The 40714-nt window shown below is 63.0% G+C and carries 45 protein-coding genes (1 of these 45 only partly in view); 18 read left to right on the top strand and 27 right to left on the bottom strand.

Annotated features, from left to right (window positions below):
- Positions 1–354, top strand: a 354-nt coding sequence (locus tag L6637_RS30105) for a TCP-1/cpn60 chaperonin family protein (RefSeq protein ID WP_276575779.1), incomplete at its 5' end; no start/stop codon positions are given.
- A gap of 136 nt (positions 355–490) precedes the next feature.
- Here the strand turns inward: L6637_RS30105 and lepB are convergent.
- Together lepB and L6637_RS30095 are read right to left on the bottom strand one after the other, a co-directional pair.
- Positions 491–1237 (bottom strand): signal peptidase I, encoded by a 747-nt coding sequence (gene lepB, locus L6637_RS30100; protein ID WP_237872727.1) that lies wholly within the window; start codon positions 1235–1237, stop codon positions 491–493.
- A 125-nt stretch (positions 1238–1362) separates the two neighbouring features.
- Positions 1363–2196, bottom strand: coding sequence for a LysR family transcriptional regulator (locus tag L6637_RS30095; RefSeq protein ID WP_237872726.1), 834 nt, complete (start codon positions 2194–2196; stop codon positions 1363–1365).
- Between the two features lie 128 nt (positions 2197–2324).
- On the opposite strand from L6637_RS30095, the gene L6637_RS30090 reads away from it, so the two are divergent.
- Both L6637_RS30090 and L6637_RS30085 read left to right on the top strand, forming a co-directional pair.
- The gene (locus tag L6637_RS30090; protein WP_237865783.1) at positions 2325–2918 is read left to right on the top strand and encodes a cysteine hydrolase family protein; all 594 of its coding nucleotides are present in this window, start codon (positions 2325–2327) and stop codon (positions 2916–2918) included.
- 12 nt (positions 2919–2930) lie between these two features.
- A complete protein-coding gene (locus tag L6637_RS30085; RefSeq protein ID WP_237865782.1) occupies positions 2931–3569 on the top strand; it encodes a glutathione binding-like protein in 639 nt (212 codons plus the stop codon).
- A 75-nt stretch (positions 3570–3644) separates the two neighbouring features.
- Here the strand turns inward: L6637_RS30085 and L6637_RS30080 are convergent, their stop codons facing one another.
- Complete coding sequence (locus L6637_RS30080) at positions 3645–4733, bottom strand: tlde1 domain-containing protein (RefSeq protein ID WP_237865781.1); 1089 nt, start codon at positions 4731–4733, stop codon at positions 3645–3647.
- Between the two features lie 619 nt (positions 4734–5352).
- Here L6637_RS30080 and L6637_RS30075 point away from each other — a divergent pair.
- Positions 5353–5895: a FecR domain-containing protein gene (locus L6637_RS30075; protein WP_237872725.1), complete on the top strand. Its 543-nt coding sequence runs from the start codon at positions 5353–5355 to the stop codon at positions 5893–5895.
- A gap of 66 nt (positions 5896–5961) precedes the next feature.
- On the top strand, positions 5962–7848 hold the full coding sequence (locus L6637_RS30070; protein ID WP_237865779.1) for a CHASE2 domain-containing protein: 1887 nt from the start codon (positions 5962–5964) through the stop codon (positions 7846–7848).
- Here L6637_RS30070 and L6637_RS30065 read toward each other — a convergent pair.
- The gene (locus L6637_RS30065; RefSeq protein WP_237872724.1) at positions 7820–9850 is read right to left on the bottom strand and encodes a glycosyltransferase; all 2031 of its coding nucleotides are present in this window, start codon (positions 9848–9850) and stop codon (positions 7820–7822) included. The two genes, L6637_RS30070 and L6637_RS30065, sit on opposite strands and share 29 nt — an antisense overlap.
- 220 nt (positions 9851–10070) lie before the next feature.
- Here L6637_RS30065 and L6637_RS30060 point away from each other — a divergent pair, with 220 nt between their 5' ends.
- The 5 genes from L6637_RS30060 to L6637_RS30040 all read left to right on the top strand — a co-directional run bounded on the left by L6637_RS30060 (position 10071) and on the right by L6637_RS30040 (position 14105).
- Positions 10071–10808, top strand: a complete 738-nt coding sequence (locus tag L6637_RS30060) for a class I SAM-dependent methyltransferase (protein WP_237865777.1) — start codon at positions 10071–10073, stop codon at positions 10806–10808.
- Positions 10805–11647 (top strand): NAD-dependent epimerase/dehydratase family protein, encoded by an 843-nt coding sequence (locus tag L6637_RS30055; protein WP_237865776.1) that lies wholly within the window; start codon positions 10805–10807, stop codon positions 11645–11647. Before L6637_RS30060 ends, L6637_RS30055 begins: the two co-directional genes overlap by 4 nt.
- A 62-nt stretch (positions 11648–11709) precedes the next feature.
- A complete protein-coding gene (locus tag L6637_RS30050; protein WP_237865797.1) occupies positions 11710–12621 on the top strand; it encodes an ATP-grasp domain-containing protein in 912 nt (303 codons plus the stop codon).
- Positions 12599–13279: a metallophosphoesterase family protein gene (locus L6637_RS30045; RefSeq protein ID WP_237865775.1), complete on the top strand. Its 681-nt coding sequence runs from the start codon at positions 12599–12601 to the stop codon at positions 13277–13279. Before L6637_RS30050 ends, L6637_RS30045 begins: the two co-directional genes overlap by 23 nt.
- A gap of 58 nt (positions 13280–13337) precedes the next feature.
- Positions 13338–14105, top strand: coding sequence for a TylF/MycF family methyltransferase (locus tag L6637_RS30040; RefSeq protein WP_237865774.1), 768 nt, complete (start codon positions 13338–13340; stop codon positions 14103–14105).
- A gap of 49 nt (positions 14106–14154) precedes the next feature.
- Here the strand turns inward: L6637_RS30040 and L6637_RS30035 are convergent, their stop codons facing one another.
- Together L6637_RS30035 and L6637_RS30030 are read right to left on the bottom strand one after the other, a co-directional pair.
- Positions 14155–14865 (bottom strand): WbqC family protein, encoded by a 711-nt coding sequence (locus L6637_RS30035; RefSeq protein WP_237872723.1) that lies wholly within the window; start codon positions 14863–14865, stop codon positions 14155–14157.
- 16 nt (positions 14866–14881) lie between these two features.
- A complete protein-coding gene (locus L6637_RS30030; protein WP_237872722.1) occupies positions 14882–15628 on the bottom strand; it encodes a glycosyltransferase family 25 protein in 747 nt (248 codons plus the stop codon).
- A 274-nt stretch (positions 15629–15902) separates the two neighbouring features.
- Between L6637_RS30030 and L6637_RS30025 the strand changes: the two genes are divergently transcribed.
- Positions 15903–16982, top strand: coding sequence for a DegT/DnrJ/EryC1/StrS family aminotransferase (locus L6637_RS30025; RefSeq protein ID WP_237865771.1), 1080 nt, complete (start codon positions 15903–15905; stop codon positions 16980–16982).
- Between the two features lie 52 nt (positions 16983–17034).
- On the top strand, positions 17035–18063 hold the full coding sequence (locus L6637_RS30020; RefSeq protein ID WP_237865770.1) for an NAD-dependent epimerase/dehydratase family protein: 1029 nt from the start codon (positions 17035–17037) through the stop codon (positions 18061–18063).
- 4 nt (positions 18064–18067) lie between these two features.
- Here the strand turns inward: L6637_RS30020 and L6637_RS30015 are convergent, their stop codons facing one another.
- From L6637_RS30015 to L6637_RS30000, 4 genes are all read right to left on the bottom strand, one after another.
- On the bottom strand, positions 18068–19573 hold the full coding sequence (locus tag L6637_RS30015; RefSeq protein WP_237872721.1) for a glycosyltransferase family 39 protein: 1506 nt from the start codon (positions 19571–19573) through the stop codon (positions 18068–18070).
- A gap of 18 nt (positions 19574–19591) precedes the next feature.
- Positions 19592–20719: a glycosyltransferase gene (locus tag L6637_RS30010; protein ID WP_237872720.1), complete on the bottom strand. Its 1128-nt coding sequence runs from the start codon at positions 20717–20719 to the stop codon at positions 19592–19594.
- Positions 20720–20965: 246 nt separating this feature from the next.
- Complete coding sequence (locus L6637_RS30005; protein ID WP_237865767.1) at positions 20966–21172, bottom strand: hypothetical protein; 207 nt, start codon at positions 21170–21172, stop codon at positions 20966–20968.
- A gap of 89 nt (positions 21173–21261) precedes the next feature.
- The gene (locus L6637_RS30000) at positions 21262–21642 is read right to left on the bottom strand and encodes a hypothetical protein (RefSeq protein ID WP_237865766.1); all 381 of its coding nucleotides are present in this window, start codon (positions 21640–21642) and stop codon (positions 21262–21264) included.
- 120 nt (positions 21643–21762) lie between these two features.
- Between L6637_RS30000 and L6637_RS29995 the strand changes: the two genes are divergently transcribed.
- Together L6637_RS29995 and L6637_RS29990 are read left to right on the top strand one after the other, a co-directional pair.
- Complete coding sequence (locus L6637_RS29995) at positions 21763–22584, top strand: DUF72 domain-containing protein (protein WP_237865765.1); 822 nt, start codon at positions 21763–21765, stop codon at positions 22582–22584.
- A 9-nt stretch (positions 22585–22593) separates the two neighbouring features.
- Complete coding sequence (locus L6637_RS29990) at positions 22594–23055, top strand: DUF488 domain-containing protein (RefSeq protein WP_237872719.1); 462 nt, start codon at positions 22594–22596, stop codon at positions 23053–23055.
- Positions 23056–23058: 3 nt separating this feature from the next.
- Here the strand turns inward: L6637_RS29990 and L6637_RS29985 are convergent, their stop codons facing one another.
- From L6637_RS29985 to L6637_RS29940, 10 genes are all read right to left on the bottom strand, one after another.
- A complete protein-coding gene (locus L6637_RS29985; RefSeq protein WP_237872718.1) occupies positions 23059–23973 on the bottom strand; it encodes a PhzF family phenazine biosynthesis protein in 915 nt (304 codons plus the stop codon).
- Between the two features lie 119 nt (positions 23974–24092).
- Positions 24093–24989 (bottom strand): amidohydrolase family protein, encoded by an 897-nt coding sequence (locus L6637_RS29980; protein ID WP_237872716.1) that lies wholly within the window; start codon positions 24987–24989, stop codon positions 24093–24095.
- Between the two features lie 21 nt (positions 24990–25010).
- Complete coding sequence (locus L6637_RS29975) at positions 25011–26255, bottom strand: MFS transporter (RefSeq protein ID WP_237865761.1); 1245 nt, start codon at positions 26253–26255, stop codon at positions 25011–25013.
- Positions 26256–26304: 49 nt separating this feature from the next.
- A complete protein-coding gene (locus L6637_RS29970) occupies positions 26305–27036 on the bottom strand; it encodes a GntR family transcriptional regulator (protein ID WP_237872714.1) in 732 nt (243 codons plus the stop codon).
- Positions 27037–27152: 116 nt separating this feature from the next.
- Positions 27153–27353: a hypothetical protein gene (locus L6637_RS29965; RefSeq protein WP_237865759.1), complete on the bottom strand. Its 201-nt coding sequence runs from the start codon at positions 27351–27353 to the stop codon at positions 27153–27155.
- A 116-nt stretch (positions 27354–27469) separates the two neighbouring features.
- Complete coding sequence (locus L6637_RS29960; RefSeq protein WP_237872712.1) at positions 27470–28771, bottom strand: adenylate/guanylate cyclase domain-containing protein; 1302 nt, start codon at positions 28769–28771, stop codon at positions 27470–27472.
- 29 nt (positions 28772–28800) lie between these two features.
- Entirely contained in the window at positions 28801–29964 is a 1164-nt protein-coding gene (locus L6637_RS29955; protein ID WP_237872710.1) for an ABC transporter permease, read from the bottom strand.
- Positions 29961–30890, bottom strand: coding sequence for an ABC transporter ATP-binding protein (locus L6637_RS29950; RefSeq protein ID WP_237865756.1), 930 nt, complete (start codon positions 30888–30890; stop codon positions 29961–29963). Before L6637_RS29950 ends, L6637_RS29955 begins: the two co-directional genes overlap by 4 nt.
- Positions 30887–31675: an HlyD family secretion protein gene (locus L6637_RS29945; RefSeq protein ID WP_237865755.1), complete on the bottom strand. Its 789-nt coding sequence runs from the start codon at positions 31673–31675 to the stop codon at positions 30887–30889. Before L6637_RS29945 ends, L6637_RS29950 begins: the two co-directional genes overlap by 4 nt.
- The gene (locus tag L6637_RS29940; protein WP_237872708.1) at positions 31672–32355 is read right to left on the bottom strand and encodes a TetR/AcrR family transcriptional regulator; all 684 of its coding nucleotides are present in this window, start codon (positions 32353–32355) and stop codon (positions 31672–31674) included. Before L6637_RS29940 ends, L6637_RS29945 begins: the two co-directional genes overlap by 4 nt.
- Positions 32356–32465: 110 nt before the next feature.
- Between L6637_RS29940 and L6637_RS29935 the strand changes: the two genes are divergently transcribed.
- From L6637_RS29935 to L6637_RS29925, 3 genes are read left to right on the top strand one after another with little or no spacing between them, the layout of a single operon-like run.
- Positions 32466–32801, top strand: coding sequence for an ArsR/SmtB family transcription factor (locus tag L6637_RS29935; RefSeq protein ID WP_237865753.1), 336 nt, complete (start codon positions 32466–32468; stop codon positions 32799–32801).
- Positions 32798–33262, top strand: coding sequence for an SRPBCC family protein (locus L6637_RS29930; RefSeq protein WP_237865752.1), 465 nt, complete (start codon positions 32798–32800; stop codon positions 33260–33262). Before L6637_RS29935 ends, L6637_RS29930 begins: the two co-directional genes overlap by 4 nt.
- Before the next feature lie 12 nt (positions 33263–33274).
- Positions 33275–33688: a GFA family protein gene (locus L6637_RS29925; RefSeq protein WP_237872706.1), complete on the top strand. Its 414-nt coding sequence runs from the start codon at positions 33275–33277 to the stop codon at positions 33686–33688.
- Between the two features lie 4 nt (positions 33689–33692).
- On the opposite strand, the gene adhP is transcribed toward L6637_RS29925, so the two are convergent.
- Positions 33693–34718 (bottom strand): alcohol dehydrogenase AdhP, encoded by a 1026-nt coding sequence (gene adhP / locus L6637_RS29920; protein WP_237872703.1) that lies wholly within the window; start codon positions 34716–34718, stop codon positions 33693–33695.
- Between the two features lie 131 nt (positions 34719–34849).
- Positions 34850–35260: a DUF2000 family protein gene (locus L6637_RS29915; RefSeq protein ID WP_237865750.1), complete on the bottom strand. Its 411-nt coding sequence runs from the start codon at positions 35258–35260 to the stop codon at positions 34850–34852.
- 413 nt (positions 35261–35673) lie between these two features.
- On the opposite strand from L6637_RS29915, the gene L6637_RS29910 reads away from it, so the two are divergent.
- The gene (locus L6637_RS29910; protein ID WP_237865749.1) at positions 35674–37281 is read left to right on the top strand and encodes a CYTH and CHAD domain-containing protein; all 1608 of its coding nucleotides are present in this window, start codon (positions 35674–35676) and stop codon (positions 37279–37281) included.
- Between the two features lie 18 nt (positions 37282–37299).
- On the opposite strand, the gene L6637_RS29905 is transcribed toward L6637_RS29910, so the two are convergent.
- From L6637_RS29905 to L6637_RS29885, 5 genes are all read right to left on the bottom strand, one after another.
- On the bottom strand, positions 37300–37689 hold the full coding sequence (locus L6637_RS29905) for a DUF4189 domain-containing protein (protein WP_237865748.1): 390 nt from the start codon (positions 37687–37689) through the stop codon (positions 37300–37302).
- 216 nt (positions 37690–37905) lie between these two features.
- Complete coding sequence (locus L6637_RS29900) at positions 37906–39510, bottom strand: NTP transferase domain-containing protein (protein ID WP_237865747.1); 1605 nt, start codon at positions 39508–39510, stop codon at positions 37906–37908.
- Positions 39507–40208: an XdhC family protein gene (locus L6637_RS29895; RefSeq protein WP_237872701.1), complete on the bottom strand. Its 702-nt coding sequence runs from the start codon at positions 40206–40208 to the stop codon at positions 39507–39509. The genes L6637_RS29900 and L6637_RS29895 overlap by 4 nt, the downstream gene beginning before the upstream one ends.
- Before the next feature lie 2 nt (positions 40209–40210).
- A complete protein-coding gene (locus tag L6637_RS29890) occupies positions 40211–40534 on the bottom strand; it encodes an XdhC family protein (protein ID WP_008564652.1) in 324 nt (107 codons plus the stop codon).
- Between the two features lie 13 nt (positions 40535–40547).
- Positions 40548–40714 carry the 3' end of a vWA domain-containing protein gene (locus L6637_RS29885; protein WP_237865745.1) on the bottom strand. The gene runs 1036 nt beyond the window's last position, so 167 of the gene's 1203 nt are visible here — the last part of the coding sequence; its start codon lies beyond the right edge, outside the window — the gene reads right to left on this strand; the stop codon is at positions 40548–40550.

Here is a 40714-nt window from a genome sequence, read left to right as displayed (position 1 = left end):
CGCACCAAGAACGACGACCAGAAGACCGGCGTCGAGATCGTGCGCAAGGCGCTGTCGGCTCCCGCTCGCCAGATCGCCATCAACGCCGGTGAAGACGGCTCGGTGATCGTCGGCAAGGTGCTGGAGAACAAGTCGTACGCCTTCGGCTTCGACTCCCAGACCGGTGAGTACGGCGACCTCGTCAAGAAGGGCATCATCGACCCGACCAAGGTGGTCCGTACCGCGATCCAGAACGCAGCCTCGGTTGCAGCGCTTCTGATCACCACGGAAGCCATGGTCGCCGAGCTGCCCAAGAAGGGCGGCGCCGGCCCCGCAATGCCCCCGGGCGGCGGCATGGGCGGCATGGACTTCTGATCCAGCCATTCTGGCAAAACAACGAAATGCGAAACCCCGGCAGCGATGCCGGGGTTTTTGTTTGGGGGGCGTCGGCTCTCTCCCCCCTTGTCATTTCGGGCTCGGCGCTGCGCGCCGCCCCGGAATGACAGCGGGGCTACCCCACCTTCCCCAGCCGGTCTACGCGCAGCTCGCCTTCGGAATCGAGCGACCAGAAGATCCGCGTCACCTTGCCGATGAGATTGTCCATTGGGACGAAGCCCATCACCGACTTGAAGCGGCTGTCGGTGGAGTTGTCTCGGTTGTCGCCGAGTGCGAAGAAATGGCCCGGAGGTACGGTGTAAACCTCGGTGTTGTCGGCATAGCCATTGTCGACGCAATCGTAGGTGATGTAGCTCGCACCGTTCGGCATCGTCTCGCGCCAGCGCTTGACCCTGGTCCCGGTCTCGCCGCCGCAGGCAGAGCCCGCGGCCACCTCCTTCAACGCCACGCGCGCGACCTGCTTGTCGTTCAGAAAGAGTTGTCCCTGCCGCATCTGGATGCGATCGCCAGGCAATCCGACAACGCGTTTGACATAGTCGATCTCATCGACCTTCGGCGATCGGAAGACGACGATGTCGCCATAGGCGGGATCAGCGGCGCGGAAACGGCCGGAGATGAACGACGGCGCGAAGGGAAACGAATAACGGCCGTAGCCATAGGCATACTTCGCCGCGAAGACGTAGTCGCCGACCACCAGCGTCGGCATCATCGAGCCGGACGGGATATTGAACGGCTGATACAGGACGTAGCGAAACAGCAGGAGTGGCGACCACAGCACGGGCACGAGCAGGATCAGGATGACAGTCGCCTTCCACCCGCTGGATCTGGCCTTCGGCCGGACGGTGTCCTGAAGCGTGGTCATCGCCTTCCCTGCCCGAGATTGTCGCGGCCACAGGATTGCGCAACCTGTCGGCGCGCGCAATCCCGGCCTTCCTGACTAGGTCGTGCGGATGACGGGCTGCGTTCAAGGCCGCCGCTAGCCGGCAATCAACTCTGCGCCAGATCCCGGAAGCAGTGGCGTATCCAGTCGATCGTCACGCGCGTTGCGGCGTCGCGCTTGAGGTGGTTTTGCACCAGCAGCCAGGCATCGCGCCGTTTCGGCAGCAGGCTGGCGCGCAGGCGGCGATCGCCGAGCAGGTCCGCGCAGACATATTCCGGCAACACGCCGGCGGCCCGATGCGCGCGGATCAGATTGCGGATGACGCGGACATTGTCGGTGACGCAGCGCGCGCGCGACGTCTTGGTGCGCAGGAATTGCATCTCGGGAATGGCGCCGAGCTCGTCCGGATAGGCGCACAGCATCGACTCGCCCTCGGTCGTCACAGGCTCGAAGTAATAGAGCTTGATGTCGCCAAGCCTGGAGATCACGAAGTCGCCCTTGTCGGGCTTGCGCAGACGGATGGCGAGATCAGCCTCCCAGCGCGAGAATTTGACGTTCTCGCTGGAAGTGAGGAATTGCAGCGTCAGGCCCGGATTGGCGTGCAGGAAGTCGCTCGCGCGCGGCGACAGTACCGCTTCGGCCACCGTGTTGGTGGAGGCAATGCGCAGGCGCCCCACCGGTCCTTCCAGGTTCTCGCTGAGACGGCCGATCTCGGCGGCATGCGCGGCCATCGCCTCGACATGCGCCAGCACCGCCTCGCAGCTCCGCGTCGGCCGGCGCACGCCGTCAGCGGCCTCGAACAGGCGCAGGCCGAGGGCGCGCTCGATGCGCGACAGCCTGCGCCCGACCGTGGTCTCGTCGATGCGCAGCCGCGCGCTGGCGCCTGCATAGGTGCCCTCGTCCCTGACGGCGGCGATGATGCGCAGATCGTCCCAGTTCATGGGCCTGAGGCTACATCGGCGGCGAGATGCCTGCAATATCGCAGCCACCGGCTGCAATATCCCTGCATATCGGCAGGCGGCTCCGGCGCTATGTTGGCCAAGCCTTTCGCCCCGGAGATTGCCCGACCATGACGACCGCAAAGACCCTGCTCCAGCTCGCCGGCGCCGACCTCAACCCGCCGCGCCTCTCCGACGCCGCGCTGGTGCTCATCGATATCCAGAATGAATATCTTGCAGGCCCCCTCGCCTTGCCCGACGCGCGCCCCGCGATCGCGCGGGCGGCTGCGCTGCTGGCACGGGCGCGCGAGAGCGGAGCCGCGATCATCCATATCGCCCATCGCGGCAAGCCTGGCAGCCTGTTCGATCGCAGCGCCGATCGCGGTGCCATCGTCGCCGAACTCGCGCCTCGTGCCGGTGAGCTCGTGATCGAGAAGGAGCTGCCCAACGCCTTTGCCGGCACCGATCTCAAGGCGCGTCTTGACGCGACCGAGAAGAAGAACATCGTGCTGGCCGGCTTCATGACGCATATGTGCATCAGCTCCACGGCGCGCGCCGCGCTCGATCTCGGCTTTCGCACCACTATTGATGCCGATGCCTGCGCCACGCGCGACCTGCCCGACGGACGCGGCGGCACGCTGGACGCGCGCACCATTCACGAGGTTGCGCTGGCCGAACTCTCCGACCGCTTCGCGATCATCGCGCGCGGCGATGCACTGAGATAACGGAGCAAGCTGATGCTGCAACTCTATTTCTCACCGATGGCCTGCTCGCTTGCGAGCCGCATCGCGCTGATGGAATCAGGTCTCGATGCGCGCTATCACCAAGTTCATCTCGCGACCAAGACGGTCGCGGACGGCGACGGCGATTTTCGCGACATCTCCTTGAAGGGCGCCGTACCGGTGCTGGTGCTGGAAAACGGCGAGCGGCTGACCGAGTGCGCGGCGGTGTTGCAATACATCGCTGACCTGAAGCCCGAGCGCGGCCTTGCACCGCGGCCGGGAGATTTGGATCGCTACCGCCTGCAGGAATGGCTGAGCTTCGTCGGCGCCGAGATCCACAAGGCGTTCCTGTTTCCGACGTTCTGGTACAAGGACGACGGCTCGCTCGCCAAGCCGCGCGCGCGGATCTTGCAAACGCTGTCGGTGCCGTCAGCGCATCTTGCGGACCGCGAATTCCTCGTCGGTCGCAGCTTCACCGTTGCGGATGCACATCTCACCTGGGCTCTACTGCTGCTTCGTCCCGCAGGTGTCGACATCGCGCAATGGCCCTCGCTCGCCAGATATCTCGAGCGCATGCAGGCGCGGCCGGTGGTGCGAGAGGCGATTGCCACCGAAATGGTGCTGCGCAAGGCCGTGCCGGTCAACGCAGCGTAGCGGGTCACTCTGGAAGCAGAAAATGAAAAGGGCCGCAGCGAGCGGCCCTTTTGCATGATCTCGAATTGACCTGATCTACTCGACCCGCGCCAGCACCGCGAGCTTGCGGATGCCCTTGTTGCGATAGGCGTCGAGGAATGCGTAGTAGTCCTTGAACGACACGCAACCGTTGGAATCGCCGTTTGGCCCGAGCATGAAGGTGTGTGCGAGCAGGCCGTCGCGGCCATAGATCGCGCTTTCGCCGCCGATCGGGGTCAGGCGCAGCGCGGGCACGCCGTGGAACAGCGCCTCGCGCGGCTTCAGATTGTAGATGTGCGGCGGGGTGACGCCGCGCATGCGGACACGCTGCGAGTGCGGATCGTCGAGGTTGGAGCCGAGGCCGGAATGCGCCTCGAGCTTGGTGCCGTCGGGTAGGTAAACCGTCTTGGCGGTGATGTCGTAGACCGCGGTGTCGCGCTCATAGGGCGGCGCGCCGCCGAACATCGGGTTCTGCTCTTTCGGCGCGATCGCCGAGGTCACGCTGGCATCGGCCGAAGCATAGGCGAGCAGACCGCCGGAGGGCTCACGCTTGCCCCACAGCTTCTCCACCATCGATTGGCGCGGACCGGTGATCGACATCACCGCAGCCTTGGCGCGGTCGGCAAAGGATTTTGGCTTGGCTTCCGGCGCCGGCACGATCTGGGCCGGATCGGCGGAGGCGAGTTGCACCGGCGCGTCGGAGCGCTTGCCCTTCGCGACGTCAGCGACCTTGTCGGCGACCCTCTCAGCCACCTTGGCGGGGTTGAGCGGCTTCAGCACTTCGGCGACCTTCGCGACGACGGTCGGCTTCGAAGTGGCTTCGGCGACCTTCGTCGCAGGCGCAGCACTCGCGGCGTTCGAATCCACGCCCTGCGTCGCCGCTGCGGCAAAACGCTCGTTGAACTGTTCGCGCGAAATCGGTGCAGCCACCTGCAGCCGGTCGGGCAGCAAGGCAAAGGTTTCCCGGATCGCCTCGCCCGCCTCGCGCAGCGCCACCTTGGGCGCGCGCTTGACCACGGGCTCGTCGTAACCGGCGCTGCCGACGGTCGGATAGACGCTGGCGGCGAAGATGTTGTTGTAGACGGTCCAGCCGGCAAGCAAGACGCAGCCGGCCACGGCGGCGCCAAGCACGTTTTGGGTGGTCATTTTCCGGGAAGACTTCCGAGAATTGTTTGGCTTCCGTGCCGCGTAACTCTGCGCAGCGATACTCGTACTCATTCGCCTTGCGTCCAGGACGGTGTCACTCAGTCCCCCTTCGAAGTGCCGCTGGTCACGTTCCGGAACCAGCATCTCGCAGAGGGTCGGAGCGTCATTAAGGCGACTTTTAGTTAAATGCAGATTAAGTTCGGGCAGTTGTAGGGCAACTCGTTAACGCTGTGCCATTTCGAGAAAAAAGCCCGCAGAAATACGGACTTAGACGACGCTGTTAACCATAATTCTCGGCCGGTTTAGCACGGTCAGAGGGCCTCACCGACCTCACCTTTGGACCCGCCAACCAAGTCATTTTCGTGGTCATCAATATCGGGAAGATAACGGGGAAGCGTTGCGCGAGGCTGGTGAGCTGCGCGCTCTCCGCCTCTCCCCGCTTGCGGTGAGAGGCGGAAGAGAAACGTTGCCCTGACTGAAAGTTGATCGCGCCAATCTGGAAATGGCCGAGCCGCGAAAATAGCTACACGCTCGGCACTTTTCAGCAGCCTCTGCGTGTGATACGGTACCGTATCAACATCGCCTTGAACTGTGCCGAGCCCGTCAAACGGAGGCTGGCATGAGAGGGTTTTCGCGCGCGGGGTTTTGCGCCCTGGCGTGGTCGTTGTTGTTGATTGGCTCCGCGACGGCTCAGCCCGCTACGGATGCGGGCTGCACGGCATCGCCATCCGCCGCCGGCCCGCAAGTTTGGCGTTGCGACAACGGCGTCACGATCGTTGCGGAAAACGGCGCGAGATTTGAACTGAAAGACGCCAACCGCGACGGACATATAGATGCCGTCGAGTTGAGCGACAAAGCGCTGCTGGTCGAAGTGCCCAAGAAACCCGGCGGCAATCCCTTCAAGGTGCTGACACCGCAAGCGATTGCCGCGGTGCGCGGGACCAAATGGGCGGTCGATGTCGCAGAGACCAAAACCTCCGTATTCGTCGCCGACGGCCGCGTTGGCGTAACCCGCAGGGCGGCACGTGGACGCGGCGTGGTGCTCGGCCCCGGCGAAGGCGTAGACGTGGAAGCGACCGGCCCACTGACCGTCAAGACGCTGACTGTCAAGACTTGGGGCCAGCCACGCGTCGACGCGCTGATGGCAAGGCTGGGTCAATAGGCCCCGGTCCGCACGACCTGCTCAGGCAGGCCCTGAGAACAAAAAGAAGATTGCAAGTCAGACCTAATGAATAGACGCGTACAGATATTGGTGGCCCTCATCCTCACTGCTTTGTGGGGTGCCGGCATTTTTGCCGCTCACGCTTACGGCCATCTCGCCTTTCTCGACCGGCTCGAGGCGACGCTGACGGACCTGCGCACGCTCGCGCGCGGCGTGCAAGCGCCGCCCGATCTCGTCACCATCGTCGCCATCGACGACACCGTGGTCAAGCGCGGCGGCAGCTATCCGCTGCCGCGCGCCGATCTGGCGCGCGTGGTCGACACCATCGTGCAGTTCAAGCCGAAGGTCATCGCGATCGATCTGCTGCTGGTCGACCGCAGCGCTGCGATCGGCGACGCCACGCTGGCCAACACGCTCGCGACCGGTCCCATGGTGCTCGCGGCCGCGGCGATCTTCCCGAGCGCGAGCGAGACGGTGGCGCCCGGCAGCGCCGGGCCGCTCGCCGCTCTGCCCCAGGCCGAGCGCTTCTTGCTGCCGTTACCTGCTTTCGCCGATCACGCCGATGTCGGCGTCGTCAACGTCGCGACCGGGCAATCCGGCTCGCCGCTCTCGGTGCCGATGCTGTTCCGGACCCGCGACAGGGTCGAACTGTCGTTGCCGCTGCGGGTCGCAAGCCGCGCCCTCGACAAGAAGCTGACGATCGCGCCCGATCACCTCATGCTCGGCGATCGCGCGGTGCCGACCGACACCGACTTTTCGCTGCCTATCACTTACTACGGCCCGCGCCGCACCATCCGCACCGTGAGCGCGCAGAGCATTTTCGACGGCACGCTCGATCGCAAGGTGATCGAGAACCGGATCGTCGTGATCGGCGCTGCGGTTGCCGGCGGCGGCGACTTCTTCCCCACGCCATTCGATTCCCTGATGCCCGGCGCCGAGGTGATCTCGACCGCAATCACGCATCTCATCGCGGGCGACAACATCGTGCGCGACCGCAAGGTCCACATCGCCGATGCGCTGATCGCGATCCTGCTGCCGATGCTGCTGGTCGGCCTGCTGGCCTGGCGGCGCAGCGCGCTCGGCTTCGTCGCGGCGGCCGCGCTGATGATCGCCTGGGCCGGGCTCAATTTATTTGCGTTCACGCACGGCGTCTGGCTCGATGCCGCGACCACGCTCGCGGCCGCGGTGCCGCCGGTCGCCGTGTTCGTCGGCGTGCAGACCTGGGCCGGAGCCCGCCGCACGCAGTACCTCGCCGCCAAGAGCCGGTCGCTGGCGCAACTCCAGGCGCCAGCGGTGCAGGAATGGCTGGCGCGCGATCCCGATTTCCTGGCGAAGCCCGTTCGGCAGGATGGGGCCATCGTCTTCATCGATCTCTCGGATTTCACCGCGTTGAGCCAACAGATCGATCCGGACGAACTTCAGAACATTCTGAAGGCGTTCCACGCCTTGATCGACAAGGCCGCGGTCGATTGCGGCGGCATGATCACGAGCTTTCTCGGCGACGGCGCCATGATCCTGTTCGGCCTGCCGCGCGCGATGCCCGACGACGCGGCGCGTGCACTGAAATGTGCGATCGACCTGCACCGCGGCGTCGAACGGTGGATCGCATCGCTGCCGCCTGCGATCAGCGGACGGCTCGGCTTCAAGATCGGCGCGCATTGTGGTCCGATCGTCGCCTCGCGTCTCGGCGAGAGTCATCAGCACATCACGGCCAATGGCGACACCGTCAATCTCGCCAGCCGGCTGATGGAGGTCGCCGCGCAAAACAATGCGCGTCTCGCATTGACCGACACGCTGCTGGACGCCGCAGACTTCCACGGCGCGCCCGACGGCGTGCTGTCGGGTCCCCTGCTCACCCAGGTCCGCGGCCGCTCCGGCGTCGTGACCGTCTGGTTCTGGCGCGACCAGGACAGCCCGAGCCAGATCACTGCGCGGGCCGAGATGATCGACTGAGCTTCTGCGCCTTGCGCCTGAGCACGCCGAGGCCGCCGAGCAGCCCGCGCGACATCAGCTCGCGGAAACTGTCATTGATGAGGATCTCGTCGACCTCGTCCGAGATCAGCTTCGCCTCCGCCTCGGTCATGACGTTGGACGTGAACGCGCCGCCCGCTTTCATCGCGTTGAGCACATCCTTGACCAGCGGCGCGCCATTGGACGGGATCTCCGGCGGCTGCCAATCCAGATCCTCGATGACGAACAGGCCGCCCGGTTTCAGCGAAGGAAACAGCACGCCGAGCGTCAGGTGCTGATGCACTGAGGCGTGAGAACCGTCATCGATGATGATGTCCAGCGGCGCCTCCTTGCGTGCCAGCTCTTCCAGCATGCTGCGGTCGCCTTGATCGACACGATGGATCCGGACGCGTGGATGCGAGAACCAGCTGAAATCCTCGATGTCTACGCCGATAACTTCGGCATTCGGGAAGTAGTCCAGCCACATCTGCAGCGACGGCACCTGATCCTGGGCCCAGCCTTCGACGCGGCCGCGGCACAGGCCGATTTCCAGGATACGGATAGGCTCGAGTGCCTTCGACTGAAACAGCTGGTGATAGATGCGCGTGTAGTGGTGGGCAACATGCCCCTTGTAGACCGCACCCTTGTCCGAGTCGTATTTCGCCGCGAGCTGCGTCAGCCAGTTCGGCTCGAGCACCAGATTCTTGAGATAACCCGCCACACTCTGCTCGGGGACGGCATCGATGCGCAAGCCGCGCTCGGCCCACATCCTGCCCCAGAGATGGACACCGGTCACGCGAGGGTCGCTCAACAGCTCGAAGCCGGCGCGGCTCTCGGAGACGAACAGCTCCACTTCACGCCGATCGATCGCGTTGAAGGTCGTCGGCGGCACGATCGACGCCAGAAGATCCTCATCGCCGGCAACGAGCAGATATTCGCTCAGCAGCAGCGGCCCCACCGCGCCGTATTCGACGCGCTTTTCGCTGAACAGCCGCTGGAGCGACAGCGCATAGAGATTGGCCATGTGAATCGAGCCCCTGGGCGCGCGCATCACATCGCCGCCGCAAACATGCCCCTGCTCGACGCCGGACCATTGCGCGGAGAACACATGCTCCCTGCCGAAATCCAGGGGTTTGACCAGCACGATGTCCGTATCGAGCCACCAGCCGCCGAACTCGTGAAGAACGGCATAGCGGTAGATGTCGCTGAAATAGCGGATCTCGCTGTTGAGAACGGCATGCTGGTAGATCGCAGCAGGCACGAGGCTTGCCGCATCGACCACCATCACCCCGGGCGGCACGCGCGCCTGCATCGCGGCGGCGTTGTCATAGGTGTACAGCTTCACCGGATGGCCCTGACGGACCATCGATTGCAGCGACAGGCGCGACATGTCGCTCAGCGGCGCGTTCGACCAGAAGCAGTGGATGGGATCGCGCGCCACGTCCGGCGTCGCGCGGGTTCGAAGATGCGGATTGAATTGCGCCGTCAGGGCGTTCCAGGCAATGCGGGAGACGGAGCGGCACTCGCCGAGGAACGGCAATTTCTGATAGGCCCGCGCGATCAGGAAGCAGAAGCTCGCCTGGTTGGCCTGCCCCACCCTGTTCAGGGTGTTGCCGAAATTCTCCCAGATCGACGGATCAACGGGATCGAGCGCCACCGCGCGCTGAAACGCCTCGAGCGCCTGCGCCTGGAGCCCCTTGCCCAGCAGTGCCGTCCCGAACGTTGCGAGATAGGTCGCCTTCATCTCGTTCGTGAGAGCGCGGCCGGCCCAGTTGATGGCCGCGTCGTAATCGCCGTTGAGCAGAGAGACGCCGGCCATCAGATGAAGCAGCCCGGCATGGTTAGCGTCCGAGGCAAGGCCTTCCCGACAACGGGCTTCGGCCTGCTCGAACTCACCGGTCTTCAGGTGCCGAAGGCAGATCCGGTAAACTTCATCCCGCGTCAGCGAAGACGGCTCTGTCGAGATCTCGTTTGCCTTTGCGAGAGTGCCGTCGTGATAGTTCATGGGGACCTTCCGGATCATGGCACAGCAGACAGCAATCCGCTTCCCAACTCTTGGGAAGCTCGCCGCATCTCGACTATCCCGCTCGTAGCTTGCTTGAAGCTTGCTTGAGGCTTGACACCGCCTTCGCTCTACCGCGCCGGCGCGTGGCGAATCAAAGGGGCCGTTGATAAGCGTGAGATCGGGCGTCCAATGGCGCATCGAATTTGACGAAAGAGAACCCATGAACAGTCGGCTGGATGTCCATGTCGCTGCCTACGAGGGCAAAAGCATCTACGATTTCGACAACGAGATTTCGCTGACCTGGTATCCGAAGCGCATTGCTCGTGTCGTGAAAGATCCACGTGCCGTCCTCGATCTCGGACTGGGGCACGGCTTCGCCACTGAACTCTTTTCGGACGGCTGCAAGCGTCATGTGGTTCTTGAAGGCTCTCCCGCGGTGATCCAAAACTTCAAGCTGCGGTTTCCGGAGAGCAGAAGCGAGATCATTGAAACCTATTTCGAAGAGTTCGAGACGGACGAAACATTCGACCTCATCGTCATGGGCTTCATCCTCGAGCATGTCGACGACCCGCTTCTGATCTTGAACCGTTTCAGGAACTTTCTGGCCCCCGCGGGGAAGCTCTTTGTTGCGGTTCCCAATGCCGAGGTCATGAACCGAAGGCTTGGACATCTTGCGGGAATGCTGCCGGACATGGAGGCTCTTTCGGACAACGATCTGGTTCTTGGGCACCAGCGGTACTTTACGGTCGGCTCCCTCACCAAGCTGGCGACCGATGCCGGCTACAAGATAGAGAAGATCGAAGGCATCTATCTCAAGCCCTTTGCGACAAGTCAGCTCCTGTCGCTACATCTCGACACCAAGATCATCCGAGCCCTGTGCGAGATCGGTGTTGACTACCCAGAACTGTCCTGCGGGCTACTCGCGCAACTCGCGCCGGACGATTCGGCGCGATCATGAGGGTGTTGATCATAGGCGGAACCTCCGCGCTAGCGCAGGCGGTTATCCCGCTGCTTCGTGAACGGTACGACGTGCTGACGGCCGGGCGCCGGGGCTGTGAGGTCGAGCTGGACCTCTGTTCGGACCACGTCCAGATTCCCGACAGGATCGACTGCGTGGTCAATATGGCGGCCGCCTTCGATGGCAATGAATTGCCCGACACGCTGCAAATCATGAATGTCAACGTACTCGGCCTGATGAAGCTCTGTCACGCAAGCTCAAGAGCAAACACGAAGCACTTCGTGCACATCTCCAGTATTTTCTCGGATCTCGCGAACGATTCTCCCTTCTTCGGAGCCTATGCTCTTTCAAAGAGGCATTCCGAGGATGTTGCGCAGTTCTGCGCCAGAAAGTTTCGGCTGCCTGTCGCGGTACTCAAGCCTTCTCAGATTTATGGGGTGGGAGAGTCGTTTCGAAAACATCAGCCTTTCCTGTACACCATCATGGACAAGGCCGAGAGAAACGAAGACATCGACATTTTCGGCTCGAACGACCCGCTGAGAAACTTCATTCACGCCGACGACATCGCCAAAATTATCTCGGCCATCATTGCGATGAAGATCGAAGGCGTCTATCGGTGCGTGAACCCCGACAACGTCAGATATTCGCAGATCGCGGCGGCGGCGATTTCGGCTTTTGCAAGCACGAGCAAAGTCAGGTTCCTGACGGACAAGCCCGATATCCCGGACAACGGCTTTTCCTGCGACGACACGTTATTCCGGATGGTCGACTATCTTCCCCGCGTTTCCTCCGTGCAAGGCATGCAGATGGAAGCGGTTCATCGAAAGCTGGCATCGTGACGACGATACTGGTTTCCGGCGCCGCCGGAATCGTCGGCTACGGAATCCTTCGCTCCCTGAGGATGTCGAAGCGACCGATGAAGCTCATCGGCACCTCGATCTATACCGACTCGGTCGCACCAGGATTTTGCGACGTGTTTGAAGCCGTACCCAGGACCGATGCTTCGGACTACATCGATCAGCTTGTCGCGCTCCTGCGCAAGCATCGGGTCGACGTGGCGTTCCCCGGCATCGATGCCGACATGTACAAGTGGGCGGATCATGTCGCTGAACTTAAAGCGACGGGAACCAAGGTGGTTCTCAACTCACGAGCGCTGATCTCCATGTGCTCGGACAAATGGGCATTCTACGAACGGCAGCGGGAATTGATGCCGACCTATGCGATCCCGAGCTATCTGGACATGGACTTCGATGCCCTCAAAGCCAATTGCGGCCTGCCGTTCTTGCTGAAGCCTCGTCGGGGCTTTGGCTCGAAGGGCATCGTGGTGGTCGAGACTGCGGAGCAGCTTGCCAAGATTGCTCCCGCGACAAAGACAACGTTGATGGCTCAACCCATCGTCGGGCGAGACGACGACGAATTCACGGTGTCCGCGTTCTGCGACGGTCAAGGCGGCTATTCAGCCTCGATGGCGCTTCAGCGAAGACTTTCCAAGGATGGATTCACGGAAAAGGCCGAAGTCGTCGACCAGGCCGAGTTCTCCGAAGCGGTCCGGGATTTGTGCAAGGCGTTTTCGCCGATCGGACCGACAAATTTTCAGTTTCGCAAGACCGATGCAGGTCTGAAGTTGCTCGAGATCAATCCGCGGATTTCGTCATCCACCTCGATCCGCGCCGCCTTTGGCTACAACGAAGCGCTCATGGCGGTCGACATGGCTATCGAGCAACGACTGCCGGTGCAACCGGACATAAAGCGTGGCAGAGCCGTCCGCTATACCGAGGATTTCATCTTCCATGACAATAGCGTTCATCTCTGACATCCACGGAAATTTCGAGGCGCTGACAGCGGTTCTCGCCGAGATCGACCGTATGCGCGTCGCCGAGATCGTCTGCGTCGGCGACGTGGTCGGCTATTATTCCCAGGTGAACGAATGCTGCGATGAACTGAAGCGACGCGGCATCCACAGCGTTCTCGGCAACCACGACTGGTACCTGGGCTTCGGCGGGTTCTGCACCCGATCCAAGAGCGTGAACGAGTGCCTGGCTTATCAGAGAAAGGCGATCACGTCCGAAAACGTGAACTGGCTGAGGGCCTTTCACCTGCAAATGCAGGTCGGGAATGTTCAGGTCGTTCACGCCGGATGGGGCGATCCGATCGACGAGTACCTGACCAACCCGAGCGAAGACTATTTCGCGCGCCTGTCCGGCACCCATTTCGTGAGCGGCCATACCCACGTGCAAAGCATCCACCGCTTCGGCGCAAAGACCTACTGCAATCCGGGGTCCGTGGGCCAGCCGCGCGACGGCGATCCACGCGCCGCGTTTGCAACCTTCGACGGCGAGACCTTCGCGCTGCACCGGGTCAAGTACGACATGCAAAAGGTCTTTGACCTGATGGAGACCGCTGGATTCCACGACTACTACTATGGCGGGCTGAAGACTGGCGCGAAAAATCTCAGGCGGCTCGCGGATTGAGCGTCGGGATCTCAGCGCCCTCTCCTCTCATCAACATAGCAACGTGTGAGCACAAATCATGACGCCAAGCGATCCGCAGGACGCGCAGAACTTTACCTTTGCTGCCCAGGACGAAGTGGCCGCTTACGGCCGGCTGCAGGAACTGATGAAGACGTCGCCGATGCCTGCGCGCGAATTCCACGCGAATCTCGGCCTGTTCCTCAATCGCCCGTCGCTGGCGCGTATTCTCTTCATGCACGATCTCTATTCGATGACCCTGCACACGCATGGCGTCATCATGGAATTCGGCGTGCGCTGGGGGCAGAACATGGCGCTGTTCACGACGATGCGCCACATCTACGAGCCCTACAACATGAGCCGCAAGGTTGTTGGCTTCGATACGTTCGAGGGCTTCCCGTCGGTAGCGCCCCAGGATGGCGATTTCGACGGGCTGAAGGTCGGCGGGCTCAGCGTCACGCCCCATTACGAAGACGTACTGGCAGACATCCTGTCGGCGCAGGAGAAGCTCGCACCGCGCAGCCACCTTCGCAAGTTCGAGTTGGTCAAGGGCGACGTGACCGAAACCCTTCCCGTGTATCTGGAGAAGCATCCCGAGACGATCATCTCGCTGGCCTATTTCGACCTTGATCTCTACGAGCCGACGAAGAGATGCCTCGAACTCATTCGCCCCTATCTGGCAAAGAACAGCATCGTCGGGTTTGACGAGTTGGTCCTCGCCGAGAATCCGGGCGAAACCCTGGCCCTGCGCGAGGCATGGGGCACCCAGGGCTATCGCATCTGCCGCAGCACGATCTCGCCGCAGCAGAGTTACGTCGTATTCGAATGAGGCGTCGATCTCGACGCCGGACCGTTTTCGGACGAACCGGGCTTAAGGCCTATACGTTCTGTTGAACCAGATCGTAGTTTTCGGCGATGATCTCGCCCAGCTTCGATACCGAGTTGAACATCAGCAAATCGACGATCGATAGATACGGCACATGAGGCTGCCCGAACTGCTGATAAGGAAACGGTCGCGCGCGAAGCGCTCTGAATTCGATTCCACGGGCACTGAAAGCATTGGCATCGTAGAGCTCCAGGCCGCCGATCGCGTTGATGTACTTTTGCGTGCCTTCCGCTTCGCACAATGCAAGCACCCTATCCTGGAACTTGAGCGAATGATCGATCGGCACCTCGGACGAGATTTTGAATGAGGTCTTCAAACCGAGATGCTCGCAGGTCATCTGCAACGAATTGAAGAGATAGCGAAATAGATTAGGATCTTGAAAGCCAACAATCTCTTCCAGAAGTGGAAAGGTCTGCTTGAAGAAAGGCGCGGTTCTATAGGCCCCTTGCCATTGATTGAGCAGCTTTGCACGGTCGAAGTCGGCCGCCAACTCCCTGTCGCGAATATCGAGGGCGTCCGAGTCCTTCTTCAACGGGAGCGAGAACAACGCGTCCTTGCCGTTGACCAGCATCCTGTTGCGGTTGATCCAGCCCTTTTTTACATATTTTACGTTATCATAGACGATGAAGAGATCGACCGCACTAATGAGCTGATAATAGCCGATATAAGGAAGAAAATACGGCTGCATGATCGCGAGTTTCATCGTGCGCGACGCCCTGTTAGCCCCAGATGCGCGCATCGTGAGTATAGGTAGTCGACGTCGCATTGTTGTTGCGCGGCACCACAAGCGGCGCGAAGCAAGCATACGCCTTGAAGAGGTGGTAGGTGCTGTTCCCCATCCCATCCAATCCTATCGTTGGCAGCATGCGGTTTCCGAGCGCCTCGATTCTGACAGGCCGGTTGTCCATCGGGAAACAGAGCTCCAGCAACCTCGACGCTCCCTGGGGAGAGATCGCGGTCCCGGCCGGGCCGAAACAACAATTGAGCCGGAGCGCGGCCACCTGAGAATTCGACCTCTGGAAAGCGGCATCACTCGCGTCATCCGGGTGGATGGGCCGAAAGACCATCATCGACTTCATGCCCTGCGCGAGCTCGAGATCAAGTATCGAATCCGTATTGTATCCGAGCACCAAAAGATCCCAGCTCCCAAGGGACGGAAGAAGCGCCTCCAGGCGTCCGATGATGTCGTGGCGGATGGTACAATCGTCCTCAAAGACAAGGGCAGGCTCATTCTGCTTGGCGATCCAGTTCAAGATCCGCCACAGTGAAGCGGCGCCGCCAACGGCTCCCCTGGTGAACTGCGATCCGGGCGCAACGAGCCGCATCGCCATCACCTCCTGATCGGTCAACTCAAGGCCATTCGTCGCGGAGAAGCGCTCGAAGGCGATTCCACAGCCCGCATTGCGCTTCAGGAAGTTCTCGAATTTCTCTGGATGGCGATCGAGATTAATGACGAAATTCTTCATATGCCAAAAGGACCGTTCGCGAATGGATGCCGGAGAGCGCCACTAGAATATTGATTCGCCAGTCGGGGCTAGTCCAAACGCGCCTGTCAATCGCGGATCACGTCGCGCACGAATGCTCCACGCAAGTCTCGATCTATATCGGTAAGCCGTCACAGACTTGAATCGATATTCAGGACTCGAGATGACTGCCGCAGTCCCGCTTGAATCTCTCACGCCCCTGGCCAGGAGCCCGCTTCATATCGTGCGTCCAAGGTTTCCAAGAACCGAACAGTTCTTGGCCGCTTTCGAAACCGCGCTGGAGACGGGCCAGGTCACGAACAATTCCCGCTGGGTCGTCGAATTCGAGACGCGCCTGAGCGAGTATCTCGGCGTTCCTACCCTTGTTTTCTGCAATGGCCAGATCGGGATGATGGCCATGTTGCGGGCTGCGGGAATCACCGGCGGCGAAGTCATCGTGCCGTCGTTCACGTTCAGCGCAACACCGCATGCCATCAAATGGGTCGGCGCCGAACCGGTCTTTGCCGACATTCTCGACGACCAGACGATGCGCCTCGACCCTGATGATGTCGAGCGCAGGATCACTGACCGTACCGTCGCCATTCTTGCTGTCGACGCTTATGGGATCGCCAGCGATTACGCGACGCTCGCCCGGATAGCCGAAACTCACAAGCTGAGATTTCTGGTCGATAGCGCGCCCTCTTTCGGAACGCGATTCAATGGGCAATTGGTGGGCGGCTGCGCAGACGCGCAGATGTTCAGCTTCCACGCCACCAAGGCTTTCGCAACAATGGAAGGCGGCTGCGTCTGCAGCCACGATTTGGAATTGCTCGCGCGCGTCAAGGCGATGCGCAACTTCGGGCAAGTCGACGGCGCCGATTGTCACGAGCCGGGCTTGAACGGGAAAATGCTCGAGATATCGGCCCTCATCGGCCTCGAGCAACTCAAGACGTTCGAGCAGGCCATTGCGACGCGCCGACACGCCGTCGAGCGCATGCGGACCGGGCTTTCCAAAATTCCCGGTTTGCGTGTGGGGCGAGAGCCTGCAGGCGTGCAAACGAATTGGCTCTATCTGCCGGTCGTCGTCGACGCCAGGGAGTTCGGGCTCGACCGGGATGCACTGACGTCAGCGCTCGAGACCCACAATGTCTTCGTCCGGAAGTATTACAGCCCGCCCTGCCACCACATGACCGCCTACACGACGCAGAGGGAAGTGAATTTACCCGTGACGGAAAGGGTCGCTTACAACGTCATTGCGCTCCCGGTCTACAACGACATGACCGACGAGGAATGCGATCTCATCGTTGCCGCCATCCGGTATGCGCGCCAATCGGCGCAAAACAGAACGAAGCCTTAATCGCATAGTCGCAGCCAACCCGATGTTTCCCAAGCATATAGAAGTCTAGGACATGCAGAAAGTTCTCGTCACTGGAGCAGGCGGCTATATCGGCATTCCACTGTGCCAGATGCTGGCCCAAAAGGGTTATTCGGTGACTGCGCTCGATCGATGTTTTTTCGGCCGGGATCGATTCATGCAGGCGGCTTCCCACCCGAACATCAAGATGCTCGTCGACGACATCCGCACCGTCGACCCCCAACAGTTCGAAGGCATGGACGCTGTCATCGATCTGGCGGGACTGAGCAACGACGCCTCCGCCGAAATCGACCCCGAGCTGACGGTCTCGATCAACCATCAGGGGGGCGTTCGTCTGGCTCGCGCGGCTAAGCGGGCCGGCGTTCGCCGCTATGTCTATTCGAGCTCGGCGTCGGTCTACGGCCACGGCCAGGAAGTGTCGCTCAACGAGCACGCGGTCTGCCGGCCGCAGACGCTGTATGCCGAAAGCAAGCTCCACGTCGAGGACGAGCTGCGCAAGCTGCAAAGCGATACGTTCGAAACGGTCATCTTGCGCAACAGCACCGTGTTTGGCCTGGCTCCGCGCATGCGCTTCGACCTCGCCATCAACGTCATGACGCTCCGCGCCTGGAAGGAGCGGGTGATCTACGTCATGGGAGGCGGCGAGCAATGGCGGCCGTTCATCCACGTTCATGACGTCTGCCGCGCCCTGATGATGGGCATCGAGAGCGAAGCGTCAGTCGTGTCCGGGGAAACGTTCAACGTCGGCAGTGACGATCTCAACTATCAGATCAAGCAGCTCGCCAACTTCGTCAAGGACATCATCCCGAACATCGTTACGCATACGATCCCGGATGCGACGGACAAGCGAACCTATAATTTGTCCTTTGCCAAGATCATCCAACGCCTGAAATTCGATCCATCCTCCCGCGTCCATGAAGGTATCGTGGAGATAAAACAGGCTCTGGAGCGTGGCACGGTGAGTGGCGACGATCCCACCACCCATACGCTGGGATGGTACCGTTCCCTGATCGACTGGGAAAAGCGGATCAAGGAATTGTCGTTCAACGGCAAGATCTTGTGATCGCTCAAGGCACCAGTTCGGGCGGCGGCGAGCGATCCAGGACGTCGCCCTTGGCACCCTCGAGCAGGTCGACGCCGTAGGTCTCGACCACGAGCGGCCCGCGCTTGCGCTGCAGCTCGGCGACACGCGTCACATGCGTGAAGAGATCGTTGAGGAAGGGATGGCCATCGGGCCTGACTTCGTCGACATAGAGCAGCTTGCCTGCGAGCAGTTTCGGATCCGGCTCGGGCATGTTGACCCAGCGGATGCGCTGGTTCTGCTGCACCACGCAGGCCCCGCGCGGCAGATAGAAGGCGAGCCAGCCGGTGGTGCCGTAATCAGGCGTGAGCACGCAGGTCGCACCATGGCGCACGCGTTCTGCTTCGATATTGGCAGCGAGCTCGCGCCAGCCGACGCCGACGCTGCGCACGGTCGCATCGCGGCGATAACCGGATAGCCAGCCTGTATTGGCCTGCAGGATCAGTGCGGCGAACATCACGATGCCAGCAGGCGCGGCCCAGCGCAGGCAAAAATCCACCAGGCGTCGCGCCCGCGGCTTCCACTGTGCAAGGTTGGCGGCGGCTGCGGCGGCGACAATGAACGGCGGATAAACCGGCGCAAACCAGTTGGCCTCGACGCGCGCATGCAGCGAATGCCAGAAGAAATAGACGACAATGGTCCAGAACATCGTCTCGATCAGCACGCGGGAGGCCAGCGCGCCGGCCCGGCGCCAGGTCAGCGCATGCAGGCCCATCGCGCCAAGGATGAAGACCAGCGGCGTCGCGAATGCGATCTGGGTCGGGATCAGCTCGGCGATGAAGACCGGGCGGAAATCCTCGATCTTGGCGCGCCCGAGCTGCTTGACGAACGAGACCCAATGATGATCCGCATTCCACAGGATCACCGGCGAGAACAGCGCCAGCGCGACGAGGCCGCCGAGATAGGGCCAGGGCGAGAGGAACCAGCGCCGCAGTTTCGGCACGGAAGCGAGCCAGATCAGGATCGCAGCGCCAAAGAACATCGCAGTGTACTTCGACAGCAGCGCCGCGCCGACGGCTGCGCCGACCGCAAGCCACCAGACACCGCGGCCAGTCTCGAGCACCTTGGCGAGGAAGAACAGCACGAAGCTGGAGGCAACCAATAACGGCGCATCCGGCGTCACGATCAGCGTGCCGACGGAGGCCATCATGGTGACGTTGAGCAGGATGGCGCTGGTCGCAGCCACCCGCGCACCGCCGAACAGGATCGCGGCCGAGCGATAGATCGCATAGCTCATCGGAAGCGCGAGCAGGATCGAGACCAGGCGGACGCCGAGCTCGGTATCGCCGGCGATCATAGTGCCGGCACGGATGACGTAAGCCACCATCGGCGGGTGGTCGTAATACCCGCCCGCCAGATTCTTCGACCACATCCAGTAATAGGCTTCGTCGAAGGTGATCGGCGTGAAGGCGGCCGCGACCAGCCGCAAGACGACCAGCGCGAGAATCACCAGCGCCGTATTGCGGACGATCCGCGCGTCAGCCCCACCCATAGCTGAATCCTTGGCGCGCTATTTCTTGCGCCAGACGAACAGTCCGGACATCGCGTAATTCCACACCACGCCCATCAGCGCCCCGGCCATGCCGGCCAGCCACCAGATCGGCTCCTGATCGTAGACAGAGAAGGCCACGCCGACATTGGCGAGCAGGCCGACGCTGCAGACGACGTAGAACATGATCAGGCCGCGCAGGATCGCAAAACCCTTCAGCCGCTGATCGCGATAGGTGAGGAAGTTGTTCATGATGAAATTGGTGGTCATGGCGACGATCGCACCGGCGGCCTGCGCCTCCGCGAACGGCACCCTGATCAGCTGAAGTGCGATGAACAGCGTTGCGAGATGCACCATGAGGCCGATGCCGCCGACCATCGCGAACAGGATGAAGCGCAGCGAGACGATGTCGTTGGTCAGCTTCGCCAGCACGAGGCCGAGGAAGTCGAGCGCCACCAGGGAATCGAGCTTGCTTTCGCCATGCTGGCGGGCGCCGAACGTGTAGGGAATTTCGATCGCACGCAGGGAGCCGTGCGCGGTCGCAACGAGGTCGAGCAGGATCTTGAAGCCGTGCACCGAGAGTTTCGGCGCCAATTGCTCGAAACGGTCGCGGCGAACCATGAAGAAGCCGCTCATCGGATCGGCGATCTCGACCCGGAGTATCTTCCTGGCGACCTCGGTCGCCAGCGCGCTGGCGCCGGCGCGCTGCTTGTTGAAGCCTTCGCTCTTGTAGCCCTCGATGTAGCGGCTGCCGACGACAAGGTCGGCCTTGTCGCTTGCGAGCAGCAGCAGCATCTTCGGCAGCTGGGTTTCGTCGTGCTGGAGGTCGGCGTCCATCACGGCCGCATAAGGCGCGCTGGAGGCCAAAATGCCCTCGATGCAGGCGCCTGACAGGCCGCGGCGGCCGATACGGCGGATGCAGCGCACGCGGCTGTCCTTCTGCGCCAGTTCGCGCACGACGTCCCAGGTGCCATCAGGCGAGTTGTCGTCGACGAACACGACCTCCCAGGCGACGTTGGGAAGCGTCGCCTCCAGCCGCCGGTACAGCACGGTGACGTTGTCGCGCTCGTTGAAGGTCGGGACAATGACCGACAGTTCCGGCCCCTCTTGGGTCTGGCCGTCGACGCCCGGTTTGATCGCTTCATTCATGACGGCAGCGTATATCCGCCGCGTCCTGCGCTGCCAAGCCGGAGCTTTTTCAGGGAGACAGCCCCAAAAGGGGGCCTAAAATGCCAACGACCCCGGAACGGCGGGACCGCGCGTACATCCGGCGCAGGCCCAAGCTATTCCAAGGTCGTTCCAGCGCCGGAGCTTTTGACTCAACGTCGCCGTTACAAGCTAAATGGGAATGGCTAAGCCGCTTTGCAAGTGGCCGAAACCGCCCTTTTCAGGCCATTATTGATTCGGGACTTCCCGGATCACCGGGCCCCGAGGCGCGGGGGCCACAGGGGCGGCAGGCGCCATGGCGGCGGGGGCTGGATCGACCTTGGCCGGCTTGGGGGGCTTGCCGTACTGGCCGATCGGCCCGAAGACGACGGCGACTGCGAGCACGACCGCGGCGACGATCGCGCCAAAAATGCCACCTACCGACTCAGACGACATACCACCACGTCCCTGTTCCAGATGAGCCCTCTCATATCACGGATGAAGGCGCGGTCGGAAGGGCTGCCGGGCCGCAACAGGTCATGGCCCTATTTCGTCGGCGGCCGGTGCTTGACGTAGGCGGTCACGATGTCCTTCTGCGCCGACTCCACCGCCCTGTTCGCGGTCGCGAGATGGGCACCGGAATCGATGTTCGGATATTGCGAGGTGAGATAGTCGAGTAGCGCCACCCGGTAATACTGCCGCTCCGACGGGCAGGCCCCGGCCACCGAGCGACCGAACTCCTGCTCCGACAGGCCCTGATTGCTGTCGCGCGAATACTCCCGCGCCAGGCAATGCCAGTAATCGTCGCGGCCCTGCATGGCGAGCTTCTGCGCGCCTTTCGCATCGTCGTCATCCGCCCTCGCAACAGGCGTCATGGCAGCAGATGTCATCATGACGAGCGCCGCTCCCAGTATCAGCATCCGCATCTTGTTCTCCCTTTTTTTCGCAGATCGCGAGGCGAGCTTAGACGGGATGCGACAACTGGCCAATCACATCTGGTTTGAATAGGATGCAGCCATCCCCTTCCCGTCGATGCGAGATCCTCCGTGGCCAAAGCAAAAACCGCGTCCAAGAAATCCGGCAACATCTACATCGGCATCGGCGGCTGGACCTTCGAGCCCTGGCGCGGCGTGTTCTATCCAGAGAAGCTGACGCAGGCGAAGGAGCTGTCCTACGCCGCCTCGAAGCTGACCTCGATCGAGATCAACGGCACCTATTACGGCTCGCAGAAGCCGGAGAGCTTTCGCAAATGGGCGAGCGAAGTGCCCGATGGTTTTGTGTTCTCGGTCAAGGGGCCGCGCTTTGCCACCAACAGGCGCGTACTGGCCGAGGCCGGCGATTCCATCAAACGCTTCTACGATTCCGGCGTGCTGGAACTCGGCGACCATCTTGGCCCGGCGCTGTGGCAGTTCGCGCCGACCAAGAAATTCGACGGCGCCGATTTCGGCAAGTTCCTGGAGCTGTTGCCACGCAAGCTCGACGGACGCCCGCTGCGTCACGTGGTGGAGGTGCGCCATGACAGTTTCTGCACACCCGATTTCATCGCGCTGATCCGCCAATTCGAGACGCCGGTCGTGTTTGCCGAACACGGAAAATATCCAGCGATTGCCGATGTCGCCGGCGATTTCGTCTATGCCCGGTTGCAGAAGGGCAATGACGAGATCAAGACCTGCTATCCGCCGAAGCAGCTGGACGCCTGGGCCGAACGTTTTCAAGCCTGGGCGGAGGGAAGTGAACCCGACGACCTGCCGAAGGTTGACAAGGCGAAGCCGAAGAAGGAACCGCGCGACGTGTTCGCCTATGTCATCCACGAGGGCAAGGTGCGCGCACCGCACGGCGCCATGGAATTGATCGCGCGAGTGAGCTGAGGAGAATGGATGGCCACGGCGAAGAAACTCTTCACCATCGGCTATGAGCAGACGCCGCCCAAGGCCGTGCTGGATGAGCTCGAGCAGGCCGGTGTCAAGCTTGTGGTCGACGTACGCGCGGTGACGTCGTCACGGCGGCCGGGCTTTTCCAAGAAGCAGCTGGCCGCTGGCCTCGACGAGCGCGGCATTGCCTATGTCCACCTTGCTGGCCTCGGCACGCCGAAGGAAGGCCGCCTCGCCGCGCGCAGCGGCCAATACGACGTGCTGGAGAAGATCTTCGCAAAGCACCTGAAGACACCGGAGGTCAGGGAGCAGATGGACGAACTCTCGGCGCTGGTGAAGAAGGCCGGCCCGGTCTGCCTGCTCTGCTACGAGCGCGACCACACCCATTGCCACCGCCAGATGATCGCGGAAATCATCGAGGAGCGCGAAGGCGTGGCGGTGAAGAATCTGGCGGGGCGGCAGCTGTAGCCGTCATTCCGCTCCTGCCAGCTTGAACGTCCCCTCCATCATCTGCACGCAGGCACCGCCGACATGCGCTGACACGATCTTGCCGTCCCGCTTGACGACGCGCGTCTGCAGGATGCTCGGCCGGCCCATGTCAAAGCCTTGGCCAACGGTGAGCTTCAGTTCGCCGTCACTGAAGGGATCGAGATCGGCGAACAGCGCGGCGGCGGCGACGGTGGCGCTGCCGGTGGCGGGATCTTCGGCGAGTCCGCCAGCACCGCGCATGAACATACGCGCCTGCCGCTCGGTCGGCGCCTCGGACGCCGGCACGTCGCGCGTGTAGAACCACACGGAGCGGGCATCGTCGCGAGGAAGGACCCTGCCAAACGCGGCTGCGTCGGGCCTCGCGCGCTTGAGCGCATCGCGCGAATGCACCTCTGCCACGAGGAACGGCGTTCCAACACCGACCACTTGCGGCGCATGGTGATCGGTCCTGATGTCATCAGCCGTCAACGAGATGCAGGCTGCAACGTCAGCGGCCGAGACTTCCGCCAGTCGCGACAGCGGCTGCGGCGCGGTGAGCTCGGTGCCGACCACCCTTCCCTGCTCGCGAAAAATGTCGACCGGCACGAGGCCCGCAATCTCCTCGAACAAAAGGCGTGGCTTCGGCTCTTTCGCAAGACTTGCCAGCACGAAGGAGGTGCCGACATTGGGATGACCGGCGAACGGCATCTCCCTCACCGGCGTGAAGATGCGCACCTCGGCGTCGTTGGCCTTGTCGCGCGGCGGCAGCACGAAGGTCGTCTCGGAATAGTTAAACTCCGTCGCGATCGCCTGCATCTGACGCGTCGAGAGCCCGGCAGCATCGAGCACCACGGCGAGCTGGTTGCCGCCGAAGGCGCGGTCGGTGAACACGTCGACGGTGACGTAGCGGCGCTGCATGGTGTTTCCTCACGCAAATGGCGGCCGCAAACCGGCCGCCTCCCGCAGCACTCTACAAGGGCAAAATATCGCTCGTCATGCCCCAAAATTGAGTGCAATCGGAGCAATCGCTGCGCGTATCAGAAGCGAAAGAGAGGCCGCGGCGAGGACAGCACTTGCGCGCGTTCGCGCCCGTCGGCCACGAGGATGTCGAGAAATTGGCGGTTCTTCGCGTAGGTTTGCGTTGCCTCGAACTGCGTATGCGGCCAGTCGCTGCCCCACAGCAGGCGATCGAGACCATAGGCACTGCGAAGCAGCGGATAGGCCTCCTTCGCAAAGCTCTCGCCGGCTGGGCCGTTGCGATACGGCGCAGAGATCTTGACCCACACGTTTCGCGTCGCCCCTAACTTCAGCACGGATTGAAAGCCGGGATCTGAGACGCCGAGCTTGGGATCCGGCAGCGCAAAATGATCGAGCACGACAGTGACGCCGAGATCGAGCAATTGCGGGGTGAGCACGGCGAGATCGGACGCGTTGCGCTGGATCTCGACCTGCCAGCCCATCGCCTTCAGGTTGGCGAGCAGTCCCTTCCATTCGCTCGCCGCGAGATCGGGCAAGGGCTGGCCGACGAGATTGAGGCGGATGCCGACGATGCCGGCTTTGTCGAGCGCGCGCAGCTCATCTGCCGAAATAGAGGGATCGACGACAGCGATGCCGCGCAGGCGGCCATTGGTCTGCTTCAGGCAATCGACGAGGTAGGAATTGTCGGTGCCGAGGAAGCTGGGCTGCACCAGCACGCCGTTGCTCATGCCGTTGTGGTCGAGCTGCTCGAGATACAGCGACAGCGGCGCGTCGTATTCGGGCGCATAGCGCCGGCCCGGTGCGAGCTTCAATCCGCGATGGAAGACATGGGCGTGGGTATCGATCACAGGCATCGTCGCCTCACCTGCCGCTTTGCCCGCAGCCGCACTTGCCACCAGGGCTGCAGCGCCCGCGCCGAATTGGCGGCGCGTCAGGCCGCGCTTGAACGATGTCATGGTTGTTGCTCCTCATTCCCGTCAAACGCGGGCGGCTGCGGCCTGCTCGAACACCTTGCCGCGGGTCTCGGGCAGGAGAACCACCGCGATCAGCACCAGCGCATAGGCGAACGCCGCGTCGATGCCGATTGCGGGCCCGAGGCCGATGCGATCACTGAGAAAGCCGACCAGGAAGGGAAACGCGGCGGAGACCACGCGGCCGAAATTGTAGCAGAAGCCGACGCCGGTGCCGCGCACGCCGGCCGGATAGAGCTCGCTGAACAGCGCGGCCATGCTCGCAGGGATTCCGGCCGAGAAGAAGCCAAGTGGAAAGCCGAGCAACAGCATCTGGCCGTTGGTCAGCGGCGCAAAGATGTAGACCAGCACGGTGACGATGCAGGCGCTGGCGAAGAACGCGACATTGGCGCGACGGCCGATGCGGTCGCTGATGATCCCGCTGGCGACACAGCCGCAGAAGAAGGCGATGATGATGACGGCGAGATATCCGCTGGAGCCGAGCACCGACAAGTGCCGCACTTCGCGCAAGTAAGTCGGCAGGAACGTCGTCAGTGCGGCATAGCCGCCATGGGCGCCGATGCCGAACAGACCGCCGACCAGGGTCGAGCGCAGCACATCGCGATGGAAGATGCCTGCCAGCGTGGCGAAGAACGGCGCTTCTGCGTCCTTGGCCACGGCGCGCGGCGGCTCCTTCAGCCCGCGGCGGATGAAGATGATGAGCAGCGCCGGCAACAATCCGATCGCAAACAGGATGCGCCAGGCGATATCGGCCGGTGCATAAGTGAAGACCAGCGCGGACAGCAGCACGGCCGCGCCCCAGCCGACCGCCCAGGCGCTCTGTACCGTGCCAAGCGCCTTGCCGCGATGTTCGGGGCGGATGATCTCGGCCATCAGCACCGCACCGCAGGCCCATTCGGCGCCGAAGCCGAGGCCCTGGATCGCCTTGAGCACCAGGAGCTGGGTGTAGCTCATCGCGAATGCCGACGCGAAGGTCGCGAGCGCGAAGGTCGCGACCGTGATCTGGAGTGCTTTGACGCGGCCGAAGCGATCGCCGAGTGCGCCGCCGAGCCAGCCGCCGAACGCGCCGAAGAACAGGGTAACCGAGCCGAGCAGTCCCGCATCAGCCTTGCTGATGCCGAAGGCTGCGATCAACGCCGGAATCGCGAGGCCGAACATCTGAACGTCGAGCGCATCCAGCGCCCAGCCGCCAAAACTTGCCCAGAACGTGCGCCGCTCCAGCGGCGAGCTTTCGCTATACCAGTTCGACATGTTCCCTACCCCTGTACTCGTTATTGCTTGATGACGTTGAAGAGCCGCTTTATCGGATCTCGGCATGGTAGCGGAAGCGGTCCGCCGGCCCGCGCGACCTGCGCCATTCGATCGGCCGCCGCTCGAGGTCGAGCGCGAGGCGCTCGATCACGATCAGCGGCGCATGGGCCTCGAGCCTGAGCAGGCGCGCCTGCATCTCGTTGGCGGTCTCGACCGTCAGAATTTCCTCGGCGGAAACCACCACCTCACCGCAGCGCTCCTCATATAGCGGATACAGCAGGTCGCCGAACTCAGCGGTATCGATTTCGAGAATTGGCGCGAAGCGCGATTGCTGGAGCCAGATCTCTTCGGCGAGCAGCGGCACATCATCGATCAACCGCAGGCGCGACAGGCTGACAACGGGTTCACCGACCGGCATGCGCAGCGCCGATGCCACGGCTGAAGTCGCCGGCACGCTTCTGCGCCGGAGGATGCGGCTCTTGGGCACGCGCCGCTCGCCGCTTTCGGACTGGAAACGGAAGAAGCGGAACAGCGAGGAATTGAACCGCGCACGGCGCACGAAGGTGCCGCGGCCCTGCTGGCGCTCCAGCGCGGCATCCGCCACGAGTTGGTCGATCGCCTTGCGCACGGTGCCGATGGCGACACCGTAATGCGCGCCAAGCTCGGCCTCCGATGGAATCGGCTCGCCCGGCCGCCATTCATTGCGGTTGATCCGCGCGGCGAGGTCGTCGCGCAGGCGCTGGTAGCGGGGCAGACGACCGTCGCGCGGAGCTGAATTCATATAGTCATATAGATGACTAGTTGAAAGAGGAGTCAAGCGCTACTGGAATACCGCATATGCCAGCAGAAACAGCCGGGCTGGCGGCACTGGCCAGCCCGGCTTCGCCGGGTTCGAACTCAGTTCGTAGCTTTCGGCATGCAGGGCGGCTCCTTGTAGGGAGCGGTCGCATAGGCCGCCTCGGCCGGCGCCCTGACGCAATCCGCCGTCGCATGCGCAACACCACGCCGGGCGGGGGCCGCATCGCGGGCCGACGCGGCCTCGATTTGATAAACGGCCGCGGCAATCACGGCGGCCGAGACGACGCTCAATCGGATCATGGATATTCTCCGCGTAGCAAATGGAGGTCGAAACAATTTCGACGTCCCGAATGCAAGAGCGGAGGGCAGCCCAGGATATTTCGGCACGCGCCTTCAAAGAAACGCGAGCAGTCCCCTCACCCCAATTGAAACACCGCGACCGGCTGCTCATAACCGCGCACGGTGACTTCGCCGAGCGCGACCGCATCCTCGCCGTCGTCTCCGAGCGCCTCGCGCACGGACGCCGAGATCAGGAGCTGCGAGCCGAACTCCTTGTTGAGCGCCTCGAGCCGCGATGCAAAGTTCACGGTGTCGCCGATCACGGTGTATTCCTTGCGCCGGGGCGAGCCGATATTGCCGGCGACGACCTCGCCGAAATGAATGCCGATGCCGATTCTCAGCGGCCAGCTCGTCTGCGCATTGATGTGATCCATCGCGGTCAGCATGTCGCGGCCTGCGGCGACCGCACGATGCGCGGCATCGGACGCCTCCAGCGGCGCGCCGAACAGCGCGAGAAATCCGTCGCCCAGAAACTTGTTCACGATGCCGCCATGGCGGTCGAGAATGTCGACCAGCACGGCGAATGCGCCGTCGAGCCGGTCGACGACCTCTTGCGGGGTGCGCGACTGCGCGCCGGCGGTGAAGCCGCGGAAATCGACGAACATCACCGCGACGCGCCTGATATCGCCGGCGACGCTCGTCCCCTCCGCCATCAGCCGCTCGACCACCTGCGGCGAGACGTGCTGGCCGAACAGGTTGGTCACCCGATCGCGCGCGGTGGCCGCCGCGATGCTCGCGCTGAATTGTCGCCGCAACTGCGCGCCGACGGAGCCCGCAAGCACGCCGCAGACCAGGATCACCATGCTGCGCACGGTGTGGAAATAGATCAGGGGTTCTCCGGTGTCGCTTGCGGAATTGTAATACAGCGCGACTGTCAGGAGTTCGGCGGCTGCGACAAATCCCGTGAAGGTAGACAGCCAGAAATCGAGCCGCAGCGTCGAAAGAATGACGAAGATGAAATAGACCATCGGCAACACGAAACCGAGCGCAGGCCCAGCGCCCATGCTGCGGATCTGCAGGATCAAGATGAGCGTCGGCAGCGACGTCTCGATAAAGGCGCCGATATAGCGCCTGACCACCGGCAGGTCGCGATCAAGCTTGAGGTTTCGCCTGATCTGGCTGTGGACCCAGACCTCGAACAGCAGGAATCCTGCCACAAGGACGTATTCGCGGACCATCCCCTCGGTCCCGCGCCAGATCCGGTTCGCGATGGCAGGGTCGATCACGAAGGTCGCCGTGAGCAAGACCAGCATGACGAGGCCCGTGGCGATCAGCGCCTTCACCCGCAGCAACTCGGTGCGCAGCACTTCGCGCGTCAGCTCGCGCTCGAACTCCTCCGACAAGACGGCCCTTTGCCGGGCTTTCAAAAAGCTGACCATTCCATCCCCCGATTCCGGGGCAGTTTGCCTCAATCCAGCGTGCGGCGGAAGCGCGTCACGGCGATGGTCATGGCGACCAGCATCAGCGCTGCCAGCGCAAGCGTATCGAACCGCAGGTTCGGCATGGAGGCGCCCTTCAGCATGATGGCGCGGACGATGCGAATGTAGTGCGTCAGCGGCAGGCATTCGCCGACATATTGCGCCCAGGCCGGCATCCCCGCGAACGGGAACATGAAGCCGGACAGCAAGATGCTTGGCAGGAAGAACATGAATGACATCTGTATCGCCTGCAATTGATTCTGCGCGATGGTCGAGAACGTGTAGCCGATCGCGAGATTTGCAGCGATGAAAAGGGTCGAAAGAGCCGCCAGCAGGAACAGACTGCCGAGCACCGGCACGCCGAACAGGAACACTCCGATATTGACGATCAGGAAGGCCTGGATGAAGCCGACCAGGATGTAGGGCACGATCTTGCCGATCATCACCTCGACCGGTTTGATCGGCATCGACAGGAGGCTCTCCATAGTGCCGCGTTCAATCTCGCGCGTCACCGACAGCGCCGTGAAGATCAGCATCGTCATGGTGAGAATGGTGCCGACCAGTCCCGGCACGATGTTGAGCCGCGATTCCGCCGCCGGATTGTAGCGCGCATGCGCGCGGATCTCGAACGGCATCGCCGGGGGATCGCCGATATAGAGATCGTGCGCAAGTGCCGTCTGCACGATCATGCCGAGCGCGCCGAGTGCGGAGCTTGCGGCGACCGGATCGGTCGCGTCGGCTGCAACCAGCAGCGCCGGCTTGTCGCCGCGCCGCACAGCGCGTTCGAAACCGCGCGGGATCTCGACGCCGAACAGCACCTTGCCGGACTTCAGCAAATTGTCGAACTCGTCGACGTCGTGCACTTCGTAGACGAAGCGGAAATAGGCGGTATTCTCCAACGCCTTCAGGACCGAGCGGGCAAGATCCGAGTCCTCCTGCAGCAGCACCGCGCTCGGCAGATGGTGCGGCGTGGTGTTGATGGCATAACCGAACAGGAGGAGCTGCATCACCGGGATCGCCACGATCATCGCAAACGACACGCGGTCCCGCCGAAGCTGAATGAACTCCTTCGCCATCATGGCATAGGAGCGGCGCCAGAAGCCGAAGCGGTCGCGGATCTCCCGCACTGGGCCGGTTGTCCGGATGCTGCTCATTGGAAATTGTCCTTGGAACGGCCCATCAACTCGATGAAGACGTCTTCCAGCGACGGCGCCGATTTCAGCCAGTGTAGGTCGCCCTTCTCGCGCCACGGCGCGATGCTGGCTTCGAGAGCCGCGACGTCGCGGCCCGAGACGTGCAGCGAGGTGCCAAACGGCGCCACCATGTCGATTCCGGGCTTGCCGGCGAGCTGGGCCGCGAGGCCATTCAACTCGCCGGTGACGGTGTAGGTCGTCAGCGCGGACTTCGCGATCACCTCGTCAACGGTACCGTGCGCCAGGAGATGGCCATAAGCGATATACGCGATCTCATGGCAACGCTCGGCCTCGTCCATGTAATGTGTCGAGACCAGCACGGTGAGACCACCTGCGGCGAGCGCATGGATCTCGTTCCAGAAATCGCGCCGCGCCTTGGGATCGACGCCCGCGGTCGGCTCGTCCAGGAGCAGCAATTCCGGATTGGGCAGGGTGCAGGCCCCCAATGCAAGACGCTGCTTCCAGCCGCCGGAAAGCTCGCCCGCGAGCTGCTCCTCGCGGCCCGAGAGGCCGAGCCGCTTGATCATGTCGCGGGCAGCCCCGCGCGCGTCGGCAAGGCCATAGAGCCGCGCAACGAATTCGAGGTTCTCGCGCACGGAAAGATCCTGGTACAGGCTGAAGCGCTGCGTCATGTAGCCGACTTTGCGCTTGATCTTTTCCGCGTCCTTCAGGATGTCGTAGCCGAGGCAGGTGCCCTCGCCGCTGTCGGGCGTCAGCAGGCCGCAGAGAATGCGGATGGTCGTGGTCTTGCCCGAGCCGTTCGGCCCGAGGAAGCCGTAGATCGAGCCGCGCTTCACCTGCATCGACAGGTCGTGCACGACCTCGCGACCACCAAACGATTTGGTCAGGCCCTTGACGTCGATCGCGATCTCGTTGCTCACGCTCATCGCTTGTCCGCCACCGGGGTCTTCGGGTTGAGATAGACGTCGATCGGCTGGCCGACCCGCAACGCATCGGGCCGCGACGGCCGCGCCTGGATGAGGTAGACGAGCTTGTCCCTCTCCTCGAGGCTGTAGATGACGGGCGGGGTGTATTCGGCCGAGGTCGCGATGAAGTAGATCTTTGCGGTGAGGTCGGCGGCGCAATTGTCGCAGGCGACCCGCACCTCGTCGCCGATCGACAGCTTCGGCAACTCCGTTTCCGGCACGAAGAAGCGCAGCTTCATGTTGCCGGGCGGCATGATCGAGAGCACCGGCCGCTGCGCGGCGACCATCTCGCCCTCGCGGAAATAGATCTGCTGGATGGTGCCGGCGACCGGGGCAAAGCCCTTGCGCCGCGCCAGCCGCGTCTCCGACGTCACCACCCGCGCCTGCGCGACCCGTAAGTCAGAGACAGCGGAATCCAGAGTGGCTTGCGTGCCGGAGCCGGTTTTGCGCAGGGACTCTGCGCGATCGAACACCTGCTGCGCGTTGGCCAGCGTCGCCTTGGTCTGGTTGAGATCGGCCAGCTGGAGGTCGTCGTCGACGGAATAGAGGGGATCGCCGACCTTCACCAAATCGCCCTCGCGGATATCGAGCTTGGTCACGCGGCCTGCCTCGTCCGGACTGACATAGATCATGTCGGCCTCGACCCATCCCTGGAAACCGGGATCGCGCTTCTCCTTGCAGCCGGCTAGTCCGGTTGCGAGCACGGCGGCCAATGCGACTGCAAAAATCCTTTGCGACGACGTCATGTCGTCCTCCGTTCGCCAAAGATCAAATCGAGATGGACGCGCAGCATGTCCTGCGCATCGAGCGGCGCGTGCCGCGCAAACAGGCTCTGCCAGATCACCGCGATCATCGCCGGCGCGATCACAATCTGCGGATAGCGCGCGAGATTTGCCTGGTGGATCTCGCCACGGGCAATGCCGAGCTCGATCAGCGCGCGCATGCCGGCGATCCCACGCGAGACCACCTCGCGGTAGTAGAAGTCGGCCACTGCCGGAAAGCGCGGACCCTCCGCCACGATCAGGCGGACGAGATCGCCGCGCCTCGTGCCGATCACCTCTTTGAGGAAGTTGCCGGCAAAGGTTTCAATGAGGTCGCGGACCGAGCTCGTCGGCGGCGGTAGTGCACTCAGCTTCACCACCACTGGCACGATCACGGTGCGCACCAGCTCCTCGAACATCGATTCCTTGTCCTTGAAGTGCAGGTAGATGGTGCCCTTCGCGACGCCGGCACGCTTGGCAATGTCGTCGAGCCGCGTCGCGGCAAAGCCGCGCGCGATGAACTCCTCCATCGCCGCTGCGACGATCGCATCGCGCCGCTCGGCCGCGCGCGTGGCGCGGTTCGACATCGGCGCGGCGTCTTCGCCGGCTTCGGGATTGCGCGTCGCAGCTTTGGCCGCAGCCGCTTTAGTGAGCTTCTTTGTCATTTTGCATTTATGACTGACTAGTCAGTCATAGTCAATGAGAGGGGCTGACTCGATCGTCGCTCAAACAAATTAGTATTGACTAATGCATTAGCGAATACTAATCTGTTGACATGATCGATGCCGCCCCCAGTCCCGTCACCGCCGTCATGCGCGCCCTCGCCGATCCGACCCGGCGCGCGGTGTTCGAGCGCGTGTTCGACAGCAAGGAGATCAGCGTCGCCGAGCTGACGCGCGGCAGTGGCGTGACGCAGGGCGCGATCTCGCAACATTTGAAATCGTTGAAGCAGGCGGGCCTCGTCGCCGAGCGCGCCGAGGGCCGCAACGTCTACTACCGCGCCGCGCCGCAAGGTCTCGAACCGCTGGTCACCTGGATGGATCATTACGGTGTCTTCTGGCGCGAGCGCTTCCAGAACCTGCGTGACCTGTTGAAGGAGATCGACCCGTGAGTGCAGCCGCGTTGAAAGCCGAAACCAAAGATATCGTGATGGACGAGGTGCTCCCTCACGCGCCGGAGACGGTCTGGAAGGTGCTGACATCTGCCCAGTTGATCGCGCGCTGGCTCATGCCACCGACCGGCTTCGAGGCTGTCGAAGGCAATGTCTTCACCTACCAGACCAAGCCGGGCGGCCACTGGGACGGCGTCATCCATTGCCGCGTCCTGGAAGTCGTCCCGAACCGGCGTCTGGTCTACGCCTGGACGGGTGGCGATGAACGCAACACCGGCTACGGCGCGCCGCTCGACACTGTTGTGACCTGGTCCCTCACCCCGGTCGAAGCCGGCACGCGCATTCAGCTGGTTCATGCGGGCTTCGTCATGCCGAGGAACGACAGCGCCTACACCGTCATGAGCGGCGGATGGAAGAAGGTCATTCGGCAGCTCGACGAAATCAGCGGCGAAGACAGTTGAGGAGTTAATGCGATGACCAAGCCCTATACCGGCGGCTGCGCCTGCGGCGTGATCCGCTATTCGATTGTCGGCGAGCCCATGTTCTCCAACCATTGCCAGTGCCGGGACTGCCAGCGTGAAAGCGGCACCGGCCACGGCTCCTACGCCACCTTTCCGCGCGGCGGCGTCACGGTGACGGGCGAAGCCAGGACATGGGACATGACCGGCGACAGCGGCAACGTGAAGACGCGCGCCTTCTGCCCCGAATGCGGCGTCGCCGTTTACATGACCTTCAAGGCCATGCCCGATATCTTCACCATCCGCGCTGCCAGCCTCGACGAGCCGGCCCGCTACAAGCCGCAAGCGATCACCTACGCCGTGCGCGCGTATGATTGGGATCCTCTCGATTCCGGCCTGACGAAGTTCGAGAGGATGCCGCCGGGCTGAGAGTTTAGCCAAAGTCGAGCACCATGCGGCCGTTGATCGTACCGGCCTTCATCCGCTCGAACACGTTGTTGATTTGCGCAAGCGGCATTTTCGTCACTTCGGCCTTCACCTTGCCGTCCGCAGCGAACGCAATGGCTTCGTCGAGATCCCTGCGGGTCCCGACGATGGAGCCGCGCACGGTGATGCGCTTGAGCACGACATCGAAGATCGGCGTCGGGAATTCACCCGGCGGCAGGCCGACGAGGCTGACGGTGCCCTTCCGCCGCACCATCTTCAGCGCCTGAGCAAACGCGGCGGTCGACACCGCCGTGACCAGCACGCCGTGAGCCCCTCCTCCGCTCGCTGTGAGCACCTTGTCAACGGCATCGCTTGCGAGCGCGTTGACCGCGAGATCGGCACCGGTCTCGCGCGCGAGCTCGAGCTTGTCCTGGGCGATATCAATCGCCGCGACCTTGAACCCCATCGCCTTGGCGTACTGGATCGCGACATGGCCGAGCCCGCCGACGCCTGAGATCGCGACCCACTCGCCGGGCCGCGCGTCGGTCTCCTTCAGTCCCTTGTAGGTGGTGACACCAGCGCAAAGGATCGGCGCAACAGCCGCGAAATCGATCGTCGGCGGCAGCTTCGCCGCAAAGGCCGCCGAAGCGATGACATATTCGGCAAAGCCGCCGTTCACGCTGTAGCCAGTGTTGTGCTGATGCTCGCACAGCGTCTCCCAGCCGGTCTCGCAATATTCGCACGACATGCAGGCATCGTGCAGCCAGGCGACGCCGACAGCATCGCCGACCTTCAGATTTTTGACGCCGGGTCCGAGCGCCGCGACGATGCCGGCTGCTTCATGGCCGGGAATGAACGGCGGCACCGGCTTGACCGGCCAGTCACCGGAGGCGGCGTGCAGATCGGTGTGGCAGACACCGCAGGCCTTCACCTTGACCAGAACTTCGCCGGGACCGGGCTGCGGTACCGGCACATCCTCAATCGCCAGGGGCTTGCCGAATTGTTTGACAACAGCGGCTTTCATGGTCGGCATCGGTCTGCTCCATTGCATTACGTAAGCAGACTAGCGATACCGCCCAGGTCTCACTTGATTGGAGTCAAACGACGCAAGTTTATTGGTCGCGCTGCGCAGAACGCCCGCGGCAGCGCAGAGCGCGCCTGGCGTCAGCTATGGAACTTCAATCCATCGACGATCTTGTCGATCACCTTCCTCTCGGCGCGCATTGCGAGGCCGACGAGATTGAGATCGCCGCGCGCGACCGCTCTCACAGCTGCGCGATTGGCAGCATCATGCGTGGTCTTGAACATGTCCTCGGTATAGACCGCCGGCGTGACATTGCGCGTGAGTGCGCGATCGAGTGCACGCGACAGCGCCGGACCATCGGCACCATAGATCAGGATCGGTTGGCCGATCAGCGCAAGATACTTCGTGGACGATGCGTCCTCATAGGCATCGCCGATGCACTCCGGAAAAGCAGCCGCGACGCCGCTCGTCAGGAATGACGCAACATTGAGCTTCTGCCAAGTCTGGAGGTCGTTGCGAATGACAACGGCAATCTTGGTATCGAACTGCATGAACTCTCCCGCGCACATCCAAGCGTCTGGAAAGAAAAAGAAATTCCGAGCGCTGCGACGGCTTATGTCAATGTAACGCGGATTGTCCGGGCGATCACAGCGTAGAAATTTCAATGCGGGATGCGATCGGCTGTGCTTCTCTCCGCAGGACAACTCGGATATATGTCGATGCCCGTCACTGAACTGTCATAAAGCTGCGAATGTCCGAAATTGACGCCATCAAGGGAGCCCTCGAACCGAGGCGGCGTCTCGCCGGGTCAAACAATCAACACATTGCGATCAGGAACGCCGCAACTTCCAACGCGGAACAAAAGCCTGGTTCCGAAATCTCCGACAACGGGCCCCCGCGCAGCGGTTTCTCTCACGCCGACCTGTCCGCCGAAGATATTCGCGCCGATGCGACGAGGCCGGATGTGTCTTCGCCCCGCGACGGTGTGCCTCGCGCGACTGAAATCGAACTCAAGCTGCTCGTGGACTCCGATCGTCTGGCTGACTTCAACGATGCGCCGATCATCGCCGCGAATGCGCGCAACAAGGGGGCGCGCAAGCATCTCAAGGCTGTCTACTACGATACGCCCAAGCGCACGCTTCGCCGCGATGGATTCAGCTTCAGGGTTCGCCAGAGCGGCACGCGATTCACGCAGACCGTGAAAACGGAATCCAGCAACGATCCGCTGCGACGTGGCGAGTGGGAGGCAGCGGTGCCGTCGATGGCGCCCGATATCGCGCTGGCGATGCCGCTCGTTTCGGACAAGCTGCGCGCCGAGCTGGAGCGTCACCCGATCGAAGCCGTCTTCCGCAGCGATATCCACCGGCATCAACGCCTCGTCGACTTGCCGTCGGGCACGGTCGAGGTCGCCTTTGATCATGGCCATCTGACGTCAGGCGATCGCTCGCTGCCCGTCAGCGAGATCGAGCTGGAGCTTAGGAGCGGCAGCCCGTCCGCGATCTGGGACCTCGCGCTTCGGCTCGCCGAGCATGGTCAAGTGAAGCCGTCGATCCGCACCAAATCGGCGCGTGGATTTGACCTCGCGGCCGATACGCCGCCGCGCACACCGAAGCCGCCGAAGCTTCGTCTCGATCCGTCGATCTCGCTGGACGAGGCCTTCTCCGAGATCCTGCGATCCTGTCTCCTGCACTTGCTCCAGGCGTTGCCTGCCGCCGAGGATGGCCGCGACCCCGAGGGGATGCATCAGCTTCGCGTCGCGCTGCGCCGCCTGCGCTCCGCGCTGGACCTGATGCGGTCGGTGGTGTCGCTGGCCAAGCTCGACCTGATGCGCGCCGAAGCAAAATGGCTTGCGGGTAGCCTTTCGGGCGCGCGTGATTGGGATGTGTTCCGGCAGGAAACGTTGCACACCGTTGCGGAGGGTTGCCCGTCGGTTGCAGGCTTCGACACGCTCGGCGCGCTCGCCGACGAACGCCGCGCGAGCTTCTACGACGAGGCCCGCCGCGCCCTTGCCGACCGGCGCTGCGCTTACTTCGTGATCGGGCTCGGCGCCTGGATCGAAGCGCGCGGCTGGCGCAGCGACGTTGCGCCCGAAGGCCTGGCGCAACTGGCAGAGCCGGCGATCAATTTCGCCCGCAACATCCTGTCGGCGCAGCATGCCAAGGTGCTGAAGCGCGGTCGCCGTTTCAAATCGCTGCCGATCGAGGAGCGGCATCGTGTCCGCCTCGCCGCCAAGAAGCTGCGCTACGTCGCCGACTTCCTGCTTCCGCTCTGCGGGCACGGCAAATCCGCAAAGCGATTTTCGCGCAGGCTGGCCGACCTTCAGCAGCAGCTCGGCGTCTACAATGACATGGCGACGACGACGTCACTGCTTGCCGACGTCAACGCCGGCGCGACCGGCAGCGGCATGGCGGCAGCCGCGATCGCGGGCTGGCAGGCCCACGCCATGGTCGGCGTCGAGGTCCGCCTGCTAAAAGCCTGGTCGGAATTCACCGGGGCCAAGGTGCCCTGGTCGATCGACGCGCCGGAGCAGCCGGTCAAGCTGGTGCAAGCCAACGCGGGATGGCTGCGCTAACCGCAGCTCAACCCTTGATCACCCCTTGGCGTCGCAGGCCCAGGCACGGATCACGCATTCCTTGCCGCCATATTTGTAGCATTCGCGGGTGGCGGCGTTGAGCGAGGCCGAGATCTTCGGCTTCACGGCGTAGCCATAAGCGCCACAGGGGTTGGTCATGTCGACTGACATGGCCGCACAGGCCCGCTTCATTGTCACCGTCGTGCATTCACCCTTGCACTGCTTTTGAGCGGCGGCACGCGCCTCGTGCTCGGCGCCGTAATCATAGGCTTGGCCATAGGCGCCGCACCTGCCGACGGCAAAGGCGCCGGCCGCATGAGCCTCGGTGATGTGACGGGCGCCAGCGACACAGATCGACAGCGCAAAGAAAAACATCGCGCAACGGCGCGCGACGAGGTTCGAAACCATGGAAAAACCCCTCCCCCCAAGGCAGGTGCAGGCGACTCTAAGCTGGGACCGTTTCCAGATGGTGAATGGAGAGTTGAAATCGAGGAGCCGTCGGGTGGATTAGCGAAGCGTAAATCCGCCAAATGTGTCACTGCGGAAACGGAAGTGGTGGGTTACGCCAGCGGACTGCGCTTCGCGCCGCCGCTGTCTAACCCACCCTACGAAGTTACGGCACCTTCATCCGCCTCTAGCAGCTTCCAAGGCCTGCGGCGTGTCGATGTCGAGAAACGCGCCCTCGCCATCAACAGGCACTTCGGCCACCGCTTCCGTGTGCTTGGCAATCAAATGCCGCGCGCCGACGTCGCCGTCGAGCGTCATCAATTCCTTGAAGAAGCGGCGCGACCACAGCACCGGATTGCCGCGGCGGCCTTCGCTGACGGGCACGACGATGAGATTGCCACGATCCGGCGCAAAGCCGTCGATGAGACGATCGATCAGGCCGGCATCGATCAGCGGCATATCGCCGAGGCAGATCACGGCGCCATCGCTGGCGTCAGACACCGCCGCGATGCCTGATTTGACCGAGCCCGCGATGCCGCCGGCGAAATCCGGGTTCTTGACGAATTTCACCTTCAGTCCCTGCAACGCCTGCTCGACCAGCTCGGTCTGATGGCCGGTGACGACGATCACCTCGGATGCTTTCGACGCCAGCGCCTGCTCGGTGGCGATCCGCACCAGCTTCTTGCCGTCGAGCTCGGCGAGCAGCTTGTTCGGCCCGCCCATGCGGGTGGAGCGGCCGGCCGCGAGCACGATGGCCGCAACCTGCCTGTTGTCCTCGATCTCGGGCTTGGCGCGCGGCTGCGGGCGCGTCACGATCTCCATCAGCAGGCCGCCGACGCCCATGCCCATCAGCTCGGAGCGCGTCACCTTGATGCCGGCGAGCAGCCGCATCAGCACCCAGTCAAAACCGTTCTCGACCGGAGAACGCGCGCAGCCGGGCGCCCCGAGCACCGGCACGCTGCCGGCGCGCGCGATCAAAAGCAGATTGCCGGGATCGACCGGCATGCCGAAATGCTCGATCTCGCCGCCGATTCCGGTAACGGCAGCCGGGATCACATCGCGGCGGTCGGCGATCGCCGATGCCCCGAACACGATCACGAGCTCAGCGCCAAGCGCGAGCAATTCCTTGATCGCAGCCGACAGCGCGCGCTCCTCATGCTGTACGCGCCGTTCGGCGATGATGCTGGCACCCGCCGGCGCGAGACGCTCGGCGGTCACGCGCAGTGTCTTGTCGACCACCTTGGACGACAAGCCCGGCAGCAACGTCGAGACCACACCGACACGCTTGACGACATAGGGCGCGATTTTCAGCACGTCCTTGCCGGCGGCCCTCACCGCGGCATCGCGCAAATTTCCTTCAACGCCGAACGGGATGATCTTCACGGTGCCGACCATCTCGCCTTCGACCACCGGCTTGTAGGCGGCGAGCGTGGCAAAGGTGATGGCCTCGTCGACATTGTTGATGCGGTCGACCGCGGCGCGGTCGATCACCAGCACGCCCGGCTGCGCGGCGAACAAATTGGCGCGGCCGGTGAAGGCGCGCTCGACATGGATGCCCTCGCCACCGATCGCAAGCGCGATGCTGGCGGCGGCAACATCCTCGGAGACGTCGCCCGCCTCCATCCGCACCACGACGATGTCCTTGATGCCGGCGCGCTCGAGCTGCTCGACCTCGGCAGGCCCAATCGTCGTGCCTTTCTTCAGCACGAGCGGTCCCTGGCGCAGGGTGTGGACGGTCACCCCGCCGATCGCATCCCTGGGACTCGCCGGGCCGAATTTCATGCCGCTTCTTCTTTTTCTTTGGGCGGCAGGCGCAGAACCGCGGTGATCTCGGCCATGATCGCCACCGCGATCTCGGATGGAGAGACCGCACCGATCGCCAGCCCAATGGGCGCGTGGATGCGCGCGATATCGCTTTCCTTGGCGCCCTGCGCCCGCAGCCGGTCGCCGCGCTTGGCATGCGTCTTCCGCGAGCCGAGCGCGCCGATATAGAAGCAGTTGCGCTCGAAGGCATGCAGCAGTGCTGGATCGTCGATCTTGGGGTCGTGCGTTACGGCGACGAAGGCGGTGTACGCATCGACATTGAGCGGCGGCAATGCCGTGTCGGGCCATTCGGCGACGAGCGGAATATCAGGGAAGCGCTCGGGGCTCGCAAAGGCCGTGCGCGGATCGACGACGGTGACGTCATAGCCGAGAGAACGCGCCAGCGGCGCCAGGGCCTGGCTGATATGGACCGCGCCGACAATGACGAGCTTTGCGGTTGGCGCGTAGACGTTGAAGAACAGCTTCTTGCCGCCGGCCTCGACATTGGCGCTCTTGCCCATGCGGAGCTGTTTGTCCAATTCCGCGCGCAGCGGATCCTTGGCGAAATCGGCAGCCTTCACCAGGCGCTGCTCACCGCTCTCGGTGTCGGTCAGCAAAATCACCGGCCGGCGCGCGGCGCGCTCGGCATTGAGTTCATGCAGGATTGCGAGCTTCACGGTCAGCCGACCTTCTCGACGAAGACGCGGATGGTGCCGCCGCAGGACAGACCGACATTCCAGGCGGTCTCGTCGGCGACGCCGAACTCCAGCATCTTGGGTTTGCCGCTCTCGATCACGTCCATGGCCTCGGTAACCACGGCACCCTCGACGCAGCCGCCGGAGACCGAGCCCAGGAAGGTGCCCTCGTCGTTGATAACGAGGCTCGAGCCCGCCGGGCGCGGGGCCGAGCCCCAAGTCTCGACAACGGTTGCCAGCGCGACACCACGGCCGGCCTTCTGCCAGTCCTCTGCCGCCTTCAGAATATCCTCGTCGCGATCGAGCATGGGCTTTTGCCTCTCAGGCTGCGGAGCGGATCAGGCTGCGGTGATGCGGCGGCAGCGGCCGGGAGAGCGTGGTGATCAGCTCCTGGATCGAACTCAAATTATGTACCGGGCGGAATTCGTCAACGTGCGGGAGCATCATTTTGATGCCCTGGGCCTTGGCCTCGAAGCCGCCAAACCGGA

The organism is Bradyrhizobium zhengyangense (assembly GCF_022012435.1).
GTDB lineage: Bacteria > Pseudomonadota > Alphaproteobacteria > Rhizobiales > Xanthobacteraceae > Bradyrhizobium > Bradyrhizobium zhengyangense.
This window is presented reverse-complemented; position numbering and strand designations above follow the sequence as displayed.

Bases quoted from the DNA above. Each gene is read 5' to 3' on its own strand.
- L6637_RS30035 (WP_237872723.1), bottom strand. From the start codon at position 14,865: ATGAAACTCGCGATCATGCAGCCGTATTTTCTTCCTTATATCGGCTAT.
- L6637_RS29900 (WP_237865747.1), bottom strand. From the start codon at position 39,510: ATGAAATTCGGCCCGGCGAGTCCCAGGGATGCGATCGGCGGGGTGACC.
- L6637_RS29970 (WP_237872714.1), bottom strand. From the start codon at position 27,036: ATGAATTCAGCTCCGCGCGACGGTCGTCTGCCCCGCTACCAGCGCCTG.
- L6637_RS29925 (WP_237872706.1), top strand. From the start codon at position 33,275: ATGACCAAGCCCTATACCGGCGGCTGCGCCTGCGGCGTGATCCGCTAT.
- lepB (WP_237872727.1), bottom strand. From the start codon at position 1,237: ATGACCACGCTTCAGGACACCGTCCGGCCGAAGGCCAGATCCAGCGGG.
- L6637_RS29985 (WP_237872718.1), bottom strand. From the start codon at position 23,973: ATGCAGCGCCGCTACGTCACCGTCGACGTGTTCACCGACCGCGCCTTC.
- L6637_RS30020 (WP_237865770.1), top strand. From the start codon at position 17,035: ATGCAGAAAGTTCTCGTCACTGGAGCAGGCGGCTATATCGGCATTCCA.
- L6637_RS29965 (WP_237865759.1), bottom strand. From the start codon at position 27,353: ATGATCCGATTGAGCGTCGTCTCGGCCGCCGTGATTGCCGCGGCCGTT.
- L6637_RS30030 (WP_237872722.1), bottom strand. From the start codon at position 15,628: ATGAAGAATTTCGTCATTAATCTCGATCGCCATCCAGAGAAATTCGAG.
- L6637_RS29905 (WP_237865748.1), bottom strand. From the start codon at position 37,689: ATGGTTTCGAACCTCGTCGCGCGCCGTTGCGCGATGTTTTTCTTTGCG.
- L6637_RS29980 (WP_237872716.1), bottom strand. From the start codon at position 24,989: ATGACATCGTTCAAGCGCGGCCTGACGCGCCGCCAATTCGGCGCGGGC.
- L6637_RS30070 (WP_237865779.1), top strand. From the start codon at position 5,962: ATGAATAGACGCGTACAGATATTGGTGGCCCTCATCCTCACTGCTTTG.
- L6637_RS30050 (WP_237865797.1), top strand. From the start codon at position 11,710: ATGTCGAAGCGACCGATGAAGCTCATCGGCACCTCGATCTATACCGAC.
- L6637_RS30060 (WP_237865777.1), top strand. From the start codon at position 10,071: ATGAACAGTCGGCTGGATGTCCATGTCGCTGCCTACGAGGGCAAAAGC.
- L6637_RS30000 (WP_237865766.1), bottom strand. From the start codon at position 21,642: ATGCGGATGCTGATACTGGGAGCGGCGCTCGTCATGATGACATCTGCT.
- L6637_RS30015 (WP_237872721.1), bottom strand. From the start codon at position 19,573: ATGGGTGGGGCTGACGCGCGGATCGTCCGCAATACGGCGCTGGTGATT.
- L6637_RS29940 (WP_237872708.1), bottom strand. From the start codon at position 32,355: ATGACAAAGAAGCTCACTAAAGCGGCTGCGGCCAAAGCTGCGACGCGC.
- L6637_RS29990 (WP_237872719.1), top strand. From the start codon at position 22,594: ATGGCCACGGCGAAGAAACTCTTCACCATCGGCTATGAGCAGACGCCG.
- L6637_RS30010 (WP_237872720.1), bottom strand. From the start codon at position 20,719: ATGAATGAAGCGATCAAACCGGGCGTCGACGGCCAGACCCAAGAGGGG.
- L6637_RS30090 (WP_237865783.1), top strand. From the start codon at position 2,325: ATGACGACCGCAAAGACCCTGCTCCAGCTCGCCGGCGCCGACCTCAAC.
- L6637_RS30095 (WP_237872726.1), bottom strand. From the start codon at position 2,196: ATGAACTGGGACGATCTGCGCATCATCGCCGCCGTCAGGGACGAGGGC.
- L6637_RS30065 (WP_237872724.1), bottom strand. From the start codon at position 9,850: ATGAACTATCACGACGGCACTCTCGCAAAGGCAAACGAGATCTCGACA.
- L6637_RS29890 (WP_008564652.1), bottom strand. From the start codon at position 40,534: ATGCTCGATCGCGACGAGGATATTCTGAAGGCGGCAGAGGACTGGCAG.
- L6637_RS29975 (WP_237865761.1), bottom strand. From the start codon at position 26,255: ATGTCGAACTGGTATAGCGAAAGCTCGCCGCTGGAGCGGCGCACGTTC.
- L6637_RS30045 (WP_237865775.1), top strand. From the start codon at position 12,599: ATGACAATAGCGTTCATCTCTGACATCCACGGAAATTTCGAGGCGCTG.
- L6637_RS30080 (WP_237865781.1), bottom strand. From the start codon at position 4,733: ATGACCACCCAAAACGTGCTTGGCGCCGCCGTGGCCGGCTGCGTCTTG.
- L6637_RS30005 (WP_237865767.1), bottom strand. From the start codon at position 21,172: ATGTCGTCTGAGTCGGTAGGTGGCATTTTTGGCGCGATCGTCGCCGCG.
- L6637_RS29935 (WP_237865753.1), top strand. From the start codon at position 32,466: ATGATCGATGCCGCCCCCAGTCCCGTCACCGCCGTCATGCGCGCCCTC.
- L6637_RS29960 (WP_237872712.1), bottom strand. From the start codon at position 28,771: ATGGTCAGCTTTTTGAAAGCCCGGCAAAGGGCCGTCTTGTCGGAGGAG.
- L6637_RS30085 (WP_237865782.1), top strand. From the start codon at position 2,931: ATGCTGCAACTCTATTTCTCACCGATGGCCTGCTCGCTTGCGAGCCGC.
- L6637_RS30040 (WP_237865774.1), top strand. From the start codon at position 13,338: ATGACGCCAAGCGATCCGCAGGACGCGCAGAACTTTACCTTTGCTGCC.
- L6637_RS29945 (WP_237865755.1), bottom strand. From the start codon at position 31,675: ATGACGTCGTCGCAAAGGATTTTTGCAGTCGCATTGGCCGCCGTGCTC.
- L6637_RS29955 (WP_237872710.1), bottom strand. From the start codon at position 29,964: ATGAGCAGCATCCGGACAACCGGCCCAGTGCGGGAGATCCGCGACCGC.
- L6637_RS30055 (WP_237865776.1), top strand. From the start codon at position 10,805: ATGAGGGTGTTGATCATAGGCGGAACCTCCGCGCTAGCGCAGGCGGTT.
- L6637_RS29950 (WP_237865756.1), bottom strand. From the start codon at position 30,890: ATGAGCGTGAGCAACGAGATCGCGATCGACGTCAAGGGCCTGACCAAA.
- L6637_RS29915 (WP_237865750.1), bottom strand. From the start codon at position 35,260: ATGCAGTTCGATACCAAGATTGCCGTTGTCATTCGCAACGACCTCCAG.
- adhP (WP_237872703.1), bottom strand. From the start codon at position 34,718: ATGCCGACCATGAAAGCCGCTGTTGTCAAACAATTCGGCAAGCCCCTG.
- L6637_RS30075 (WP_237872725.1), top strand. From the start codon at position 5,353: ATGAGAGGGTTTTCGCGCGCGGGGTTTTGCGCCCTGGCGTGGTCGTTG.